The sequence below is a fragment of the Novosphingobium sp. UBA1939 genome, from assembly GCF_002336885.1.
In the GTDB taxonomy this organism is placed as follows: domain Bacteria; phylum Pseudomonadota; class Alphaproteobacteria; order Sphingomonadales; family Sphingomonadaceae; genus Novosphingobium.
On the sequence record NZ_DDFB01000117.1, the window covers coordinates 1 to 56,546 of the forward strand.

Below are 56,546 nucleotides of genomic sequence, written 5' to 3' on the forward strand. Positions count from 1 at the left end.
GTCCTGATCGAACTTCGCCAGGCGGCGGGGCGACACCGCTCTTGGGACACGCTAATCGCGTGCGAAACCTAAGGCAGTGGGATGGTCTCGTCGATCGTGACAAGGCCCAGCCCTTCGGCCCCGATGGCCGCCGCGACCGAAGGCCGCCGGCCGACAAGGCGAAGCAGCGCGGCGATGCGGGGAAAGGGCGCCAGGGAAATTTTGAAATGCCGCGTCCAGCTGGCGATCACGAAGAAATAGGCATCCGCGGCGGTAAACGTTGCCCCTGTCAGAAAGGGGCCAACAAGATCGCGCTCGACCTGCGCAAGACGGCCCTCGATCCGCTCCAGCGCAACGGCGCGCGCGCGTTCGTCAAGCGGCCAGCGCAGCGGTACGAAGCTCTTGTGCAATTCGGCGGCGGTGAAGCTCTGCCATTCGAGCACCCGGTAGCGCTCCATCGTGCCGGCGGCGGGCAACAGATCGTCGCGGCCGAACCGTTCGCATAGATATTGGGCGATCACGATGTTCTCGGTCAGCCATGTATCGTCTTCAAGCAGGAGCAGCGGCACCATCCCGCGGGGGGCGATGGCGCGATAATCCGAACCGTCCGGTCGGTGCTTCAGCGATACGTCGACCACTTCAAGCGCGAAAGGCGCGCCGATCTCCCGCAGCAGGATATGGATGGAGAGCGAACTTGCGCCGGGATGGATAAACAGCTTCATCGCGGGGTTCGCTTTCATTCCAGCAACGCCGCTCCGGCATTCGGCGCATGTATCACGGCAGGGCGATCCCTCTCACTGCTCTCGCAGTTCCCGCACGCTCGCCGCGGTCAGATTCGAGGCCTGCGTTCCGAACCGGGCGGTAACGTAGTTGGCAACCGCCGCGATCTCCGCGTCCGAATAGGCGGCATGGAAGGCCGGCATGTAGGGACCGGGCGAATGCGCCAAACCACCGCCGTTCAGCACCATCAGCGCGACATTGGTGCCGGTGCGATCGTTGACGGCCCGGATACCGGTCAACTGCTGGAAAGGACTGACAGCTCCCTTGCCGCTCCACGCGTGGCAACTGACGCAAGCCTGCTCGAACACGCGCTTGCCGTGAGGATTGCCCGTCGGGCCTTGCGAAGCGACGGGGTTGGCCGGCCCGGCCATCGCGGGCAGGCCAGAGCTGTGAATGGAGGGAATGGTGCGCAGATAGGCCGCGATCGCGGCAACGTCCGAAGGTGTCAGCCGCCCGGTGCTCAATGAAACCACCTCGGCCATCGGACCGGAGGCGACACCGCGTTGCGGCGCATGCCCGCGCGCAAGATAGCTGACGAGGTCGTCCGACGACCACGCCCCGATGCCGCTCACCTGATCACCGGTGATGTTGTAGGCGTTCCAGCCTTCGGCAGCGCCGCCAGCGAACTTCTGTCGGGTGTTCATGGCCTGCATCAGCGTGCGCGGCGTGTGGCATTCGCCGCAATGGCCGGCCGCTTCGACCAGATAGGCGCCGCGATTCCACTGGGCATCGCGATCGGCGACCGGACGGAACACCGGTTCGCGGTTGAACAGCGCTCCCCAGATCGCCATCAGCCAGCGCTGGTTGAAGGGGAAGCTAAAAGTGTTGGGCAAGTTTGCCTGCCGCACCGGCGCCAGACTGGCGAGATAGCGACGGATCGCCAGCACATCGTCATCGGTCAGCATGGCGTAGGATGCGTAGGGGAATGCCGGGTAGAGCCGTTGGCCATCGCGGCCGATGCCCTTGTGCACGGCGCGCACGAATTCGGCATCGCTCCAAGCCCCGATACCGGTCTCCCGGTCGGGCGTGATGTTGGGGGTGTAGATCGTGCCGAACGGCAGCTTGAACGCACGCCCGCCGGCAAATGGCTTGCCACCCTTGGCGGTGTGACAGGCCTGACAATCGGCGGCCTCGGTCAGATAGCGGCCCTTCGTGAGCGGATCAGCCGACGCCAGTTCGGATGGAACCCCGGTGGGCGACCGTCCGCGGTAGGTGGCCAGATCGACCTGACGGCCGCCCGCGAACGCCAGCGGCCCCGGCAAGGCCACTTGCCACCAGGCAAGTCCACCAGCGATGGCAAGCGCCGCAATGGCGCCAAGGAAGATCGTTTTGCGGGTGCCTTTCATCGCCAGGCGCTCTTGCTTAGCAGGGAGGGATCGACGGGCATCCGGCTGAGCTGGATGCCCGTTGCGGCGTAGATGGCGTTGTTGAGCGCGCCCTGGACGGTGACCGTGCCAGGTTCGCCGATCCCGCCGGGTGCCTCGGCGCTGGGCACGATATGGACCTCGATCTGCGGCATCTCGTCGATGCGGACGACGCGGTAGTCGTGAAAATTGCTTTCCTGCGTCCGCCCGTTCGCCAGGGTGATCTGGCCATAGAGCGCGGCGGAAAGGCCAAATACCATGCCGCCCTGTATCTGGGACACGATGCCGTCCGGATTGACGGGCGTTCCGCAGTCCACCGCCGTGGTCAGCCGCTTGACCGCCACCGTGCCGTCCTCGGCCACGACAACTTCGGCCACGGTGCAAAGATACGTACCGAACACGTATTGCAGATTGATGCCACGCCCCGCGCCCGCCGGCAGCGGCGTGCCCCAGCCCGCTTTCTCCGCGGCCAGATCGAGCACCGCGCGGGCGCGTTGATGTTTGCCGATCAGGCTGCGGCGAAAGGCGAGCGGGTCCTGCCGCGCTTCGCGCGCCACGCGATCAACGAAGCTTTCGGTGGCGAACACGTTCATGTTGGGTCCGACGCCGCGCCAGAACGCGGTGTACACGCCGCGTGGTTCGTGGCGGACCCAGTCCACGAGCAGGGCGGGCATGTCGTAGGGCGTCTCGGCCGCGCCATCGACGGCATCGCTATCAATTTTGCCGTCGTAGGCGGGTGGCAGCCAGCGCGCGACCACGCTGGGGCCGACAACGCGATGCGACCAGGCCTCGACCTTGCCGTTCGCGATCCTGGCCTTGAGCCAGGCGCCATAGACCGAGCGATAGGGCGCCCGCGCTACATCCTCTTCCCGGCTCCAGACGACCTTGACCGGGCCATCGACATGTTTGGCGATACGCACGGCCTTGCGGACCCCGTCCACCTCCAGGCGCCGGCCGAAGCCGCCACCGATAAGATGGTTATGGACCGTCACCTGGTCCGGACTCAGACCTGCCTCTTGCGCGGCAGCCCGCTGCGTCATCGTCATCACCTGCGTGCCAACCCAGACCTCGCATTTTCCGGACGTGAGGTGGACGGTGCAGTTCATCGGCTCCATCGGGGCATGGGCCAGGAGGGGCAAGGCGTAGTGCGCCTCGATCACGCCATCGCCCGACAATTTCGCCGCTGCGCCGGTATCCAGCGCGACGTGCGCCTCGGCTTGCGATGCCTTTTCCAGATCCGCCCACAAGTCGGCAGTGCCCAGTGCGGCATTGGGACCATCGTTCCAGGTGATGTCCATCGCTGCCAGCGCGCGCATCGCCGCCCAGCTGGTTTCGGCCACCACCGCGACCATGTCATCAAGCACGATCACCTGCTGCACGCCGGGCAGGGCCTTGGCCGGGCGGTCATCGACCCGCACGACCTTCCCGCCTACCACCGGAGCGCAGGCCAGCGAGGCGAACCGCACGCCTTCGGGCATCGCGTCGATACCATAGCGGAGCGAGCCATCGACCTTGTGCGCGGTATCGAGCCGTCGCTGCGAATGGCCGATAAGGCGGAAGGTTTCTGGCGACTTGAGCGGCGGATCAGCCGGAACCGGCTCGCGCGCGGCCTGTGCGGCCAGAGCGCCATAGGCAAGGCGGCGACCGCTGGGCTGGTGGACGACTTCACCCGGTTCGGTGCGGCATTCCGCCGCCGGCACATGCCATTGCCGCGCGGCCGCCGCTATCAGCATGGCACGGGCGCTGGCGCCGGCCTTGCGCATGACCGGCCAATAGCCGCGCACCGATGTCGAACCGCCGGTGGCCTGCACCTTGAAGATCGGATTGCCGTAGAGCGCGTCGTCGGCCGGCGCCTCTTCCAGCTTGACCGCCTCAAGCGCGACATCCAGTTCCTCGGCGATCAGCATCGCCAAAGCGGTGTAGATGCCCTGCCCCATCTCGGTCTGCGGCATCACCAGGGTTACGTTCCCGTCCCCAGCCAGGCGGATGAAGGCGTCGGGGGCGAAGGCTGCGGAGGCGGGGGCCGCGCCGGTTGCCGCAACCACCGAAACGCCCCGGACGGTAAGGCCAAGCACCAGCGCACCGGCGCCAAGCGACGCGCCGCGCAGCACCTGTCGGCGCGAGAGAGCCGGATCAGCCATGACGCGCCGCCTCCTTGATGCCCTCGCGGATACGCACATAGGTTCCGCATCGGCAGATGTTTCCAGCCATGGCGGCGTCGATCGCGGCATCATCGGGCGTCGGATTGCTGGCCAGCAGGGCCGCGGCCGACATGATCTGGCCAGATTGGCAGTAACCGCACTGGATCACGTCCAGATCGAGCCACGCCTTCTGGATGCGCGCGCCGGCCGGGGTCGTACCGATCGCCTCGATGGTCGTGACCGGCTTGTTGCCAATCTCCCCCACCGGCAATTGGCAGGACCGGACGGGTGCGCCATCCAGATGAACGGTGCATGCGCCGCATTGCGCGATGCCACAACCGAACTTGGTGCCGGTCAGCCCCAGATCGTCGCGCAGCACCCAAAGCAGCGGTGTTTCGGCATCGACTTTGACCTCACGCTGCTGGCCGTTCACGTTAATGGTCGTCACGCCTGATTCCTCCGATTTTCGGGCAGGTTACGCCAGATCGGATGCCGCGGACAGACCTACCTGTGTATGGTTTTGGCCGGCAAAAAGGGGCAGCGGGGAGTGGAAGCCTTAAAGGACGCCGGCGCACGCCTGCAAAGGCGCTTGTCGCAAGCGCAAGGCCAGACGATCAAAGTGCATGAACATTCCGAAGCTCAGCGTCTGGAGCGCTGCTGCGGCACGACCCCGCCCAGCCGGGCATTCAGTCCAGGGCAGCGATACCGGGCACCATAAAGCTGAATACCGCGCCGCCGCCCGGCTCGTTCCGCACATGCAGGTTCCCCCCCATGCCCTGCACCGCGTTGCGGCAGACCTGCAGCCCCATCCCCATGCCGGTCGCTTTGGTGGTAAAGAACGGTTCGAACAGCTTGTCGAGGATATCGTCCGGGATACCGGGACCGGTATCCCGCACCGAAACCGCGATGCCTTCGGAAGCGTTCGAGATTTCGACGGTGATCTTCCGCGGATCGGTCCCCGCCAGCATCGCCTCTGCCGCATTGGTGATGAGATTGACCAGCACCTGCTGGAACTCGACAGGATCGGCGAGGACGAGCGCAAGATCGGGATCGCAGTGCAGCACCAATTGCGCCTCTGCCCGCCTGACCTCGCTTTCGAGCAGACCACAGGTGGCCCGCGCCAGCGCGCTGATATCGACGCGCCGCAATTCGCGGCGCCGCGGCGCAAGACTCTCGCGCGTGTGCTCGACAATCGCCTGAACACGGTGAACCGTCCGGGTCAGCCGCTCGATGCCACGGATCGCCGCCTCAAGATTGGGTGTTTCCCCGGTGAGCCAGCGCACGGTGGTCTGCACATCCATCGCCATCGACGCGATGGGCTGGTTCAGTTCATGCGCGATGGTGGCGGAATAGGCACCCACCGTTGCAATGCGGTTGGCCCGTGCCAGTTCGTCCTGCGCGGCGCGGCGCATCTCCTCGATCCGCTGCTGTTCGGAAAGGTCGACGAGGTTTGACAGGTGCAGGTCGTCCGACAGCCGGTTCACGTTGAAATGAACGGGTATCCGGCGGGAATCCTTGCCGATCAGCACGGTCTGCCCGGAAATATGCTCTTGATCGTAATAGACCATCTCGAGCTGGCTTATCAGGACGTCGCGGCCGTCCTCGGCGTTGTGCGCGGGCGGGTTGGCCGCCAGTTCGGCAAGGTCCGCATAGCCCATCATCTGGGCGAGCGCCCGATTGACCCGCGTGGTCCTGATATTCGACAGGCATTCCTCGAGAACCTGCGGATTTTCGTCGAAGTACGCCTGCAAATCCTGGACGCCTTGCGCCTTGATGCGTTCGAGGATGGGCTTGGTCAGACTGAAGTCCATCTCGGCGAAGCTGATGCCGCCCACGTCGAACAGACTCGAATAGCGCGCTTCCGTGCGCAGCAGTTCGGCCGTCCGCTCGGCGACCCTGCGTTCGAGGTTGGCCATCAGGTCGTTGACGCGCTGCTGGGCCAACACCTCGTTGTGGATGTCCGTCGCGCCGCCATAGAAGCGCAGTATCTCGCCGGTCTCGGCGGACCGCACCGCCCGGCGTGCCATCGACATCCAGTGATAGCTGCCGTCCTTGTGCCGCAGACGGACCTGGCAGGCGATATCTTCGCCGGTTTCCAGTGACCGCGTCAGCACCTGGCGCAATGGCCCGATATCCTCGGGATGGACGCATTCGCGCCAGGTTTGCCCGGCAATGCCCTCCTCTCGTTCAACGCCGGTAATCTCGGTGAAGCGCTGGTTGAGAAAATCCCATTTCCCGTCCGCCGTCGAGCGCCAGAGCAACTGGGGAACCGAATCCGCAAAAACTGTCAATTCCCGTTGGCTTTCTTCCAGTTCGTTGCGGACCTTTTGCAGTTCCTCCTTCGCGGTTACCTCTTGATGTACGTCGGAAAGCCCGCCGAAGCGCTCGATCTCGCCGGTGATGGGTGAGCGGACTGGCTTGTCGTAAATGTGCATCCAGCGATACGAACCGTCGGCCTGGCGCACGCGGATCTCGAGGTCGGTCAGGGTCTGCGTGGCGACCGCATGGGGAACCGCGGCATGAAGCGCGGCAAGGTCATCCGGGTGGACGACATCGTTGTAGCGCTCGTTCGCCAGCACGCTTGAGCGATCCAGTCCGGTTACATGGGTCCAGTGTTCGTTGAGGTATTCGATCTCACCCCGCGGGTTAGACCGCCACAGCACGAACGGGACCGAGTTGAGGAAATGTTCGATCTCGGCCCGGCGGCGGTCTGCCTCCGCGCTCGCCGCGCGCAGGCGTCGTTGGCTTAGCAACAGGAATGCGACAACACCGATCGCGATGCAGGGGAACAGCGCCTGCGCTGCGGCAGCAAGCGGCGCCGGGTCCGCCTGCGCCAGAAGCCGGGCGGCGAAAGCCAGCGCCATGCAGACAGGCGCTCCGACGAGAACCGCGATTTCCCCGCCGCCCGCAAGGGCCGCTGCGACTACGACTAGATGGAGAATGGAAACAGGCAGATTATTCGCAGAGGCCCGGTCGAGGAAAAACACCACCCATGCCATGAAGAAGGCGCCAGGCAGCCAGAGATAGCTGTATTTGCGGTCGGTCATGCCAATCGGTCCCATCGCCCAATCTGCCTGTCATTCCATCGCTATTCGCGCCTGACAAGCCGCCGCAGCGCATGAGCCTAACGTCAAACCCCTATTGCCGCCTGAGCAAGTACGAAGCCGCCTGGAAGCATCCCCGGCCCGTGCGTGAACACCATTGTAGCCATATGGTGCTCGGCTGCGATGGCTGCGCGCTGGTATGCCCTCCCCCTACCTTGTTCTGTCTGGCTATCGCAAACCGCCATGCTCAAGCTCTCCGCGAAAGGAGAACCCCTTGAACCAGCACAAGACAGCGCCGACGCAGCACGTCGTGGTCGGCGAAACGCGCTATGCCTATCGTCGGTTCGGCGACGAAGGAGGAAACCCCATCGTGCTTCTCCAGCATTTCACCGGAGGCATGGATCACTGGGACCCCTTGCTGACCGACGGCCTTGCCCGCAAACGCCCGGTCATCCTGGTCAACAACGCCGGGGTCGCCAGTTCCACGGGCACCGCGCCACCGACGATCGAGGGCATGGCCGGATGCATCGCCGAATTTGTCGATGCACTCCAACTTCGCACGTTCGATCTGCTCGGCTTCTCGATGGGCGGCATGGTCGCGCAGGCGTATGCCAAGCAGCACGGCGACCGCGTGCGCAAGCTGGCGCTGCTAGGCACCAGCCCGCGCGGCGGCGAACCCACGCCCTATCAGGCCGAAGTGGCACAGCGAGCCAGTGGCAACGCCAACCTCGAGGACTTTGCCTGGCTGTTTTTCGGCCATTCCGAAGCGGGCCGCGCGGCCGCGGCGGCATTCTGGCAGCGCCGGCATGAACGAACAGAAGATGTCGATCCGCCCAGCGGCATGGCCACGATCATGGCGCAAGTGGCCGCCGGACGGGACTGGCTTGTGCCCCACGGCGAACGCTTCGCCGATCTTGCGGCGATCAGCTGCCCGACGCTGGTCGTCAATGGCAGCCTCGACGTGATGCTGCCAACGATCAATTCGTTCCATCTCCAGCAGCATCTGCCCGATGCGCAACTCATCCTCTATCCCGATGCTGGCCATGCGGCACAGTTCCAGTATCCCGAACTGTTTCTGGCCCATCTCCTCCTGTTTCTCGACGGACACTGAGCAGCGTGCGGACGATTGCCGCCCGCTGCCGAATGAAGGACATGCTATGGATCCCCTCGCTTCCGCAACCATTGCCGCCCATGGCGGGCTGGACCAATGGAAGCGCTTCACCACGCTTTCCGCACGGCTCGCGCAAGGCGGCGCGCTTTGGCCGCTCAAGGGGGTCGGCGGCGTGCTGGACGATACCGTGGTGACCATAGACCTGACCCGCCAACAGGCCTCGCACGCGCCCTTCGGCGATGCGGCGCGCAAGTCCGCGTTCGCGCCGCATCGGGTTGCGTTGCTGTCCGGCGCGGATACCGTGCTGGAAGAACTGGCCGACCCGCGCACCTCGTTTGCCGGGCACACGCTCGAAACCCCGTGGACCGAACTGCAGCTGGCCTACTTTGCCGGCTGCGCGATGTGGACCTATCTGACGCTCCCCTTCCTGCTGGCCGAGCCGGGAGTCACGGCGCAGGAAATCGAACCCTGGGAGGAAAGCGGGGAGCAATGGCGCCGCCTCGCGGTGACATTTCCCACGCACATCGCCACCCACAGCACGCACCAGACGCTTTACATCGGCAATGACGGCCTGCTGCGGCGCCACGATTACGACGTCGAGATCGCCGGGAACACGCCGGGCGCCCACTATCCCGCAGACTATGTCGAAGTGCAGGGCATCCGGTTTCCCACCCGCCGCCGCATCTATCCGCGTCAGGCCGATGGCAAGCCGATGGCCGAGCCGCTCGTCGTGTCGATCGATCTCGGCGACATCGTGCTGCGCTGATGCATCGCGGCCCATTGGAACGACCATGGCGGTACGACCGATTGACCGATAGAAACCTCGGAATGCGGCACACGATTTTCGGCGCGTGCTTGTTCGTCGCAGCCTCCTTCGCGGCGCCTTCGGCAGCGTCCGCCACCGATCCCGGCAGTAGCGCTGCCGCGACGGATACCTCCCACATCGTCGTGACAGCCTTGCGCCGCCCGCTGCCCGCAGACGCCGTGCCCGCCAGCCTGACCGTTCTGACCGGGCAGCAGTTGCAGGCCCGTTCGGTCCGCTCGTTTGCCGATCTGGCGATGATCGAACCCAGCCTCCAGATTTCCGCCTATCAGGGCGAGAGCCAGATCTTCGTGCGCGGGATCGGCGCGGTCACCTTCCTGGGCGGATTTGACAGCAGCATCGCGGTCAATCTCGATGGTGTCTACCTTGGCAGGCCGAGCGCAGCGGCATCGGCGATGTTCGATCTCGACCGGATAGAAATCCTCAAAGGCCCGCAAGGCACTCTCTATGGCCGCAACGCCACGGGGGGCGCGATCAATCTGGTGAGCCGCGGCCCCGCGCAGGACTGGCAGGCCGACGGGCGCGTGGCGTTCGGCAACTATGCCCGCGCCGATGCCTTCGCCAGCATTGCCGGCCCGCTGACCGACAGACTGGCAATGCGCTTGTCGGTGGGGAGCAGCAATCACGCCGGCTACACCCGGCTGATTACCGGACGCGATGCAAGTGGCAAGGAACACGTTGATCGCGCCGAGGACCAGCACGACCAGAGCGCCCGCCTGCGGCTGGACTGGCAGGCCCGCAGCAATCTGAAACTTGCCCTCTCCGCCGATGTCAGCCGGGCTGATGACCGCGCCGTGGTGTTCCACTTTGCCGGGCCGGGCTATGGCAACAATCCCGTCTTCCTCGCGCGCCTTGCGCAAGGCATCGTCGGCCCGGTCGGAGCGCGCACCATCGCCTCGTCCGTGCTGCCGTTCAACCGGCCGCTGAACTGGGGCCTGATGGCCCGGGCCGAGCTTGATCTGGGGGGCACCATATTGAGCGCGACGGCAGCCTACCGCCAGACGCATCCGAAAAACTTCGACGATCTGTCGAACAGCACCGTGCTGGCCGAAACCCAGTACAAGGAAGAAAACGCCCGGCAATGGAGCATTGACCTGGCGCTGCACTCCGCGCCTTCGGCCACGCTCACTTACTGGCTCGGCGCCTCGCACTACATCGAGCACAATGCGGTTCGCAACGAGTACTTCTTCCCTTACCTCGTTACGCTTCTCGGCGGCACGGGCAGTGCCGACTGCTGCCTGTTGCGGGCCAACGGCAAACAGCGCACCCTTGCCGATGCGCTGTTTGGCGAGGTTGGCGGCGCGATCTTGCCTCGCACCACAGTCACCGTTGGCGGACGCTGGACGCGCGAACGCCGCCAGGGGAGCAATCTGCTCGATTTCACCGGCCTCCAGACCCTGAACAATTCGGTCCTTGCTCCGGCCGATTTCCGGTCCTTCACACCAAAGGCCGTGATCGACCGCAGGCTTTCGGGGCGCAGCCATATCTTCGCCTCGGCCACGCGCGGCTACAAGGCAGGCGGGTTCAACCTCGGCTCTGCGCAGAACACGCCGTATGCCCCGGAAAAGATCTGGTCCTATGAATTGGGTGCCAGGTTTGCCGGCCCGAACTGGAACATCGAAGCGAGTGCCTTTCACTACGATTACCGCGACCTTCAGGTGCAGGATGTCGACGCGAATTCCGTGCTCATCCGCAACGCGGCAAACGCAAGGGTCGACGGCGTGGAGCTGGGCCTGCGCGGCGCGAGCGGGCCGCAGTTCCGGTTCGCAGCGCAGGCGACCTGGCTGAACGCGCGCTTTTCGCGCTACGCCACCATCAACACCAAGCAGCCCGGCCTCGGCACGCAAGACCTTGCCGGAAACCCGTTGCCCCAGGCGCCGCGCTGGCGCGTACTGGGCTATGCCGAACGGGATTTTGCGCTGCGTGGCGGCGCCATCCTGCGGCTGCGCGGCGATGCCAGCTGGCAGGACCGGATCTGGTTCACCGCCTTTCGCGATGCGCGCGCCACTCAGGCTGCCTGGTGGTGGTTGAAAGCCCGCGCAACGTGGATCCCCGCGCATGGGCGCTGGCAGGCCACCGCGTTCGTCGACAATCTCACGAACACGCGCGCATTCACCAATATCTCCATCACCGGCGATCTCGACGCGAGCCGTGCGCTCGGCAACATGGCCCCGCCCCGCACGTTCGGGTTGGAGTTCGGCTTCCGTCTTTAGGGTCAGGAGCCCTTACCGGCACGGCAGGGCCAAGCACCCGTGCCACCCATCGGCAGCGTCCGCCTAGATGCCGAGCAGGTCGATCTTGCGCAGCATATCGGCGACCGAAATCGACTTGAGTTTGCGCCCCGCGCTTGAGCGATGCATCTTCACCGTGATTTCGGTGATGCCGAGTTCATAGGCGATTTGCTTGTTGAGCAAGCCGCGCGCAACCCCGCGCAAGACATCCGTTTCGCGCGGGGTCAGGCTTTCGCCCAGCCGCCGCACGGTGTTTCGCTCGCCGCCATCCCTGTGCTTTTCACCTTCGGTCCGCAGCGCATGAGACACCACGTCGAGCAGTTCCTGCTGACGAAAGGGCTTTGGCAGGAAGTCGATCGCGCCGGCCTTCATCGCCCTGACGGAGGTGGCGACATCGGCGTGACCGGTGATGAACACGATCGGCACGAACTGGTTCATCTCCCGCAGCTGCGCCTGGAATTCGAGTCCGCCGGTGCCCGGCAACCGCAAATCCAGCACAAGGCAGCATGGCCGATCGGGTATGCCATGCTGCAGCATCTCCGCGGTGGATTCGAACACGGCCGTTTCAAGGCTCACGGATTCGAACATGTCCTGCAGGCTTGCGCGCACGTCGGGATCATCATCCACGACGAGGACAAGCGGCTGCCGCGATGTGAACTGGGCCGATGCTTCCTGCACGAGAGCTGCCCTGACCGTAGCCATGGATCGCCTTTCCGGCCGATCGGCCTTGTATTGCGACGCCAATCTACATCGACTTTGCCCGCAGTGCCAGCCGCCGCGCCCCATACCTCGGTATGGGAAGGCACAGAACAAGAGCTATGCAGCCGCAACACTGCTATCAATTGGCTGCAAAGTAGCCGATGACCACCAGCGGCAACACCGGCCTGGCAATGCCAAGCAGCCCCGAACGAGAGGACAATGTTGGTGCCTGGGCCTTCCCCGAAAATGCCGGCCCTAATCGGAATTGTCGACGATGACGATGACGTGCGTGAGGCTTTGCAAGGGATGCTGGAAAGTCACGGCTATCTCACGGCTTCGTTCAAGTCGGCTACCGATTTCCTTAAATCTGCCGATGTCTCGAGTTTCTTCTGCGTCATCACCGACTTCCAGATGCCGGGTCTGACAGGACTCGATCTGATCGATGCGCTGCGGGATTTTGGAATGCCCACGATCATGATCACAGCGTTTGCCACGCCGGTGATCGAACGGCAGGCCCGGAATGCCGGCGTGCGCCTTTTCCTGCGCAAGCCTTTCAATCCCCAGCAGCTTGTTGCCGCGATCAAATCCATTCGCAACGGGATGATGTGAAGCGTCGCCCGCGCGCAGCGGCAGCCACGGAGACTTTGCGCGCAGCAGGGCATACCACGGTAGAGCTGTGCCGAATGCCGGCACCCGATCATGGTGGCGACCAAGACGTCCCGTCGCCAACGGCGGCGCCACCAAGGAATTGCCCCATGCCTTACCACCTCCTGATCGACGGCGCACTGGTCGACGGCACCGATACCATCAACGTCATCGATCCAACGATGGCCCAGCCCTTCGCGCAGTCGCCGCGCGCCAGTGCCGCTCAGGCCGAAGCTGCCATACAGGCCGCCAAGCGCGCTCAACCCGCCTGGGAAGCCTTGGGTTACGAAGGCCGCAGGCCGTACCTTGAACGGTTTGCCGAGGCGATCACCGCCAACCTCGATTCCATTGCAGCAACCCTGACCCGTGAACGCGGCGGCCCGATTGCAGATTGCCGCTTCGAGGTGGGCCGCGCGCGCGATGCCATCGCCCACTTCGCCACGCAGTCTCTGGCCGATCGCGTGCTGCTCGAAACTCCCGGACAGCGCATCGTCGAACAACGCTACGCGCATGGGGTGCTGGTCGCTATCATGCCGTGGAACCGGCCGATGACGCTGCTCTCGTTCAAGCTTGGGCCAGCGCTGATTACCGGGAACACGGTGATCGCCAAGCCCGCCCCCACCACGCCGCTTTCAACCCTTCTCCTCGGCCAGCTGGCTGCCGAAATTTTCCCCGCCGGCGTCTTCCAGACCCTGGTGGATGCCAATGACCTCGGCCCTCTGCTGACCAGCCATCCCGACGTCGCCCACGTCAGCTTCACCGGCTCGACGCCGACCGGCAAAAAGGTGCTGGCGTCGGCCGCCGATACGCTGAAGCGCTTTACCCTGGAACTCGGCGGCAACGACGCAGCCATCGTGCTGGACGACGCCGACATCGCCAAGGTTGCAGACCGCATCTTTGCCGCAGCCTTCATCAATGCAGGCCAGGTCTGCTTTGCCACCAAGCGCGTCTACGCCCCGCGCCGACATGCAGCCGATCTCGCAGCGGCCCTTGCCGAACGGGCCGCTGCGGCGGTTCTGGGCGATGGCATGGACCCTTCCACCACCATGGGTCCGCTGCAAAACCGCATGCAGTTCGACAAGGTGCTGGACGTGATCGCGTCCGCCCGCGCGCAGGGCGGCCGATTCCTGACCGGCGGCGACGCCACCGGTCAGGGCTACTTCATCCGCCCGGCAATCGTCACCGGTCTGCCCGAGCAGGCGCGGCTGGTTCAGGAGGAACAGTTCGGCCCGGTTCTCCCGGTCCTGGCCTACGAGCATGTGGACGAAGCGGTGGCCGCGGCCAACGCCAGCGACTTCGGGTTGGGCGGCACCATCTGGGGTACAGACACGGACCGGGCCATGGCCGTGGCCAGCCGCATCCAGACCGGCACCATCTGGGTGAACCAGCACATGGCACTGCCCCTGGACGTTCCGTTCGGCGGCGCCAAGCAATCGGGCATAGGTCTCCAGAACGGCCTTCCGGGCATGGAAGACGTCACCCAGTTGCGTGTTCTCAACGCCATTCTGGCGGAATGAGGGGATCGGCGATGGACAACACAACGTTTCGGATCGGCGGCGAACTTGAGGTAAACCGGCTAGGCTTCGGCGCCATGCGTCTCACCGGGCCAGGCATATGGGGGCAGCCCACCGACCGGGAAGCAGCCTTCGCCACGCTCCGCCGGGTGCCCGAACTGGGCATCAACCTGATCGATACGGCGGACAGTTACGGGCCGGATGTTTCCGAACCGCTGATCCGTGAAGCCCTGCATCCTTACGCCCCCGGCATGCACATCGCCACCAAGGCCGGGCTCCGCAGGCCCGGCCCCGATGCGTGGATGCCGCACGGCGATCCCGACTATCTCATCGCCCAGGCGCGCAGGAGCCTGACGCATCTTGGCGTAGAGCAGATCGATCTGTGGCAACTGCACCGGATTGATCCCAGCGTACCGCGTGACGAGCAGTTTGGCGCCGTTCGTGCCATGATCGACGAAGGGATCATCCGCCATGCCGGGCTCAGTCAGGTAACAGTTGCGGAGATCGAGGCGGCGCAACGGGTCTTTCCGGTCGCGACCGTGCAGAACCGCTTCAATCTTTCCGATCGCTCGAGCGAAAGTGTGCTGGATTATTGCACGCGCCACGCGATTGGATTCATTCCATGGTTTCCGCTCGCGGCAGGGGCGCTGACCGGGCCGGGCTCCGCCCTTGCCGTTATCGCGCAGGCACATGCGGCGACGCCGGGCCAAATTGCCCTCGCCTGGCTGCTGCGTCGCAGTCCCGTCATCTTGCCCATCCCGGGCACCGGGAGCGTGGCGCACCTCGAAGAAAATGCTCGGGCACTGCATATCGTGCTGAGCGACGACGAGTTCGCCAAGCTTGAGGCCACTTACCGCTAAGGTAAGGACCCATTACTGGCGTTGCCGCAAGCCGCGAGGCTGAAAGCCGTCGCGTTTTCCAGAAGAGGCTTCTTACAGCCTGCTCCCCCTACCAAGGGACGGGAAAGACAAACCATCGCAGGCCTGTTCCACCCCTGCAGTTCGGTTCAGACTGGCCCTGTTCGGACCTGCTGCGGTGTAAACCCAGCGCCACCACATTCGGGAACAAGGCCCATGGACCCGGCCGGCAACACCATTTTGATCACCGGCGGACATCCGGCATCGGCCACACCCTTGGCCGAACAGTTCCACCAGCCGGGGCGCTAAACCGCCCCGGCCACCCACCTTCCCCACAACGGAGAATGAAGATGTCCCGCATTGCCATCACCAGCCGTGACCAAGCCCCTGCAGCCGCCCAGCCGACGCTCGATGCCGTGCACAAGCAGCTCGGCTTCACCCCGAACTTCTTTGCCGTGCTGGCCAACAGCCCGGCCGTCCTTGCCGCCCACGGCGCCTTCGACGGTGCGCTCGGCAAGACGCTCGATCTGAAGACCCGCGAAGGGATCGCCCTTGCCACGGCGGCCGTCAACGGGTGCGAATACTGCACCGCCGCCCATACTTATACCGGGCACACCTTCGCCCGTCTCTCGGAGGCCGATATCGCGGCGGCGAAGCGCGGGGAGGCAGCGGACGACAAGCTTGCCGCCGCGCTGCATTTTGCCCGGCGTGTCGCGGAAACGCGCGGCAAGGTTGGCGATGACGACCTGGCGCAACTGCGCGCGGCGGGTTATGGTGATGCCCAGATCCTGGAGATCGTGGCCAACGTCGCCAAGAACTTCCTCACCAATCTCATCAACAACGTGGCGCAGACCGACGTCGACTTTCCGGCGATCACCGCCAGCGCAGCCGCCTGAAAAGGTACATGGCCAGGGTGGCGGACGAACGGCGAAAGCCGCCCTATACTCTCGTGTGATTGCGCTGCGGCTGCATCGTGTGGTTCGTTTACACGCAGCGGACGCCGCCGCCGCGGCACTTGCTCCAACGGAACACGAAGGCTGACGCGTCATGAGCCAATCCGATTTCGAACTCTCCCGCCGCCAGGTGGTAGGCGGGGCAGCCCTCTCACTCGGGCTCGCGCTATTTCCTGATCCCGCAATGGCGGCCGTACTCCAAGACGCCGCATCAAAAGGACACATGACCATGGGAACGATCAAGGTCGCAGACGGCACGGAAATCTTCTTCAAGGACTGGGGCCCGAAAGGCGCGCAGCCGATTGTGTTCCACCACGGCTGGCCGCTCAGTGCGGACGACTGGGACGCCCAGATGCTCTACTTCCTGGCGCAGGGATATCGGGTGATCGCCCATGACCGCCGCGGCCACGGCCGCTCCACCCAGACCGATACGGGTAACGACATGGACACTTACGTGGCCGATGTCATCGCGCTGACCGATCACCTGGATCTGCGCAACGCTGTGCATATCGGTCATTCGACCGGCGGCGGAGAGGCGGCACGCTACGTCGCCCGCGCCAAGCCAGGACGCGTTGCCAAGGCCATTCTCGTCGGGGCCGTCCCGCCGATCATGGTACAGTCTGCCAAGAACCCCGGCGGCACCCCGATGTCGGTATTCGACGGCTTTCGCACCGCGCTTGCAGCCAACCGCGCGCAGTTCTACCTCGATGTGGCGAGTGGTCCGTTCTACGGCTTCAACCGCCCGGGGGCCAAAATCTATCCCGGCACGATCCAGAACTGGTGGCGGCAAGGCATGATCGGCGGCGCCAAGGCGCACTACGATTGCATCAAGGCATTTTCGGAAACCGATTTTACCAAGGACCTGCAGGCAATCGACGTTCCCACGCTCGTGCTGCACGGTGATGACGATCAGATTGTCCCGATCGCGGATTCCGCGCAGCTTGCCATCAAGTTGCTGCGCAAGGGCCAGCTAAAGGTGTACCCGGGCTTTCCGCACGGCATGCTGACGGTTCACGCCGATGTGCTCAATCCCGATATGCTGGCCTTTATCAAGGCCTGATCCCGAAACCGGAACACTGCGCCGGAAAGGCCGCTCTCATCACGAGGGCGGCTTTTTCGCGCGCGCGCGGCGCGCTGTGGCCTCGGGTAAAATGCCTTCGTGCGGCGAAGTCGCGCTCCAGCCGTTCGGTGGCGATACTGGCCCGTTCGAAATCCGATCTCGGAGATGGAAAATGCCGGGCGACCCCCAGGAGGGGGGAGCTTCGGGGCCGCCCGACAAGGTTGGGACCACATCAGGCCCTGGGAGTGCCAATAGCGGGATCGGGAGAGTTGGCACCGCATCGATTCCGGATCGATGCCATGATGGTGCGTTAGTTTCGGCGCGGAGGCTATCACGCGGAAGTATATACGATGCCTTGCCGAACCATACCGAGGTGCTGCTCCATCCGCCACGCCTGCCCCATCGTCAGGTCGCCGCATCCTTGCGCCGGCGGCAGTAGCTTTGTTCCGCAACACCGATCCGGGCGGCAGGCGCCTGCCATCGCCGCCCTGCACCGACACCAACTTTGCCCCACACGGTCTCAGGCCTGACGCGCAACGTCCACAAAAATCCAGCCGCCTTCGACCTTGACCGGATAGACGCGCACGTCCTTGTCAACGATGCCGCCCTGCGCCTTTCCAGTCTTTACGTCGAAGAAGCCCGCATGCAGCGGGCATTCGACGAGGCACCCCTCCTGGAAACCGTTGGTGAGAAGCGCGAAAGCGTGCGTGCAGACATTGTCGATGGCAAAATATTCGCCGTTCACTTCGAAAACACCAATCTTGATCCCGCCGATCGTCCCCGAAAAGGGCCGCCCGTCGGATACTGCCGAGGTTTCCGCAATTCTTTGCCAGCCCTTCATCAGATCAGGTTCCATCGGGTCACGCTTCTTCGAGTGTCTTGGGGGACGTGATCGAACGCCACGGCTGATCCGCAGCGATGGTGGCTGCGCGCGGCATGATCTGCGAAAAATCGAGTCCGCCGCCCGGAGCACACGCTGGGACCTTGCCGTCGATATATTCCCGGACCGCACGCAACAAGCCGCGGCGTACGCGGATCACGAACTGGTCGCTCGACGAGAGATATTCCTTTCCGCGATCCGCAAGCGGCCCCTGGCTGACCTGCGTCGCGAAATCCTCGGCGACAAGCTGGCGAAATCCGGTCCAATGGCCCTTCTTCATCAATTCCCGATCCTGGCCCCAATGCTCCTCGGCAGATCCGATCGGTGCGAAGGCATCGGGATCGCCGACCTGCGCTCGGGCGCCGTCGAGTCCTGCCTCGGTGTAGGGATTGAAGCGCACGAAGAACTGCATCATGTGAGTATCGTCGGTCGGCGCGACGAAGATCGCTGTGCGATCGCCATAGGGAGGATTTTCGGGCGGTATCATCCCGAACCAGGGCAGCACGAACTCGGTGACGCGAACATACTTCTGCTCGTCGCCGATATGGCGCGTTGCCGAGGCCGTGTAACCATAGGGCCGATCCTCGAATTCATATTCGACCGCCGTTGACTTGCGCGTCGACGACATGCCCTTGGCCCACTCCTGCTGCATCCAGCTCTGGTGAAGCACGCCGACGTGGGACGAATCGATCGTCCCCTCGACCCCCTGCACCCAGTTCGCGTCGAGCGGCTGGCACATGACGCTGTAACGGTCCGGCGCCAAGTTCATGAAAGGCAGATTCCAGAATTCAGGCTCCTCGCCGCTTCCAAGCCAGACCCAGATGATGCCAGCCGCCTCGCGCACCGGATAATGTTTGAGCGGCACCGTCGCGGCGAAAGCCGCGCTGTTGTCCCCTTCCGTCGGGACCTCGAGAACTTTGCCGTCGACGCCGAAACGCCAGCCGTGAAAGATGCAGGTGAGCGAGCAATCCCGGTTGACGCCCAGCGCCAGGCTCACCCCGCGGTGCGGGCAGGCTTCGTCAAGAAAGCCGACCCGGCCATCGGTCGCCCGGAAAGCCACAAAGTTCTCGCCAAGCAGGCGCACGCGGACCGGCGCTCCGTCGACCTCAAGCCGCGCGGCGCGGAGTGCAGGCAGCCAGAAATGCTTGCGCAGCATACCGCCCATGGGAGCGTCGCCCTCGACCAAGCACATCAGCTCATTCTGCTCTTTGCTCAGCATTTCCGTCTCCCTCGTGCCCCGAGCGCTTTGTGCGCGGTAGCAAATCACCATCCAACAAACTTCTATTTAATTTTTCCGTTAGGTCAATAAAAACATATTACGTCGACCAAAAATATCACTTTAATGCGACCTTCCCGTCGCAGAGCGTCAATCGAAGGGCCGTTTTCTCGCCCTTTTCGTCAGCTTGACCCCCTTACCTGGAATGGCCTAGACTCGGATCGGCGGCCAAAACCCGAAGTGACCCGTCGCGAACGGACCGGATTGGATCAATATGAGCATAGCCCTTGACGCGGCGACCGAAAAAGCCAAGGCCCCGCGCAAGCGGCGTGAGCAAAAGCGGGCGGTCGAAACGCGCGAACGCATTATCCGTGCTGCGGGCGCAGAGTTCGCCGCAAAGGGCTTCGATGGTGCGGCCACCCGGTCGATAGCGGCTGCAGCCGGTGTCCAGCATACCCTGGTCACTTACCACTTCGGGGGCAAGGAAGGTCTCTGGCAGGAAACGCTTCGCTTCTACTCGCACGAGCGGTTCGAGCAGCTTCAGTCAAGGTTGGACGGGCTTCGGGGGGTTGGCGCCGCGACCAAGCTCTACCTCTACATGGATGATTTCGTACGCTATTCGGCCGAGTGCCCGGAGTTTGCCTGGATCATGGGCAATGTCGCGGCAAAACCCAACCCGCAGCTTGAATGGCTATTTGAAACTCAGCTCAGCCGCGGTTTTTCCGCCGTGGAAACGATGATCGAGGGCGCACAGAAAACGGGCCATTTCGTGGATGGCGAGCCCCGATATCTTTATTATCTTTTCATCGGCACGGTGACGCGCATCTTCATGCTGTCGGCGGAGGTCGAGAAAATGCTCGGCCGGTCACCGTTCGACCCCGACTTTGTGGCTATGCATGCGAAGACATGTCTTGGGCTGTTCTTTCGCAACCAGCCCAGTCTTGAGCCCTATTGAAGCCGCCCCTCGTATCAGCCGCGCGCCGCCCTGTAGCCCGAGTAGCCCGGCTGATCTATTGCGAGCCGGTCGAGAGTAGTCTCCCGCAGGATCTCGCGCACCTCCGGGTTGCCCAAGGCATCCGCATCGGCCGCAATGAGGTCGCACAGGTCATCGCGCAATTCGCCAAGGAGGCCGCTTCTACCCAGCGCTGCTTCGAGGCGCCGTTGCTCTGCTGCCTCGGCGACAGCACGCTGCGCGATTTCACGGCCAACAAGATCGAGCGCATTGACCGTCACTCGAACATTGAACGCATCGCCGGCACTCAATCTCGGCAACAGATCGTCGCGAAGGAAGCGGGTAGCTGCCGCGAGAATATCGGGGACGGCGGGGAGGCTGTCATGGGTCATTGCAGCACCAACAGTTCGTCGAGGATGTCGATTTCGGCTTCTGAGGATCGCCGGCCGATCATCGCGCGTTCGATGCTCGGAAGTACATCCGACCCTTGTGGAAGAGACATCTCGATGCAGCCGATACCCCAGTTGAGCGAGCCGAATATCCGCCAGAATGCCAGATCTGGGGGCGCGATCTCCACGCCGCCTTCCCGGATGTATCCGGCAAGGAGATCCGCCTCGGTGCCAAGACCGCCGACAGGTAGGGACCGATTTCCGAAGCGCCAGCTATTGACCGTAAGCCACCCGAGATCCTCGGCAGGATCCCCGACATGCGCCATCTCCCAGTCGAGCACGGCGGCGACGCCGTTCGTGTCGATGATCAGGTTGCCAAGACGAAAGTCGCCGTGCACGAGCGCCGGTCCGCGCGTCGCGTCATGGGTCGGCATGTTATCCTCCAGCCAGCGGAACGCAGCTTCGAAGACCGGGCGGCGGAAGGCGAGCCGGCGATAAAGCATCCTTAGCCGTTCGAGCTTTGCACGGGGGGGCAGGTGCGGCAGGCCAGCGACACTCCGCATGTCCGCCTGGTGAAGCCGCGCGAGGATCGCGCCGCACTCGGCCGCCAGGCGTGGCCGTACTTCGCTGAAGGCCGGGTCGCGCTGAATCCGACGGGGAATCGTCTCGCCTTCGACCCGCTCGGATATGAACCCCCGGCCGAGGCCGTCGCTTGGCACCAGCACGTGACGCACGGCGGGTACCGGAACCCCGGCGCGCTTTGCCGCCGCGATCGCGGCGGCTTCGCATTCGGGGCCGATCGCATTATCGAGAAGCGGGGCATCTTCCGGAAGCCTGCGAAGAACATAGGCACGGCGTTCGGCGGCGGCATCTGCCGCGACAAAAGCCCAGCTTTGCTGGCTTGCCCCCCCTGTAAGGCGGGTCAAGGAGTGTCGATCGAGTGCGCCTAGCCGGGCGCGCTCCAGGAGCGGGCTCAGCAAAGCCGCGAGCTTGTCTTGCTCGGCGGAGGCTCCCTGCTCTAGCGCCGCCACCGCCTCGGCCGCATTATCCCGCGTTGTCGCCGGCTGCCCGGTCATCGCAAGCACACCACGAGCTTGCCTTTCGCCTCGCGCGACGCGAGACGCACTAGGGCGCCTGCCGCATCCTCCAGCGAGACAAGCTCCGAGATTGCCGGGCGGATGTGCCCTTCCCCGTACAAGGTGAACAGTTCCTCGATATTCTCGGCGGATGCAGCTGGTTCCTTCTCGGTGAACGCGCCGTAGAACACACCGATGGCCGACGCGCCCTTGAGCAGTGGCAGATTGAGCGGCAAAGCAGGAATGCCAGCCGGAAATCCGACCACAAGGTGACGACCGCCCCAATCGAGCGACCGGAAGGCGGCCTCGGCGTAGCTGCCACCGACCGCATCGTAGACGACATCGAAACCGGACGCGGGGGCTGCCTCGCGGAACAGGCTTGCCAGTGCCCGGCTATCGTCGACCTTCGAGGGATAAACAAGGCCGCTGTCCGCGCCCTTGCCAAGCGCAAAAGCGACCTTGAGCGGGCTGGATGCAGCCGCGACAACGTAAGCGCCCATGGCTTTCGCCAGTTCCACCGCCGCGATCCCGACTCCGCCTGCCGCGCCCAGCACGAGAAGGCTTTCTCCCCGCTTCAGAGCGGCACGTTGCTTCAACGCATGGTAGGAGGTGCCGTAGGTCCCCAGAAATGCTGCCCCTTCGGAGAAGGGCATGGCATCCGGCAGTCGCACGCACTTACCGGCCGGGCAGGTGACCTGCTCGGCCATGCCGTTCCAACCGGTCAAGCCGATCACGCGGTCGCCCGCGCGGTGATCGGTTACGGCCACCCCGACGCGCCGGATCACGCCGGCGACCTCGCCGCCGGGTGCAAATGGCCGCTGCGGCCGGAACTGATACTTATCCTCGATCAGCAGAAGATCGGGGTAATTGATGCCGCAGGCGTGGACGTCGATCACGACATCGCCGGGTCCGCATTCCGGATCGTCGATGGTTTCGACGGTCAAGCTGTCGGGTCCGCCGGGAGTGCGGCTGAGAAGCGCGCGCATCATGCCTCCTTCAAGGTTGTGGGCTGGCGCAGCGCTGCGGCCGCCCGAAGAAAATGGATCGCCGCCCACAAGGCGAAAGGTTGCAAGGCAAGCAGTCCGCCACCGAGCGCGCGTGCGCCAAGCGAGGGTTCGAGAAGATCGCTGATCGCGCCTGCCAGCACCGGACCAGAACCAAAGCCGATGACCGTGTAACTGGCGACAAGACAGGCGGCCGCCGTAGCGCGGCGTTCGGCCCCGGCAGCGATCTGCACCGCCGCAATCGACGGTCCGAGCCAGCAGACCGAAAAGCTCGACTGCAGAACGAGTCCGGCGAGCGCCAGTTTGAGCGTCGATGCAAGAAGGAGCACCACGGACGCCGGGATAGCGGCTACGCACCCGATTACCGCTATCCATTGCAGCCAGGCCCGGTTCCGACGTGCAAGGCGGCTCGCTATCCAGCCAACAGCGATATTGGTCGCAATCGCGGGCACGCCTGCCAGCACGGCAAAATAGAGGCCAGCCTCGGCGGCTGTAATCGAGAATTTGCGCATCAGAAAAGCGGGGCCAAAGGACAGGAAGGCAGCGCTTGCCATGGCGTAGAGGATGGCGCCCAGGATCGTGTTGCGCGTGGCTCGTTGCGCGAAAATGGCCCGAAAGGCCGCCCCGGCGTTTTCTTGCGCGCGCGGCACAGAGATTGCGGCGTTGCGCGGATCGCGAACCATCAGGCGAAGCGCCAGCACCAGGAGCAGTCCCGGCGCGCCCACGATCAGCAGCGCGGCGCGCCAGCCGTGTTTTTCGGCAAGCAGCCCGCCAAGGGGAAGCGCAACGAGACCGCCAGCCAGGGCGCCGGCGGCGTAGATGCCGGTGGCGAAGGGACGCCGCGTCTCGTCGAAGATATCCGAAATCAGGCTGTGCGAGGCCGGCTGGCAACCCGACTCGGCCAATCCGATACCCATGCGCAAAAACAGGAGTTGCAGATAGGAGGTCACGAGGCCGCAAATCATCGTCAGCACGCTCCACATCGCGAGCGCCACCGCGAGAATGGCGACACGGTTTCGGGTTTCGGCGAGACGGGCGATCGCGAGGCTTCCGAAGCCATAGAAAAGGGTGAATGCGAGCCCCGACAGCATGCCCAGCTGCCAGTCCTGAAGCTGGAATTCAGTTTTTATAGGATCAAACAGGATCGCTATGATCATACGGTCGACATTGCAAACAACGAGAACGAGGGTCAGGACGGCAAGCGCTCCGTAGGCAGCGCCCCCCTCGCCCATCTCATCTCCCTGCGCCATATCGCCTCCCCTCGTCGCAGCCGTTTCGCTCGATCAATGACGCGAAGCGATCTAGACAATTATTTTCCTTTTGGATAGTCTAATGCCAACAAACATATCATGTCGGAATAATTTTTGACCGATGGGGAGAGACAATGCTTGGTCAAGGGACGGCGGCAAGCGACCTGCCGACCGGGGGCTCCGGCACCTCCGTGCTGCTCGTCGGCGGTGGGCAGGCAAGCTGGATGGTCGCCAAGGCGCTACGCCGCGATGGATTCGCCGACCGCATTACCCTTGTCGGCGAGGAGCCTCATCCCCCCTATGAGCGGCCTCCGCTGTCGAAAGGGATACTCTTGGGATCCATGGCAGCTGACGATGCCTATTTGGGATCGCCGAGCGACCTGGCGGACCTCGGCGTCACCTGGATTATCGACAAGGTGGTCACCGTCGATCGCGCGTCTCGCAGCGTCCGAACCGAAGGCGGCTCTGTGCTGGCTTGGGATCATCTTGTGCTTGCGACGGGCGGGCGCGCGCGAGCCCTGAACATACCAGGTGCGCACCTTGACGGCGTGTTTTCGCTGCGCACGCTTGCTGATGCCTCTCGTCTGAAGGCGAGCCTCGTGCCTGGGCGGCGGCTCGTCGTCGCTGGCGGCGGCTGGATCGGCCTCGAAGTCGCGGCTTCGGCGCGAATGGCCGGGCTCGATGTAACCGTTATCGAGGCTGCCCCGCGCCTTTGCACGCGCGGTCTGCCCGAGGCGCCGGCCACCTTCCTTCTCGAACTTCATCGCGCGCGAGGCACCCATATCCGTTGCAACGAGACTCTCAGCGCCATTGCAGGCACCGGCTGCGTGGAAGAGGTTGTGCTGGGCAGCGGAGAGCGGCTGCCCGCCGATCTTGTGCTGGTCGGAATCGGTATGCTTCCCAATATCGATCTGGCGGCCCGGGCGGGGATCGAAACCGCGTCCGGAATCCTCGTGGATGCCGATGGACGGACGTGTGATCCCGCCATCTTCGCTGCGGGCGACGTCGCCGAAGAGCGGGGCGCGAAATCGCGGACCGAATCCTGGGCCAATGCCAATGAGCAGGCAGAGGTCGCCGCCGCCGCGATCCTCGGCTTGCCGAGACCCGAACGATCGCCAGCCTGGTTCTGGTCGGATCAGTATGATGTTAATGTGCAGATCCTCGGCACGGTCGCCGGAGCCGAAAGCGTCGCGGTCGCAACTCCGGAGAGGGGCGAGGGAAGCTGGTGCTATTTTGACGAAGGCCGCCTTTCCGGCCTTGTTGCGGTCAACCGTCCGCGCGACGTGCAGGTGGTCCGGCGCCTGCTCCAGCGCGGCTACCTGATCGATGCAGGCACGCTGGCAGCTGTAGGTAACGACCTCGCGCTACTGCTCAAATCGCCGCCACCTCCCGGTCCAAGCTCCGGCTGTTGAGCTGTCTGCAGGAACATTGTCATGACATACGCCCCCACCCACCCCGATTCCGCGCCGTCCGCAGCAACCATCCCGACCGTCAGCGGCTTGATCGCGCGCCAGGCCGAAGCCGCTCCCGACCGGACCGCCTTGAAATTCGAGGGCGAGAGCCTGAGTTATGCCTCGCTTGCCGACATGGTGAGGAGGACGGCGGCTGCCCTGCACGCCGACGGTGTCCGCGGAGGCCATCATATCGCCTATCTCGGCAAGAACCACCCGGCCTATTTTGTGCTGCTCTACGCCGCGTCCCGTCTCGGCGCGGTGATGGTACCGGTCAGCTGGCGCCTGGCCGAGCCCGAGATCGAATATATCCTCGCCGACACCGGCGCGACGCTGCTGTTCGCCGATGAGGAAATGGCACAGACTGCCGCCTCGGTCGGCCTGCGTCTGCCGTTCCTGCAGAAGATCGCCACGCTGCCCGGCGGGGGCCGCGCGGCGGGGTTGGCCGACTATATCGAACATGTCGGCGCGCACCATGAAGTCCCGCCGATCGACCGGCCCGACACGGTCTTTCTGCAGCTATACACGTCGGGCACGACGGGCAGACCCAAGGGCGTGATGCTGACCGCCCGCAACATCTTCGCGATGCGCGTCCGCTGCGCCGAAGCGGGTATCGAGTGGGACCTGTGGGGAGACGACGAAGTCGCGCTGATAGCCATGCCCATCTCGCATATCGGCGGAACGGGCTACGGGCTGATGTCACTCTATCATGGGGCAAGCGGTCTTGTAGTGCGGGAATTTTCGCCCGAGATCGTGCTCGAGAGCATTCGCGAAGAGCGAGTGAGCAAATTCTTCATCGTGCCGACGGCGCTGCAGATCCTTGTGCGGCATCCCGAGGCGCAGACGACCGACTTTTCCCGCGTCCGCCACATCCTCTACGGCGCTTCGCCGATGCCGTTGCCGCTGCTCAAGGAGGCGATCGAGGTCATCGGGGCCGGGCTTGTCCAGCAATATGGCATGACCGAAACTGCCGGCACGGTCGTAGCTCTCGGCGCTGAGGATCACGATCCGGAGGGCAACCGGCGCATGATGTCCGCAGGCAAGGCTCTGCCGGGAGTCGAGATCCGGATCGTCGACGACGCGGGCGGAATACTGCCCGCGGGAGCAATCGGTGAAATCTTGGTCCGGTCTGACGCCAACATGCACGGATACTGGCATCTCCCGGAGGCAACAGCGCATACCGTGGACAGTGAGAACTGGCTTCGGACCGGCGACGCGGGCTATCTCGATGACGACGGCTATCTCTTCATCTGCGACCGGGTGAAGGACATGGTCTGCAGCGGAGGCGAGAATGTCTACCCGGCCGAAGTCGAAGCCGTGCTCTACGGGCATCCGTCCGTTGCGGAGGCCGCCGTCATCGGCGTGCCGGACGCTAAATGGGGTGAAGCCGTAAAGGCCATTATTGTCCCAACAGCGGGACGCGCGATCGACGAGGCGGAATTGATCGCTTTCACCCGTGCCTCGCTTGCCGCGTTCAAGGCGCCCAAAAGCATCGACGTCGTCGATGCCCTGCCCCGCAATGCCTCGGGCAAGGTATTGAAGAAGAATTTGCGCGAGCCCTATTGGCAGGGTTTCGATCGCCGCGTGAATTAGCGGTAGCCGACAACAGGCCCGTTCCCAGACTTTCACGTTTCAGACCGCTGCGCACCACCGCATCGATCGCCGCACGATGAAACGCCCCGGCCGCGCTAAACGGCCGAGGCGTCAGTTTCCCTCGCAGTGCGTCCGAGGTTATCAGTAGCGCAACGTAAACTGGGCCGCGATTGTCCGCGGCTTCTCGATGCTCGCGGCATAGCCCGTATAAAATGGCGGAGCGTTGTAGGCGTTGTCTATAATGAGGTTGTTTGTGAGGTTTCGGCCAAGAAGCGCAACCTCGTAGCGTCCGTCCGCGAAGCCGAGCGCAACCCTGGCGTTGAGACGCTGCGCCGACCCGAAGTTATAGAGAAATTCGCTCGCCGGCGGATTGGACGAGCTCGGCGGACGGTAGAATTGCGAACTCCGCCATTCCAGATCCACCCCTGTCGTCAGGCTCACACCCCCAAGATCACGCGAATATGTGGCACCGAGATTGCCACTCCATTTCGGTGAAAAGCTCAGTGGCAAATCGTTCGATGTGTCATGCGTGTCGGCGTAAGTGACGGTGGCGTTGAGGCTCAGGCCGTCAATCGGGCGGACCATTGCATCGAGCGTAAAGCCGTCCGATCGCTGATTGAGAGAGCGATAGATCAGCAGCGCGCCATCCGCGACCGCATTCTGGAAATTATCGACGCGAACTCGGAAGCCGGAAAGGTTCACGTAGCCAATACCCGGAATGGTATATTTCACGCCGACCTCAAGGGTGTGCGCGGTTTCTTCGCTGAACTGCGCGCCTGAACGGAACGCCTCATACGTCGGGGCCGGTTTCGGCTGATTGTTGAAGCCGCCCGATTTCGTCCCCTGGCCATAGGAAACATAAGCCATGAGCTCGGGGCTAAACTCGTACTTGGCGGAAACGCTATAATCCACGGTCGTGCGGGCGCGCTTGACGAGGGTGGCAGGAAACGGCGGCTGCGAGGAATTGGAATAGGGGCCGGCAACAATGCGGGTGTTTCCGATAACCGCCCGTTTCTGCTCGCTGGTAACGCGGACGCCCCCCGAAAGCTCGAACTGATCGGTCAGCGCGTAACTCGAACTGGCGAAGGCCGAGAGCGTTTTCGTCACCTGGTCGAAGGCGAAATCGGTACTGCCGATCGCGGTTCGCGCAAAAATCGGGGTCGAGAATTTATCATGGCCGAAATAACCACCAAACAGCCAGTTGAAGGCACCGCCTTCGTCCGAAGCCAGACGCAATTCCTGCGAGAAAAGTCTGTCGCGCTCCTCGAAGCGAGCCGCAAAGAGCGCCGTCGGCAACAGATCGGCATCGATCGAGCTTGCCGCGTCATATTTCTGATACCCCGTGATCGCTGTCATCGTGACGCCATCGAGGTCGAGAACAGCGGTGCTGCTGACACGGTGGCTCCGATACTCGTCTCCCGTCGGACCATAAGGACCCGTCGCGCCGCTGAAATTGGTCCGGCCTGGCGCGGTGGGGAGGAAGGGATGCGCCACGAAAGATACGGGAACGTAGGAACTGCCTTTGGCGCTCCGATGATCGTATTGATAGACGAGGTCGAGCGTAAAGTTGGAAGCGGGAGTCCACTGCGCCGACGCTCGGCCACTATAGCTCTTGATTGCGGTTTCGTCGCGGTTGAGCGTGGCATTGCGAATCCAACCGCCGTCGTCACGATATTGCCCGGCGAAGCGGAACTTTAGGCTGTCAGACACAGGTACGTTGACCATGCCCTCGCCATAGACCGAATCCAGTTCGAACTCGTACCGGCCCGTCAAGGCCGCCTCGAACTTGCTGCGCGGCTTCTGGCTGTTGACGAGGATGGCCCCCAAGCTCGCATTCTTGCCCAGGATGGCCTGCGTCCCCTTCACCACTTCGATGCTCTGCAAATCGTAGGTGCCGATCAACATCGAGCGGCCGTGGCCGTTAGCGACGCCGTTGAAGAAGGGCATTACCGACTGTTCGAACGTCGTGCCAGCACCAGCCGTCCCCATGCCGTAAAGGAAGAGCGCGGGATTGCCGAGCGGACTCGTGTAAATTTGCATGCTTGGAACCAGTCTGCCGACATTGGTGACGTCCACGATCTGAGCGGCCTGCACCTCGTTGCCGCTGATGGCCTGAATGGTCGCGGCGGTATCCTGAAGATTCGTGCTGCGCTTGAGCGCGGTCACCACGATGGCGTCTTCGCCGCCATCTGCCGCTGCCACGCTGTCGCCCGGGCTCGTTCTATCCGACTGCGCAGCCGCCGGCGTCGCAATTCCCGCGATGGACACGCTGACCAGCAGTCCCAACGAAATTTTCATCTCTCTCTCCCTTGCCAATTATTTTCACAAAAAATTCTATTTTTAATCTAAAAATATTCCATATGGTAAATTTGATATAGGATAAGACCGACCTTTCTCATGCTTCCTCGCTCAAGAATTCGGGGTCTGGAGCAGATGGTAGTTGAGCGCCCGCCGCGCCTCGTCGAGCCGCATCCCGCCGCGCACAAGGTCACGGATCTGCTCCTCGACCGCCTCGATCCTTTCAGCGATCTCGGCCACCTCGGCGACCCGGTCCTTCGGGATCGCGACAACGCCATCGGCATCGCCGACCAGCCAGTCTCCCGGCTCGATCCGGACCGAGGCGACCTCGACAGCGACGTTGAACGCGTGGGCGGTTACACGGTCCTTGCCCGTTCGCATCGTACTGCCACGCGCGAACACCGGATAGGCGAGCTCAACGCAGCGATCACTGTCCCGGCAAACGCCATCGATAACGGTGCCGGCAACACCCTTGGTCGATGCGACAAAGGTCAGGATGTCGCCCCAGACAGTCGCATCCATGCGGCCGTCGTTCGCGATCAGCACGACTTCGCCCGCGGCGACGTCATCTATATAGTCGCCGACACTCCCGCCGGTGATGCCCACAGGGAGCATCTGGATGGTGAAGGCAGGCCCGGCGAAGCCCATGGTCCGAACGACGGGTGCAAGGCCCAAAATCTGTCCAGGGATGGCGAGTTTATCAAGCGCGTCGGAAAGCGCGGTGGTTCCGACCGCGCGAAGCCGCGTCGAAATGTCGGCCCCGCTCATAGCGCATCCTCTACGAGCATATCTTCGTAATCGGTGCCCATCACTTCGTCGATCGGCACACCAGCCGCGATGTCGCGGGCCATCATTTGTTCGCGTGCGAAGATCCGCTCGGCCATCGCCAGAATTTTCTCGAGGCTATCCGCGGCCAGGAACACCACGCCGCTCGCATCGGCGATAACCCAGTCCCCCTCCCTCACCGCGAGGCCTGCAACCGTGATCGGCTCCCCATGCGCGAGTTCGGCCACACGACCGCGCGCGGTGACAGGCACGCCGGCACGTGCATAAACGGGGAAACCAAGTTCGGACGCCTCGTCGATATCGCGCACCGCGCCGTCGACGATCACGCCTTCGATGCCCCGCGCGATCGCGCCACGCGATAGCAGGCCTCCCCAGCCCGATACGTCGACACGTCCCCGATGCTCGACAACGATGATATCGCCTGCCTTTGCCGCCACGATCGCGCCGGCGCCAAGATGAACCTTCGGCCGCCCTGCGACCGGAGCGCCAAGGCGCACCGTGCGCACCCGACCGGCAATACGCGCACGCGCCGTTAGCGGGAGGAGACCGTGGATTGCGCCCGGAAGCCCGAGCGCATCGAGCGCATCGGACAGTGTCGGGGTATCGAGCGCCAGCAGCCTTGTTTTGAAATCTCTCGTCGTCATCGATCCTGCCCTGTCGGTGTCAGTCCGCGATCCAGCCGATCGCGTCACATTGAAGAAGCATGTTTGCCGCCAGTCCTTCGTTGGCCAGCGTGTGCCGCGCCGGACGGCTTTCGGGATCGGGAAAATGCCGCAGCCATTCCGCGTTGATCGCCGCTCGCACGGAGGGGTACTTCACATGAAAAGTGATCCGCGCGATGCTGCCGAGATCGCCGCCCGCCGCTTCCATGATCGCCGCAAGATTTTCGAAGGTGAGTTGCACCTGCGCAGCCGAATCGTCGGGAATCGTACCGCGCGCCCGGTCGAGACCATAAACCCCGCCGGTAACGACGAGCGGGCCAACGCGGGACGCCGCCGGGATCGGCTGATCGCCATGGCTGAAGCCGGGCACCGCGATGCTCCGCCGACCGCTCATGATTCACCGTCTTTCCAGACGGCGAACCCACACCCGATCCCGGTGCCGGCCGCAGTTCGCCGGATCGGTTCATATTCGACCCAGGAAAGGGGAAAATGGTTCACCGCGCCAGCCGTCATCACCCAGTTGAGTATTTCCGAGGATCCCTCCTTGAGCGCCTCGAACGGAAGACTGCGCAGGATCGTCCCGTCCGGTTCGGCTAGACCCTCGATAACGCGCCGATCGAGGGCTTCCTCGACAACGAAATGGCTGAGACCACCCGAGGCGAGAACGGCCACCTTGAGATCGAGCGGGCTCGCTTCAATCGCCTCGCGAAGCTTGCGACCGATGTCGAAGCAGCGGCCAGGCCGGGGAACGTTGGGGGGATAATAGGTGTTGAGAAGTACAGGCACCATGGGAATGAGACGCTGTCCGAACAGACGCTCGGCCGGAAAACCGAAGGCATGGCCGAAGCCCGACTTCCCAGGATCGGTTACTTGCTCGGCGATCGCTAGATCGACCTCGCGGTCCATCAGCCCGTCTATAATGTCGAGCGCGAGGCCCGGATGCCCCGGAAAGACATGGGTTTCATCCATGCCATAGCCTTCGGCAACCTTCTGGAGCCAGGGCGCCAGTTCATCGTCGAAGCTGTGAGTGATAATCTCGGCGCCCCAGTACACCGCGACCGCCGGCATGTTGCCGGGGGCGTAAAGCTCCTCCTGGTCGTCGCCGATCACGACGATTACATCGGGATCGGCTTCGGCGATCTCAGCCGCCAATCGATCGAGATGCGCCTGACAGCGCGCTGCGATGGCGCAGAACGTCTCGGGCGTCACCCCCTCGGCATAGGGAGCGCCGCGAAGTGCGACGAGGGTTTCGTAATCAACGAGCTGTCCGTCTGCCAGGCTAAGCCGGGGATTGCGGAGATCGGCAGCCGCACGGTTGTGCCAGTCCTCGCCATCGAGTGTAAGCATCGGGCTGTGCGATGTCGCAGCCCCTAGAACGATGCGCGCCATGCCTAGATATCCAGACGCGCAAAGAGATGGCGGGCATTGCCTTCGAAAATCGCGGTGCGGGCGTCGTCGTCAAGCGCGGGGATCGCCTCGATGAGCGGCTTGATATCGTCGTAGGCGCGGCCGGTGGCCGGGTCTATCCCGCCGCCGGAGCCCGGGCGCTCGGTCCCGAAGCAGCAGCGATCATGACCAACCGTTTTGAACAGCAGTTCAAGCGAGTCCGGGTTATGCAGCACCGTATCGAACCAGAATTTGCGCAGCACTTCATCGAACGTCGGCGCATCCTGAGGTACGCGGCCGGCCGCTCGCGCCATTTCGCGGTGCGAGCGCCATCGACCGACCTGATAGGGGATCGGGCCACCGCCATGGCTGATCATTAGCTTAAGATCGGGAAAGCGGTCGAACACGCCAGCGCGATAGATGGACGTGATGGCAAGGCCTTCTTCCGCCATGAAATGCTCGTCATAGGTCTCGCGGCCGTTGCAGCACTGCCCCGAATGGATATGCGCGGGCAGGTCGAGCTCGCACAATTTCTCGTAAAGGGGATACCAATAGGGATCGCCAAGCGGCGGGCTTGCGTTCATCCCCTCACTCGGGTCCGGGTTCAGCAGGACGCCGACGAAGCCCAGGTCATTCACGACGCGATCTATTTCATCGAACAGCGAGGTGACGTCACGTCCGGCTTGCTGCGGCAGGGCTCCAACGCCGCGAAAGCGGCCCGGGTGCATCTTGACGGTGCGGGCTATCAGCTGGTTGCTATCGACCGTCCAGTCAACGATGTCATGCCAGCGCGCGGTCCCGTTCACCATCAGGAAGGGCCGCGGCGAGAGCAATTGAAGGTCGGTCCCGACACCGTCCATAATCGCGACATTCTGCTCAGCGGAAGCAGCAAGATCCTTGTCGCTGACGATGGCGCTGAGATGATCGCCATATTGCCCGCCCGACACTAGCAGATTGCTGCGGTGAGCGTAAAAGGAATTGGGCGCGACAAGGTGCGCGTGCGCGTCGATGATCATGCTTGGATGGCTCCGTTTCGAAGTCGGTATATGTCGAGCGTGGTCTCGCCTGCTTCGAGACGACGAAAGATCGTGCGTTCTTCCGCTTCGCGCGCTTCGGCAGCGGCGACGACGGCGGTCGCCTCCGCTGCCGGAATCGCAAACAGTCCATCGGCGTCACCAACGATCAGGTCGCCTGCGCGAACAGTGACGTCGCCCAGCCGAACCGGCTCGCCGATCGCGCCATCGCCGCCGAAATCCTTCGCCGTCCCCTGAATGGCGACCGAGGTGCAGAAAGTCGGGAAGCCAAGTTCCACAAGTTGGCGACTGTCGCGAATGCCTCCGGTGAGCACGAGGCCCGCAAGGCCCCGCGCCACAGCGGCGCGGGCCATCACCTCGCCCCAGTGGCCGTAACCTTCGCCGGCGCCGACATCGGCCACGAGCACCGCGCCGGCTTCCGCTTCCGCAATGGCACGGTGGAGCCACAAATTATCGCCGCGCGGGGAGCGTACGGGAAAAGCGGGTCCGGCAAGCAGCATAGATACGGAAAGGGGCTTAAGACCGAAAGGTAGGGCCCCTCGCCTGCCGGCAGCTTCGTGCAACGAGGCGGTCCCCAGCCCGGCCGCGCGGCCGAGCAATTCCGCTCCGAACGGATACGACCATCCCGCCATCGACTCAACCTCTCCGTTCGGTTCATGTTTTTAGTGTTATTATACCGTTTGGATAGTTTAGCAAGGCTCCGATGGATATGTTGTAAAATTTAGCTACAGATCAGGCCTTTACGAACGCGCAGCCAGCCGTCGCGACGCGCTCATGCCAATGGGCGCGCGATGGTGAGCCCGCCGCGCCTTGTTTTTTGAAGTTCGACGCCGCGCGCCGGACACCGCGGCACCCGCGCGATGCGGTTCCGATCAGGTTGCGCGCAGCAGCAGCGTTACCGCGAAGCGGCCGTTGCGGCGGCCGAACGTGACCGTGCCGTCATGCGCGGCCGCCACGCGGCTGACGATGGCAAGGCCCAGCCCGGTCCCCTCGCCGCCACGCGCGCTATCGCCGCGGGCGAAGGGGCGCAGCATCTGTTCGCCCGCGGTCGGCGCGATGCCCGCGCCGGCATCGCTGACCGTGATCCGCAACGCCCCCGCTTGCACCGCAGCGCTCATCATGATCGGCGCCACGCCGTGACGCGCCGCGTTCGACAGCAGGTTGCCCACGGCCCGCGCCACCGCCTGCGGCCGCAGCGCGAAGGTCAGCCCGGGTGCGACATCGGGCTTGACCGTGCCCACCAGCCCGGCATCCGCCACCGCGCGCGCCAGCAGCCCGGCCACGTCGGTCGGCACCTGCGCCTCGTTCTCGAAACCCCGGCCGAAATCGAGGAACTGGGTCAGCATCGCCTCGATCCGGTCAACCTGCCGCAGCGCGGTTTCCTCCAGTTCCTCGTCCTGCCCGCGCAGCATTTCCAGCGAGAGGCGCAGCCGCGTCAACGGCGTGCGCAAGTCATGGCTGACCCCTGCCAGCATCAGCGCGCGCTCGGCTTCCTGACCCGCGATCCGCGCGGTCATGCGGTTGAGCGCCCCGGCCACGGCGGCCACTTCCTCCGGACCGGAGACGTCGAGAGGCGGCTGGGCTCCATCGGCGCGGTAGCCATCGACGCTTTGCGCCAGTTGTCGCAGCGGCCGGTCGATCCGGCGCTGCAACGCCAGTCCGCAGGCGATCGCAATCACGAAGGCCACGAACGAGGCGAGCATCAGGCTGGCCAGCGCCCCACGCTGGCGCGGTGGCGTGATGCTGACCCAGTAATCGCGCTGCCCCATGCGCAGCAGGAACCATAGCCGTCCACCCGTATCGGTGCGCCAGACGAGTTCGTCCTGCATGTGCAGGCGCGAGGCGAGCGTCAGCGTGAACTGCCGCTCGACCATCGTGGGAAAGCGCGGCCCGTCCGAAGGTACGTCCGCCGCCGGGCGCACCGCCATGCTGCCCGCGCGGTTGATCCCGTCGATCAGCGCCGCCTGGCGAGCCGGGTCCATTTCGCGCATCGCCTGCGACAGCGCGGTGACCATGTCAGCGGTGACGGCGGCGACGCGGATCACTTGCGGGCGGATCACCAGCGTCATGACGAGAAAGCCGGCAAGCAGTTGCCCCGCCAGCACCACCGCCACCAGCAGCGCCACGTTGCGATGGAACAGCCGCCGGAACACGCGCCTCAGCCCCCCGCCGTCCGGTCGGCCATCCCGTCCGTCAACACATAGCCGACACCCCATATCGTTCGCACATGGCGCGGATCGGCCGCGTCGTCGCCGATCGCGCGGCGCAGGCGCACGATCTGCACGTCGATGGCCCGGTCGGTCACTTCCGCATCGCGCCCCAGCGCGCGTTCGATCAGTTGCGCCCGGCTGAGCGGCCGCCCGGCGCTGCGCGCCAGTGCTGCGAACAGCGCGTATTCGCGCGAGGACAACGGCAGCACCGCACCATCGCGGCTGACCGTCATCGCGGAGAAGTTGATGCGGAACGGACCGATCTCTCGCTCCTCGTCACGCGTCATGGTCCGCTCCGGCCCCAACCGGCGCAATATGGCGGCCAGCCGCGCCACCAGTTCGCGCGGCAGGAACGGCTTGGCGAGGTAATCGTCGGCGCCCATCTCCAGCCCCAGCACGCGGTCGATCGGATCGCCGCGCGCGGTGAGCATGATCACCGGCGTCGCATCGCCCGCAGCCCGCAGCCGGCGCACCACCGCCAGGCCATCCTCGCCCGGCATCATCAGATCGAGCACGATCACGTCGGCCGGCTCGCGTTGCAGCGCCGCGTCCATCGCCTTGCCCCCGTCCACCGCGCGCACGGCATAGCCATGCTCCGACAGGAAACGCTGCAACAGCGCGCGCAGTTCAGAATCGTCGTCGACAACAAGCACGCGGGGCGAACGGTGGCTCATGCCCCGCCTTGTGCCATTCCCGCCGGGCCGCCGCCAGCGCGCAAGCTGTGACAAATGGTGACAGCGCGTCGTGCGTGTCACGCCTTGCCGCATCATCGCGCTTCGTCGGCATTGCCATGACACATCGCCTTGCCATTTCCTCGCCATCGCCAGTCAACGGCGTTCATTTTCACGCAAAGGAAACCAGACCATGATGCGCAAGACCATGAACACGATGATCGCCATGCTCGCCGCCACCACCCTGCTTGCCGGTGCCACCGCCGCCGAGGCAAGGCAGGGGATGGTGCGCGTTCGCGGCGCCAATGGCGCGGCCACCGGCGTCGCCGGGCCACGCGGCATCGCCGGACGCGCCCACGGCACCTATCAGTCGTCCGACGGCACGGTGACGCATGCCAGCGGCAGCGCGTTCCGGGGCGCCAACGGCAGCCGCGGCTATCGCGGTTCGTCCACGTCCGTTTCGCCCGACGGCACCGTAACGCGCAGCGGACAGGCCGCCGCCAGCGGTGCGCGCGGGTCCGCCAGCAGCGCGGGCAGCTTCACCCGCTCTGCCGACGGCACCTGGAACGGCAGCCGCTCCACCCAGGCGACGAGCGCCACGACCGGCAATTCTTATTCGGGTTCGACCACGATCGATCCCACAACGGGCAAACCCGTCCATTCCGGCACCTGCACCGATGCCTCTGGCGCCACGATCCCCTGCCGCTGATCCCGGCGCTTCCGTATCCCTCCGGCGCGGGGAGCTTCCGGCTTCCCGCGCCTTTCCCGTCGCCAAAAGGAAAAGCGTATGAGAGCCCTTTCGATCGCGCTGGCCGCGCTGGCCATGATCCCCACCCTCGCCCATGCCACCCCTGCCCGCGCCACCGCGCTGCCCGAAGGCGCCGCCGATCGCCTGCGCGAAGCCGATGCCAACGGGGATGGTGCGATCAGCCGCGCAGAACTGGGCGCTTGGCGCGTCAGCCAGTGGCAACGCATGGATCGCAACGGCGACGGCGCCTTCTCGCGCGATGACCTGCCCGCGCTGATGCGCAGCCGGTGGGACTCCGATCGTCTGGTCAAGCTGCGCCAAGTCTACGACCGCAATGGCGATGGGCGGATCAGCCGCACCGAATTTGTCGACGGCCCCGCCCCTGCCTTCGAGGCCGCAGATACCAACCGCGACGGCGTGGTCAGCGCGCAGGAGATGCGGGCGTTGAAAGCCCGCAAGGCCGGCTGAGCCGCCGCCTGCATTCCCGAAACGCGCCCCTTGCAGCCGGACGTTCGGCCGGATCGATCAGCGCTTGATCGGCAATCCGGCCGAAGCCCACGCGTTGAAACCGCCGGCAAGATGCGTATCGACGGCGGCCTGCGCCACCGCGCATTTGTCGAGCGCCATCGCCGAACGCTTGCCCCCAAGGCAATTCAGCACCAGCTTCTTTCCACCCGCATCGGGCAGACGCGAAGCCTGAAACGTCGACAGCGGCATGTTGACCGCGCCGGGAATATGACCGGCAGCGAACTCGTCCGCCTCGCGCACATCCACCACCATCGCCTTGCCATCGTCCAGTAGCGCCGCGAGTTCGGTCGCGCCGATTTCCGCATGCCGGGGCTTTCCGAAACCAAAGACCATTCGTCGTCCTTTCCGAGTCCGGAGGGCGATTTGCGGCGCCCTCACAATTGATATTGCTAATATTGTAATTACATTATATAAGTCAATTGTAATTTACAACGAGCTATCGATGAAGGAGCGCGACGATGCACAAGGATTGGCCAGCGATGGCAACCGAACTCTCCGGTGCGATCAAGGAAGTGCGGCTTGGCACGCCGGAGGTGATGAAGGCGTTTTCGGCGATGGCCAAGGCCGCTACCGACGCCGGCGCGCTGGATAGCAGGACCAAGGAGCTGATCGCGCTGGCCATCGCCGTGGCGATCCGCTGCGACGGCTGCGTCGCCTTTCACGCCCAGGCGGCGGTGAAGCACGGCGCGACGCGCGAAGAGGTCATGGAAACCATGGGCATGGCGCTCTACATGGGGGCAGGCCCCAGCCTGATGTATGCCGCGCAGGCGGTCGAGGCCTATGACCAGTTCGCGGCAAAGGGCTGATTGCCAGAACGGACGATCCGTATGTCCCCGACCGATGCCGCAATCGTCATCTGCCCCCGGTGTGCGGCGGCCAACCGCGTGCCGCAGGGGCGGCTGACGCAGCATCCCACCTGCGGCAAATGCAAGGCGCCGCTGTTCACCGGCCAGCCGGTGAACGCCACGCTGGCCGCGTTCGACCGGCACGTGGGCAAAGGCACGTTGCCGGTGCTGGTCGATTTCTGGGCCGAATGGTGCGGTCCGTGCAAGATGATGGCGCCGGCCTTCGCCTCGGCCGCGCAGGCACTCGAACCCTCGGTACGGTTGCTGAAGGTTGATACCGAACGCGAACAGGCGCTGGCCGCGCGCTATGGCATCCGTTCGATCCCGACAATGATCCTGTTTTCCGGCGGGCGCGAGGTCGACCGCATCTCCGGCGCGATGGACGCACGCCGCATCGCCGCCTGGGCGCAACGCCCCTGATCGTTGCCGCCCTGCCCCAACTCTTCGCCCCAACGCATCACGAGCACGCCCTCAACCCACGCAAAAGGGGCGACCGTTGCCGGCCGCCCCTTCGCTGGCGTTTGTGCGCCGGGGAAGATCAGAACTTCTTGTTCACCGTCACCGCGAATTCGCGTGGCCGGCCGACGTTCGAATAGGCCGTGCCGGCGGACGACGCGAGCGCCTGGAACCGCAACGGCAGGTAGTAATACTTGTCGAACAGGTTCTGCGCTTCCACCGAGATCGACAGATCCTCGTTTGCGTTCCGCCAGGTGATGCGGGCGTTGGCCAACGTGTAGGACGGATTGTAATCCAGCGGACCGAAGTTGCCGCCGCCCAGCGCGAGGCGCCCGATCGTCTGCTTGCCCACATGCGACAGGTCGATGCGCGGCGTGATGGAACCGGAAGAACCGAGATCGGCGCGGTACTGCACGCCAAGGCTCCACCGCCACTTCGGCGTGGTGATCGGATCGGCCAGACGGATCGATCCGCCCACCGTCGGCCCGATGCGCGACCACGAGCCGTCGATGTAGCTGAGCGAACCATCGATATCGAGACCGGGGATCGGGCTTGCGCTCAGTTCGGCCTCGGCGCCCGCCATATGCCCGTCACCCGCGTTCTGGATCGCCGCGCAGGGGAACGGATCGGTCCCCACGGCAAAGCCATCAAGCAGCGAACAGTCGCCGATCGGCAGCTGGATATTCTTGTAGTCGTTGTAGAAGCCGGAAAGGTTCAGGCGCAGCTTGCGGTCGAACAGATCGGTCTTCAGGCCGCCTTCGTAAGCGGTCAGCGTTTCCGGCGTGAAGGTGCCGTTCTTCGCCTGCGCCTTGGTGAACGGACGCGCGGTCACACCACCGCCCTTGAAACCGGTGCTGACGGTCGCATAGGCCAAAACTTGCGGGCTGAAGCGATAGTCGACCGAAATACGCCAGTCGACCTTGTGGCCATCGTACTTGGCAACCGAACCATCCAGCGCGCCGACACCGAAGATATCGACCAGCGGACCGCCGCTCCAGTTCTTGCGAACGAAGGTGTAGTCCTTGTGCTCCTTGGTGTAGCGCAGACCACCGGTGATCGTAAGCCCTTCGACGGGCCGGACGATGACCGTACCGAACGCCGCCTTGCTGTTGGCGTTGACCGGATCGTTGCCCAGGAACTGCAGGAACAGCGGCGGCGCGCCGTGGCCGATATAGCGGATGTCCTGCCGGGTGAAGTAGATCGACTGCTGGTCGTTGTAATAGCCACCCAGGGTCCAGTCGACCATGTCGCCGATCTTGCCGTTAAGGCGCAGCTCCTGGCTGAAGAAGCGGAAGCGCAGATCGTTGAAGCCGGCGCCGCCAATGAGCGGATCGGGCGTGTAATCGTCATCGGTGCCAAACTGTTCGCGATATTTGCGATAGGCCGTGATCGACTGGATCTTCAGCGAATCGTTCAGCGAAATGTTCAGATTGCTGGAAACGCCCCAGCCCGTGAACTTCGTGGTGTTGGGCATGGTATAGGCTTGCGCGGCCTGCCCGCCAGCCGGAAGGTAGAAACTTGCATAGGTGCAATAGCGGCCGCAGGTAAAATCGATCCCGTCCGATTTCGCCGGGTTGGAATAGGACAGCACACCCGCCGCATTGGTGCGGTTTTCGTAGGTGTAATCCCCGGTCACCGTCCAGTCGATCGTGTCGTTGGGATTGTAACGCAGCGACCCGCGCAGACCCGAATAGTTCTTCTCGCCAAGCTTGGCGACAACGCAGTTCGACGGCGTGGAGGCATTGCCGGCGATACCGAGGGCATTGCCCGGCTTCGCGCAGCCATAGTCAATCTGACTGACATAGCCGTCCTGACGCTTGAACACCCCGGAAACGCGGGCATAGAGCCCCTCGGCAAGCTTGAAATTGGCACTTCCGCGCAAATCGATGCGGTTGCGGGAACCATAGGCCGCCTCGACCGAGCCGCTGTTTTCCGCGGCGGGCTTGGCCGAGAACAACTTGATCGCGCCACCGATGGAGTTCCGACCCGTCAGCGTTCCCTGCGGACCACGCAGCACTTCCACGCGATCCAGGTCCAGCAAGTCCATGACGCTGCCGGTCAGGGTCGCGAAATAGACGTCATCGACGTAGATGCCGACGCCCGGTTCGTAGGCGGGGTTGAAGTCATACTGGCCGATGCCGCGAATATAGGCTGCCATCGACGATCCGAAGGCCCCGCCCATCTGCGTGAGCTGGACGTTGGGCGCCTGGGCCGCGATCTGCGAAATATCGGTTTGGTTGCGAGCTTCCAGCAGCTTGGAATCAACCGCCGTGATCGACAACGGCGTGTCTTGCAGGCGTTGCGAACGGAACTGCGCCGTCACCACGATTTCACGCGACGCGGCGGCTTCATCGGATGTTGATTGCGCCTGCGCCGCTTCCTGCGCGAAGGCCGGCATGGCGAGACCAAACGCCAGCGCCGCGGCACTTCCCGCGGAAAAAAGACGCACGATTCCTGCAGTACGGTTGGCGATTGCCATATCCCCTCTCCTGTTAGTATCCTCTACGGGACAGCCTTGCTAATTGTTAGTTAGGCATACAAACTTACCCGTGGCAAGCGCTTCCTGCACCATGTCGCCGCAAAAACGGCGCTGATGCACAAAAGTCACAAAACCACCACCAGCCTGACTGCCGCCTCTTGCCGTTCGCGCCGGGTGCGGCGATAGGCAACGCCATGACTTCCAAGGCTTCCGCCACGCCCGATCCGCAGACCGGCGGCACCGACAACGTGGCCCTGCTGATCGACCTGCTGAAGCTGGCCACCTTCATCGCCGGCCCGATGCGCGATGGCGTAGCGGAGCCGCTCGCGCTCAGTTCCAACGATCTGCGCGTGATTCTCGCGCTGGGCGGCGAAGGCGAACTGGCGGGGCACGACCTGTCCGAAATCATGGGAGTGCCTCCCATGAATGTCAGCCGCGCGCTGGCCAGCCTGCTGGAACGCGGCCTTGTCGAACTTGGCAGCGATCCGGCGAACCGCCGCCGAAAGCCTTTCCGGCTGAGCGCGCAAGGACGGGCGACTTTCGCCAGCACCCTGCCCGCCATGGAGAAAGTCGGCGGCGCCCTGTTCGTCGATCTCGACAAGGCGGAGCGCATGGCTTTCGGCCAGGCCATGCAGGCCGTGCTGGCGCGTATTCCGGGCTGGATGGACCGTCACAGTCCCGCCTGACGATCGCACCGAAGGTCCGTCATGATGTCGCCTTGCTGGCCAGCACCGCACCGAACCGGGGATGCGCAAAGTGCATCGGCACATCATGACGGTGTGGCCATGTCTGGCGGATTTCCGCGCTGCGGATTTCATCGGGGCCAAACGGATTTTCGGGATAGCATTCGGTCAAGGGCTGGAGATGCGCGGTGGTCTTCGACCAGCCGGCTTCGTACTCGCCCTGCCACTGCATCATGTAGTCCAGCCGCTTGATCTTCCAAACACCATCTTCGCGCACGTAATCGTTCTCGTAGATCCCCGCTTCCATGAACTGGAGCGGCAAACCCTGCGGCTTGAAGGCGCGCGTTTCATGGCTGCCGCCAAACAGCACGGCACGGAACCGGCCCTTCGCGGTCTGCCGGTCCGGCGCGACGGTAATGATGTCCTGCATCTGGAAATGATCGAGCAGGAAACCATAGGCCGGCGCTTCCTCGCCCGGCGCAAGGAACAGGCTGCGGAACCACGTGCCATAGAGCCGACGCGCGCCTTCCCGCCCCCGGTAGATGCCCGAAAGGAAGATCACCTCGCCGTCCTCGGCAAAAAGCTCTGCCACGTCGTCGGCGCGGTTGAAGTCGATGTAATAGCCATAGGCCCAGTGCAGGCGGCGGATGGCGTTGACGTCCTCCAGCAAGCCCACACGGCTTTCCAGCGCCTCCAGGCGGGCAGCAATATCCGTCATTTCAACTCTCCCAATTTCGATCTTTGTATGTAACACTAACAATAACAATCGACGGAACCATTGCGAGAGGAAAACATGGCGCTTGCCCAAAAAGACGGTTCGGAATGGTCCGGCCAGGTCGCGTTCGTAACGGATGGTGTCACGGGGATCGGCCTTGGCGTGGCGCAGGCGCTCAGCGATGCCGGCTTGCGGCTGGCGCTCAGCTATCGCAACGAGGCCCACCGCGAACTGACCGCGCGCTGGTTTGCCGATAAAGGGCGGGAACAGCCGCTGTTCGTGCCGCTGGATGTAACCGACCGCGCCGGCTTCGCCGAAGCGGCCGAGGCCGTGGAAAGGCATTTCGGCGCGGTGCACGTGCTGGTGAACAACGCCGGTGTCAGCGTGTTCGGCCCCACCGACGAGGCGAGCTATGCCGACTACGACTGGATCATGGGCGTCAATTTCGGCGGCGTGGTCAACGGACTGGTTAGCTTCCTGCCCAAGCTCAAGGCGGCCGGGGGAGCGCGTCACGTCGTCAACATCGCCTCGATGGCGGCCTTCCTGCCGGGGCCGCAAGCCGGCATCTACACCGCCAGCAAGTTCGCCGTGCGCGGCCTGACCGAATCGCTGCGCTACAACCTAACGCCCCACGGCATCGGCTGTTCGCTGTGCTGCCCCGCGCTGACCCGGACCAACGCATGGGATTCGGCGCTCAAGCGCCCCGACACTTTCGCCGATAGCGGCTTTGCCCCCGTTGCCCGAGCCGAACTGGAGCAGTTCGGGACGGCTTTCGAAGCCGGCATGGACCCGTACGAAGTCGGCCGCAAGGTGTTCGCGGGCGTGGTCGAAGACAGGGCGCTGATCCTCACGCATCCGGAATTCCGCGAGGATTTCGAGGAAATATTCCGGGACAGCGTGAACGCCCTGCCCAACGAGGAAGCGCCGCCCGCCCGGCTCGAAATCGAACGCCTGCGCCGCGCGGCAAACAAGGCGGCAAAGGCCGGCCGGATCATCGGTCTTTCCGATCTCACCTGACGGCCGCCGGTTGCGCAGCGCCGCTGCGCCGCTATCCTTTCGATCGGCGGGGATTTCGCGGAGAGAAGACGATGTGCGATCAGGATACGGAAGCCGACAACGAAAGCTGGCTGGCGTTGAACCGCCGGCAATTTACCGCCCTGGGCGCGGGCGCGGCGGCAATGACGATCGTTCCAGGCTGCATGGCCCAGACGCATGACGGCGCGGGCGGCAGCAAGACGGCCAGCCGCGCGGTGACAATCACTACGCCCGACGGCAAGGCCGACGCCTTCTTCGTCCACCCCGAAGGCGGCAAGCATCCCGCCGTGATCCTGTGGCCCGACATCGCCGGCCTGCGCGATGCCTACAAGACCATGGGCACGCGGCTGGCCGAGGCGGGCTATGCCGTGCTCGTGGTCAACCAGTACTATCGCTCCAGCCCGGCGCCCATTCTCAACAGCCTGTCGGAATGGCGATCGCCCGAAGGACAGCAGAAGCTGGCGCCGATGATCGCGGCGATCACTCCGGCGGGTACCGTGCGCGATGCGGCTGCCTTCGTCGCCTGGCTGGATGGGCAGGCAGAAGTGGATACCAGCCGGAAGATCGGCACCTGCGGCTATTGCATGGGCGGACCGTTCACCGTCCGCACCGCGCTGGCCAATCCCGCGCGAGTGGGCGCGGCAGCTTCGTTCCATGGCGCCAGCCTGGTCAACGATACGCCCGACAGCCCGCACAAGCTGCTTGCGCAGACGCAGGCGGCCTACCTCTTCGCGATCGCGCAGAACGATGACGCCCGCGCGCCCGACGACAAGGTGCGGTTGCGCGAAGCGGCCGACGCGGCGAAGCGGCCCGCCGAGATCGAAGTCTATCCCGCCCAGCATGGCTGGTGCACGATCGACGCGCCGATCTACGACAAGGCGCAGGCCGAGAAGGCCTGGGGTCGCATGCTCGCGCTGTACAAGCAGTATCTCTGAGAGGGTCTGTTAGGCGGAAATGCTGCGCGCCGCCTCGCGCAGCATTTCCGCATTGTCCGCGATCATCTGGCCGGTTGAGCGGGGTTTGCGCCCCGTCAGCCGCTCGACGTGGTCGGAGCGGATTTCCAGGAACCCTTCGCGGATCGCCCGGCCGAACGAGACCATGTCATCGCTGTTCCACGGAATGCCGTTGACGGACTGGTCATCGACGGGCCGGCGCGGAATGCCCATGGCGTCAAAGATTGCGTACTGCGCCTCGTCATCCACCGGCTCATAGGCCAGTCGCTGCCCGGTGGTCTGTGCCATCAGCGCCGTGACGTCGCGAAAACTCTGCAATTCCGGTCCGGTAATGTCATAGGTGCGGCCTTCGTGGCCCTCGCCCGTCAGCACGGCGACCGCGCAATCGATGCAATCGTCCCGCCAGACCATCGCCTCGCGCCCCTCGCCGGCATTGCTGATCCACGTGCCCGCCTGCATCACGCCCGGCCCCGCCATCAGCACCATCGCATCGGCATAGTGCGCATCGCGCAGCATGGTCCAGCCGCAGCTCGAGGCGCGGATGAGTCGTTCGGTCTCGATATGATCGTGCCGCACTTCGGCCGGGTTCGCCGGATCATCGATGCCGATGAAGCTGGTATAGACGATCTGCCGCACCCCGGCCGATGCCGCCGCCGCAATCGCCGCCCGGTGCTGCTCCACGCGCGCGCCCACCCGCGTCCCGCTGATCAGCAGCATCCGGTCCGCCCCGACCACTGCTTCGGCCAGCGTCTCCGGCAGGTCGAAATCGCCATAACGCACCGTGCAGCCTTGCGCCGCGCGGTGCGCCAGCTTTTCCGGCTTGCGCGTGATCAGGATCAGATCGGCCCCGCGCCCTTGCGCGATAAGCCGGTCTGTCACCCCTTGCCCATAGTTGCCGGAAGCGCCGGTGATGACGATCTGCGTCACGCCGCCGCCGCGTCCAGTTGCGCCTGCGGCACCCACCATCCATGCACCTGCGGGCGCAGCCGCGCGGGGATCGCCACTTTCGCCACCGGCCCCGCCGCGAGGTTGCCGGCATCGACCACCCAGGCCTCGTGCACGAAGCTGTTGGCGCCGACCTGCCGGTCCACGATCATGACCAGCCAGCCGTCATGCGCCGGGTCCTTCGCCGGCACGTGTACCGGCTCGTTATAGCCGGCCTGCGGCGGCAGGGGCAGCGCCTGCGAGACGTGCGGCGCGCCCGTGTCCATCCCGTCCAGGCGCACCAGCAGGTTGAAGCTGACGCCTACCGGCCCGGCGAAAAGCGGCGGTCCCTGCAGGTCCGGATTCATCGAGAGCATCCAGCCGTGGCCATAGCGGCGCCCCTGCTTCGCGGCGGGGATCACCGGGAAATCGCCGGGAGGGCCGATGATCGTTTCGGTGACGTCGCCACCCTCCGCCGTGGGATCGACGGTCCAGCGAGTCAACGCGCCCTGGACCTCCTGCGGCGCCATGAAGATGCCCGATGGTTCGCGGATGAAGGCAAAAGCGTTGGTGTTGTTGAGGCACGCATCGAAGTGCAGCAGCCCGCGCTCATCCTCCCACGCGTTCATCATGTGGTAGGAGTGGCACCCCTTCGGCCCCTTGAACCACCGGATTTCCGATACGTCGCCATAGCGCGGCATCACGCCCAGCCAGGAAGCGAGTTCCGGTTCGTGGTGCCAGTGTTCGCCCCCGGCCTGGATGCGCTCGAGATCGGCGGTAGTCGGATAGATCGGGAACAGTGCATAGTTCTCGCTGATCGTGAAATCGTGCATCATCGCGCAGTACGGCGCATCGAACCACTGTTCCGACTTCAGCGTGCCATCAGGGCCGACGATGCAGTAGGCGACTTTCTGCGAGGCGAGGCCATCCGCCTCGTAGCCATAGAAGAACAGCTCGCCGGTACTCGCGTCGATCCGCACGTGCGCGGTCATCGTCTCGGACTTCAGCGCGCCATCGAAGTCATGCGAACCGATGGTTTCGAGCGTAGCGGGATCGACGCGATAGGGGCGCCCATCCTCCTTCGCCATCAGCAGACGGCCGGCGTGCCAGACCGGCGTGGTGTTGGCGACCGTGCGGTCGATCCCGCGCACGTCCTCGTCATCGGTAAAGGGATTGCGGTATTTGCCGAAGCGCGCCCGGCCCAATTCCTTTTCCGCCTTGTGCCGCGCCGTTTCCACGAAGCGGATGGCGAAGTCCGCCGTGCCGTCCGCGTTGAACGACAGGCGGCTGACCATGCCATCGCCCGACAGCGTGTGATCGCTGGCGAACTTGGGCGGATAGGCCGGGTCGGGAACCGCGCGGAAGAAGCTGCCGCGCACTTCGGCCGGCAGCGCCCCCTCCACCGTCAGCCCCTTCAATTCGACCTCCTGGCCAACCGGCTCGTTCAGGCCGGTGAAATACGGAGTCTGCGGGAAAGCACCCATCGATCCTCATCCTAACAATTGTTATTATTTCTCCTTACAGAGTGAAACGGGCGATGCCAACCGATTCCGCAACGGCGCTCGCCACGATTGGCAATGGACGGAACTGCAGCATTCGCGCATTCCGTCCGCGCCAAAACGGAAAGGACCGCCGCCGCGAAAGCGACGACGGTCCTGGAAGCTGCCTTCCCGCTGAGCGGGTAAATCGGCCTCCTCTCCAACCGGTCAGAAGTCCTTCCTGAAACACCCGGCGCTGGCGAACGGCTCGTACAGCGATGTGAAGTGGGGCGTGATCAACAGGGTCCGGACTTCAAACGAAACGGGCTGCGACTCCTGGCTTTGACGCTTGTCGGCAAGCGAGCTCTTCCGGGAAAATAGCCTTCTAAGCGGCGCGGTGCAATCATTGTTGCAAAGGGGGCGCCACAGGGCGCCGCAAATGCACCACCGGCGGACCGGATCACGCCCACCACCAGGCCGTCGCGCGCATTTCGATGCTGACGCGGGGCGGCGCGTCGGGCGGGCAATCGGGCAGGTCGAACGCCACGTGGGGAACGTGATGCGCTCTGCCCTCGTCGGTATCGTTGGTCTTGAACAGGATCGCCTCATCGCGCGTCAGCGCGGGGAAATAGTGCCAGCGATGCGCGGCATTGTGCGCGACGACCAGCCCTTCGAACGACCATTCCGGCTTGCCCTCCTCATCGAACACGGCATCGGCTTCGATCAGGTCATCCCGCGCCAGCGTGCGGGCATCGCACAGGGCCAGCGGCACGTCCTGCGGCGGGGGCGAGATCGCGCGCCATACGTTGTAGTGCGCGCAGCGCACGAACGGCCTGCCCGCCGCACCGCGTTCGCCGAACAGCGCGGCGGTCCTGTCCGAGATGTCGATATGCGCGAAGCGCGCCGGCATGGAATTGTTGAGGCTGCCCGCCCGACCCGACCGTTCGCTGAAGCGCAGCAGGCCAGGGCTGCCGACGTGGACATGATCCGCCCCGGTCACCCCGCGCACCAGCTCCGCGATCTCGTGCATGTGCAGCGAAACGACCTGTTCGCGGTCCGCGAAATCGGAAACGGCACTGGGATGGGCGACGAGTTGGAATCCCTCACGATCGATCGCGGTTCCCTCAGCGCGCGCATCGTGCATCGGCATGGGCACCGGGGCGATATCCACCTCATCCCGCTCATGCGCGTTGGCATAGTAGCGCGGTCGGGCGAAGCGGCGGCCCGAATAGGCGATGAGCGCTTCCATCACGGCATCCTTCTCCTGCGCCCGCCGTTGCCCGCGGGCCAACCGGAGAAAAGACCACAATTGTTAGCATTGCAAACAGAAAGACCCGCTTCACCAACCGGCGAAGCGAGCCTTCCAGGAAACGGTAGGAGAATCAGCCCTGCGCGAGCTGCTGCTCCAGTTCGCCCAGCACGCGGTAGCAATCGAACACCTTGGCCACCGAGCTGTTGGGATCACGGCCTTCGCGGATCGCGCTGACGAATTCGCGGTCCTGCAGTTCGATGCCGTTCATGCTGACGGCAACCTTCGATACGTCGATCGGCTCTTCCTTGCCATTCACCAGATCGTCGTAACGCGCGATATAGGTCGCGGTATCGCCGATATAGCGGAAGAAGGTGCCCAGCGGCCCGTCGTTGTTGAACGATAGCGACAGCGTGCAGATCGCACCGCTTTCGCTCTTGAGCTGGATCGACATGTCCATGGCGATGCCCAGCTCCGGATGGATCGGGCCTTCCACCGCGTTGGCCTTGACGATCTTGCCCGCCTGATAGGCGAACAGGTCCACCGTGTGCGCGGCGTGGTGCCACAGCAGGTGGTCGGTCCACGAACGCGGTTCACCCTTGGCGTTGATGTTCTTGCGGCGGAAGAAATAGGTCTGCACGTCCATCTGCTGAACGTTGAACTCGCCCGCCTTGATCCGGTTGTGCACGAACTGGTGGCTGGGATTGAAGCGGCGGGTGTGGCCGACCATGCAGACCTTGCCGGTTTCCTCCTGCACGCGCAGCACATCCAGCGAATCCGCCCAGCTATCGGCCAGCGGAATTTCCACCTGCACGTGCTTGCCCGCCTTCATGCAGGCGATGGCCTGCGATGCGTGCATCTGGGTGGGCGTGCACAGGATCACGGCGTCCACGTCGTCGCGCGCCAAGGCGTCTTCCAGTTCGGTGGACGAATGCTTCGCGCCATACTTGGCGGCAACGGCGGCAGCCTGTTCGCCGGTGCGGCTGATGATCGAGACGATTTCGACGCCATCGATGTTCTTCAGGCCATCGAGGTGCTTTTCGCCGAACGCGCCGGCGCCTGCGAGGGCGATACGCATGGGGTCAGTTCCTTCAAAAAAGACCGGGCGGCCCGGAAGCCGCCCGGCAGGGTGGATCGTTTCAGTCCGCCGGTTCGAGCACGATGTGCCCGATGGCGGTGTTCGAGCAGGGGATGTGGTAGTGGCGGTTCAGCCGCTTGACCTTCTTGCCCAGCGCGCCGCGCATGATCAGCCACATCACCATTTCGATGCCTTCGCTGCCGGTTTCGCGCAGGTATTCGATGTGCGGGATATGGCGCACATCGTCGTTGTCGGCTTCCAGCAGATCAAGGAACTTGTTGTCCCATTCGCGGTTCAGCAGGCCGGCGCGCGGCCCCTGAAGCTGGTGGCTCATGCCGCCGGTGCCCCAGATCTGCACGTTCAGGTCTTCGGGGAAGCTTTCCACCGCGCGGGCAATCGCCTCGCCCAGCGCCCAGCAGCGGTTGCCCGAAGGCACCGGATAAGTGACGACGTTCACCGCCAGCGGCACCACCTTAACCGGCCACTTTTCCGGCTGGCCGAACATCATCGACAACGGCACGGTCAGCCCGTGGTCCACGTCCATCTCGTTGATGATGGTCATGTCGAAATCGTCGAGGATCAGGCTTTGCGCGATGTGCCAGGCAAGATCGGCGTGGCCTTCCACGTCGGGCACCGGGCGCGGCCCCCAGCCTTCGTCGGCCGACTTGTAGTGCTCACCGCAACCGATCGCGAACGTCGGGATGATGTTCGCGTCAAAGGCGGAAGCGTGGTCGTTATAGACCAGGATCACCACATCGGGCTTCGTTTCCTTTTCCCATTCGCGGGTCCATTCGTATCCCTTGAAGATCGGGCCGAAGTAATCATCCTGCCACTTGCCCTGGTCGACAGCGACACCCAGCAGCGGCACATGGCTGGAGCCAACGCCAGCGGTAATACGGGCCATCTCAGTAGCCTCCCTTGATCGAACGGTTGCCTTCCGGCGAGCGGCCGCCGTTGAGCATCATCTGCTGGTATTCGGGGAACGTCATGTCGGTCATCGTCGACACGGCCTGGGCGAAGCTGAACCCGTCGGTCGAAAACAGCTTGGACAGGAAATAGACGTTTCCGCCCAGATCGAGCAGCCGGTTGTAATCCCGCGCCAGCAGCGCTTCCTTGGCCTCGTCGGAAATGTTCCATTCGTCGAGGTAGGCCTTTTCATCGGCCTTGAAGCGTTCGCGATTGTCGGCCTTCATCAGGCTCATCGCGAACTGGTTGATCCAGTATCCCCGCCGGGCGCGCTTGGCCGTGTAGACCCGCGTGCCGGGGATATCGTCGAACTCGGCCAGGTATTCGTGGATGTTCTGCCGAGCCGTTTCGCCAGCGTCTTTCTGGTTGCTCACAGGCCCCTCTCCTTCAGTTTGGCGTCGAGACGCGGGAACACGCGGCGGGCGTTGCCTTCGAAGATCGCGTGGCGTTCCGTGTCCGAGATAGCGAGCGCATCGACATAGCGCTTGGTGTCGTCGAAATAGAAACCGGTGGTCGGATCGATCCCGCGCACCGCGCCGACCATTTCCGATCCGAACAGGATGTTCTTGTTCTCGATCACGTCGGCCAGCAGATCGATGCCCGGCTGGTGATAGACGCAGGTATCGAAGAACACGTTGTTCATCAGGTGCGTGTCGAGGCCGGGCTTCTTCAGCATGTCCGCCAGCCCGCGATACCGGCCCCAGTGATAGGGCACCGCGCCGCCGCCGTGCGGGATGATGAAGCGCAGGGTCGGGAACCGGCCAAACAGGTCACCTTCCAGCAACTGCATGAAGGCGATCGTGTCGGCCGCGATGTAATAGCCGCCGGTGGCGTGCATCGCCGGGTTGCACGAACCCGAAACGTGGATCATCGCCGGCACGTCCAGTTCCACCATCTTCTCGTAGAACGGGAACCAGTATTCGTCCGTCAGCGGCGGATGCTTGAAGTGCCCGCCGCCCGGATCGGGATTGAGGTTGCAGCCGATGAAGCCCAGCTCGTTGACGCAGCGCTCCAGCTCCGCAATCGAGCTGGTCATGTCCGCTTCGGGCGACTGCGGCAGCATGCACACGCCCGCGAAGGTTTCGGGATAGAGGCGCACCACGCGCGCGATCAGATCGTTGCAGACCTGCGCCCACTTCACCGCAACCGACTGGTCGCCCACATGCGGCGCCATCGCCGAAGCGCGGGGGCTGAAGATCGTCATGTCCGCGCCGCGTTCCTTGAGCAGGCGCAGCTGGTTGCCCTCGATCGTCTCGCGGATCTCGTCGTCCGAGATTTCGGGATAGGGCGGGCACTCGGTCCCGGCCTTGAACGCGGCCTTCTGCTTCTCGCGCCATTCGTCGTGCGCCTTGGGCAGCACGGTGTAGTGGCCGTGGCAGTCGATGATCATGGTCATGCGACTTCAGTCCTCTCCGGTTTGAATGCGATCGTCTTGCCCGCCTGTTCACGCTGGCGACGGACAGTGCCGCTGGTCATCACCGGTTCGATACCCAGCGATTCCAGCGTCTTGCAGCTTTCCTCCATCTCGGCGGCGCGGCGAATGCCGTGCGTGGTCATGCGCTCGACGTTGTAGGCGGCGCGGACCGTCCAGCTTTCCCGCTTCTCGCTGGCGTCGAGCGAGGCCAGCACCTCGTCGACCACGCCGGCGGCGCTCGCCGCCAGCATCATCTCGGCCGTCAGTGCCTCGATACCCTTGACCATGATCGACCGGATCATCTTGATCGCGCTCGCCCGGCCGATCTCGGCCCCCACGATGCGGACGTTGGCGAACCCGGCCTCGCGCAGCAGCGCTTCGGCATCGGCCGCGGCGTGGCCCGCCAGCAGCAGCGGCACGTTCATGCGCGCGGGATGGACCGGTGCCAGCACCGCCACGTCGACATAGCGCCCGCCCGCCGCCTCGATCGCCTTCGCGGCGGCACGCTTGGTATCGGGCGCCACCGAATTCATGTCGCACCAGATCGCCCCCGCCTTCAGCAGACCGGCATAGTCGCGCGCCGCCGGCAGGGCGGAATCCGCCGTCACCAGCGACAGCGCAAAGTCCGCACTGGTCAGCGCGCATTCGGCGGTGGCGCAGGCGACGACGCCGGCTTCCTCCATCACCGCGCGCCGCGCGGGATTGATGTCATAGGCCAGCGCGCCCGCTTCCCAGCCGGCGGCCTTGGCGAAAGTGGACCCGGCTTCGCCGAACCCGATCAGGGCAAGTGTGGCATCCATCGATCGCCCTCCTGCGCGGAGAGGCCCGCGCCGGGAAATGCAAAGATGGGCGCGGGCATAAATTTATGCGAAACCCGCTTGCGCCACCTCATGCAGCAGCGTGACGAACGCGGCCTGTGGCGCGGTGGGCCGCCAACCCTGCCGCGTGGTGATCCCGATCGTGCGCGTGACCGGAACCGGCGGCGGCCGCATCGCCAGCACGCCGGCATCCAGTTCCACCGCCAGTTGCGCGGGCGACAGCAGCGTCAGCGCATCGCTTCCCCGCAGCAGCTGGCGCACCGTCAGCACCGATCCGCATTCGATGCCCACATGCGGCGGCTCCGCCCCCACCGCGCGCATCATCGCTTCCCAATAGTGCCGCAACGGCGTGTCGCGCCCCGACAATATCCACGGATAGGCGGTCATCGCCGCGCCTTCGACAGCGGGCAGCGCCAGCAGCGGATGGCCCGCGCGCATCACCAGCGCGGGGCGATCCTCGAACACCGCTTCCTGTTCCAGATCGTCGAGCAGGGCCGCCTCGCGCAGCGCGCCCAGCATCAGGTCGATCTCGCCATCGCGCAGCGGGCCGGCCAGCTCGGCATGGCTGCCTTCCATCACCGCGACATCCACCCCCGGCCAGTCGCGCACGAAGCGCAGCACCGTTTCCGGCAGCCAGCGCGCGCGCGAAAGCGGCATTGCCCCCACCACGATGCGCCCGGCGGCCTTGCCCTGCCAGGCCGCCACTTCGGCAAGGCCGGCGCGCAGTTCCGCCATGGCAAGGCCGAACCCTCGCGCGCGCCGCTCCCCGGCCGGCGTCAGCATCACCGAACGGCCGCGCCGGTCGACCAGCCGCTGGCCCAGCGCCACCGCCAGATCGGCCACGGCGCGGTGCAGCGAAGCGGTGGAAAGCCCGGTCTCCTCGGCCGCGACGGCATAGCTACCCGCCCGCGCCAGTGCCAGGAACGCGCGCATCTGCGTGCCGGTCACGCGCGGGGAACCGATATGCGCCAGGGCCGCGTCGGCGCGCGGCGCCAGCAACAGCGCCGGTTCCGTCGGCGTCATGCCGGCCGCGCCGCGCTCGAACAGCGCGCAGCCGAGGTCCGCCTCCAACCGGGCGATCGCCTGCGTCAACGCCGGCTGCGTCAGGTTGATGGCGCGGGCGGCGCGCGTTACGCTGCCATGGTGCACCGTGGCCGCCAGCGCGGCGAAGTGGCGGATATTGAGAGGCCGCTCGCTCATTCCGCTCGCTTAGCATTTCCTTATGCCCCGCGCCAAACATTGCATTGGCTGGCATGGCGCGTGCGGCCCATGGACACGGCGAGATTACGCCATGCAATTGGGAGCACGGGATATGTCGGGTATCGTCGTCCAGAATATCGAGCGGGCCGATCCGGCCGTGATCGACGGCCTTGCCGCCTGCGGCGTGGCCACCGTGCACGAGGCGCAGGGCCGCACCGGCCTGCTCGCCAGCTACATGCGCCCGATCTATCGCGGCGCGCGCATCGCTGGCAGCGCGCTGACGATCAGCGCCGCGCCCGGCGACAACTGGATGGTCCATGTCGCCATCGAACAGCTCCAGGCCGGAGACATCCTCCTGCTCGCGCCGACCTCTCCGTGCGAGGACGGCTACTTCGGCGATCTTCTCGCCACCAGCGCGCAGGCGCGCGGCTGCCGCGGCCTGGTGATCGACGCCGGCGTGCGCGACGTGCGTGATCTTACCGAGATGGAATTCCCCGTCTGGTCCAAGGCGATCTATGCGCAGGGCACGGTCAAGAACACGCTGGGCAGCGTCAACGTCCCGGTCGTCTGCGCCAACGCGCTGGTCAATCCGGGCGACGTTATCGTGGCTGACGACGACGGCGTCTGCGTGGTCCCCCGCGCCAACGCCGAAGCCGTGCTGAAAGCCGCGCAGGCGCGCGAAGCCAACGAAGGCGAAAAGCGCGCCAAGCTGGCTGCCGGGGTTCTGGGGCTGGACATGTACAAGATGCGCGAACGGCTCGAGAAGGAAGGGCTGAAGTATGTGTGAGGGGGCGAACATGGCGCCTGTCACTCCCCTCCCGCAAGCGGGAGGGGGCCGATGACCTCCGGCTTCTCTGCCCCCTGCATGTGGATGCGCGGCGGCACGTCCAAGGGCGGATACTTCCTCAAGGAAGACCTTCCCGTCGATACCGCCGCGCGCGACGCGTTCCTGCTCGGCGTGATGGGCAGCCCCGATCCGCGCCAGATCGACGGCATGGGCGGCGCGGACCCGCTGACCAGCAAGGTGGCCGTGGTAGCGAAGTCCACGCGCGAAGGGATCGACGTCGATTACCTGTTCCTGCAGGTCTTCGTCGATCAGGCGATCGTTACCGACGCGCAGAACTGCGGCAATATCCTGGCCGGGATCGGCCCCTTCGCGATCGAGCGCGGCCTTGTCGCCGCCACCGGCGATGAAACCCGTGTCGCCATTTTCATGGAAAACACCGGGCAGGTCGCCGTGGCCACGGTGCGGACGCCGGGCGGCAAGGTCACGTATGCCGGCACTGCCGCGATCGATGGCGTGCCGGGCACCCATGCGCCGGTCCCACTGGAATTCCGCGATACCGCCGGATCTTCGTGCGGGGCGCTGCTGCCCACGGGCAACGCGGTCGATGTAGTCAACGGCGTGCCGGTGACGCTGATCGACAACGGCATGCCCTGCGTGGTGATGAAAGCGCAGGACGTGGGTATCACCGGCTACGAGGACCGGGACTGGCTGGACAACGCCACCGAGTTGAAGGCCAGGATCGAAGCGATCCGGCTGGCCGTGGGCGAACGCATGAATCTGGGCGACGTGAAGGAAAAGTCCGTCCCCAAGATGATGCTCGTCGCCCCGCCGAAGAACGGCGGCGCCGTTACCGTGCGCAGCTTCATTCCCCACCGCGCCCATGCCACCATCGGCGTGCTGGGGGCGGTGAGCGTCGCTACTGCCTGCCTCATCCCTGGTTCGCCGGCGGCCGAGGTGGCCGTGATCCCCGACGGCATGCGCAAGACGCTGTCGGTGGAGCATCCCACCGGCGAAATGAGCTGCGTGCTCGAAACCGACGATACCGGCGCGGTGCGCACCGCCGCGCTGCTGCGCACCGCGCGCAAGCTTATGGACGGCGTGGTGTTCGGATAACGGGCAGCGCGCATGCTTCGACAGGCTCAGCATGAGCGGAGTCTGGTATTTGTTCCTGTTTCAACACCCGTTCGTCCTGAGCCTGTCGAAGGACGCGCGCCGAGGGTAAGACCATGACCGACCGCATCCTGAGCTGGCACACAAACCCGTCCAAGCCGCGCTACACCCCGCCCGCCGGCGCGATCGACGCGCATTGCCACGTGTTCGGCCCGATGGCGCAATTCCCGTTCAGCGCCAAGGCCAAGTACCTGCCGCGGGATGCCGGACCGGACATGCTGTTCGCGCTGCGCGATCACCTGGGCTTCACCAAAAACGTGATCGTGCAGGCAAGCTGCCATGGCACCGACAACGCCGCCACGCTGGATGCCATCGCCAAGTCCGATGGCAAGGCGCGCGGCGTCGCCGTGGTCGATCCCGCGATTTCGGAAGCCGATCTTCATGCCCTGCACGAAGGCGGCATTCGTGGCATCCGCTTCAATTTCCTCAAGCGGCTGGTCGATGACGCGCCGAAGGACAAGTTCCTCGAAGTCGCCAACCGGCTGCCCAAGGGCTGGCACGTGGTGATCTATTTCGAGGCCGATATCCTGGACGAACTGCGCCCGTTCATGGACGCCATCCCCGTGCCGCTGGTGATCGACCACATGGGCCGCCCCGATGTGCGGCAGGGTCCGGACGGCGCGGACATGAAGGCCTTCCGCGCCTTTCTGGACAGCCGTGAGGACATCTGGTTCAAGGCCACCTGCCCCGACCGGCTCGACGCGATCAAGGAAGGCGGCGCGGGCGATCCGTGGAACGCCTTTGCCGACGCCGTGGCGCCGCTGGTGGCCGATTATCAGGACCGCGTGTTGTGGGGCACCGACTGGCCGCACCCCAACATGGACACTGAGATCCCCGACGACGGCCATCTGGTCGACATGATCCCGCGGATCGCCCCGACCGAGGAACTCCAGCGCAAGCTGCTGATCGACAACCCCACCGCGCTTTACTGGGCCGACTGACAGCCCGCACGGACAGGCCC

General features: G+C 64.5%; 54 protein-coding genes. 21 read left to right on the forward strand and 33 right to left on the reverse strand.

Features of this window, described 5'->3' with window-relative positions; translation table 11 throughout:
• Positions 1-68: 68 nt before the first annotated feature.
• From B3547_RS15350 to B3547_RS15370, 5 genes are all read right to left on the reverse strand, one after another.
• A complete protein-coding gene (locus B3547_RS15350; RefSeq protein WP_292964479.1) occupies positions 69-701 on the reverse strand; it encodes a glutathione S-transferase family protein in 633 nt (210 codons plus the stop codon).
• A 72-nt stretch (positions 702-773) separates the two neighbouring features.
• The gene (locus tag B3547_RS15355) at positions 774-2,105 is read right to left on the reverse strand and encodes a c-type cytochrome (protein ID WP_292964481.1); all 1,332 of its coding nucleotides are present in this window, start codon (positions 2,103-2,105) and stop codon (positions 774-776) included.
• Positions 2,102-4,264 (reverse strand): xanthine dehydrogenase family protein molybdopterin-binding subunit, encoded by a 2,163-nt coding sequence (locus B3547_RS15360; RefSeq protein WP_292964483.1) that lies wholly within the window; start codon positions 4,262-4,264, stop codon positions 2,102-2,104. Before B3547_RS15360 ends, B3547_RS15355 begins: the two co-directional genes overlap by 4 nt.
• Positions 4,257-4,712: a (2Fe-2S)-binding protein gene (locus B3547_RS15365; RefSeq protein ID WP_124807755.1), complete on the reverse strand. Its 456-nt coding sequence runs from the start codon at positions 4,710-4,712 to the stop codon at positions 4,257-4,259. Before B3547_RS15365 ends, B3547_RS15360 begins: the two co-directional genes overlap by 8 nt.
• A gap of 238 nt (positions 4,713-4,950) precedes the next feature.
• Entirely contained in the window at positions 4,951-7,311 is a 2,361-nt protein-coding gene (locus B3547_RS15370; protein WP_292964485.1) for a PAS domain-containing protein, read from the reverse strand.
• 271 nt (positions 7,312-7,582) lie between these two features.
• Here B3547_RS15370 and B3547_RS15375 point away from each other — a divergent pair, with 271 nt between their 5' ends.
• The 3 genes from B3547_RS15375 (at position 7,583) to B3547_RS15385 (ending at position 11,455) form a co-directional block, all read left to right on the forward strand.
• On the forward strand, positions 7,583-8,419 hold the full coding sequence (locus tag B3547_RS15375) for an alpha/beta fold hydrolase (protein WP_223806439.1): 837 nt from the start codon (positions 7,583-7,585) through the stop codon (positions 8,417-8,419).
• A 46-nt stretch (positions 8,420-8,465) separates the two neighbouring features.
• Positions 8,466-9,185 (forward strand): hypothetical protein, encoded by a 720-nt coding sequence (locus tag B3547_RS15380; protein ID WP_292964486.1) that lies wholly within the window; start codon positions 8,466-8,468, stop codon positions 9,183-9,185.
• Positions 9,186-9,247: 62 nt separating this feature from the next.
• Positions 9,248-11,455 carry a TonB-dependent receptor gene (locus tag B3547_RS15385; RefSeq protein ID WP_292964487.1) on the forward strand — a complete coding sequence of 736 codons (2,208 nt, stop codon included), beginning with the start codon at positions 9,248-9,250 and terminating at the stop codon, positions 11,453-11,455.
• 63 nt (positions 11,456-11,518) lie between these two features.
• On the opposite strand, the gene B3547_RS15390 is transcribed toward B3547_RS15385, so the two are convergent.
• Positions 11,519-12,259, reverse strand: coding sequence for a response regulator transcription factor (locus tag B3547_RS15390; RefSeq protein WP_233497548.1), 741 nt, complete (start codon positions 12,257-12,259; stop codon positions 11,519-11,521).
• A gap of 159 nt (positions 12,260-12,418) precedes the next feature.
• Between B3547_RS15390 and B3547_RS15395 the strand changes: the two genes are divergently transcribed.
• From B3547_RS15395 to B3547_RS15415, 5 genes are all read left to right on the forward strand, one after another.
• Positions 12,419-12,781 carry a response regulator transcription factor gene (locus tag B3547_RS15395; protein ID WP_292964488.1) on the forward strand — a complete coding sequence of 121 codons (363 nt, stop codon included), beginning with the start codon at positions 12,419-12,421 and terminating at the stop codon, positions 12,779-12,781.
• 146 nt (positions 12,782-12,927) lie between these two features.
• Positions 12,928-14,334 (forward strand): aldehyde dehydrogenase family protein, encoded by a 1,407-nt coding sequence (locus B3547_RS15400; protein ID WP_124807878.1) that lies wholly within the window; start codon positions 12,928-12,930, stop codon positions 14,332-14,334.
• Between the two features lie 11 nt (positions 14,335-14,345).
• Positions 14,346-15,191 carry an aldo/keto reductase gene (locus tag B3547_RS15405; RefSeq protein WP_292964489.1) on the forward strand — a complete coding sequence of 282 codons (846 nt, stop codon included), beginning with the start codon at positions 14,346-14,348 and terminating at the stop codon, positions 15,189-15,191.
• Between the two features lie 347 nt (positions 15,192-15,538).
• On the forward strand, positions 15,539-16,084 hold the full coding sequence (locus tag B3547_RS15410; RefSeq protein WP_125954819.1) for a carboxymuconolactone decarboxylase family protein: 546 nt from the start codon (positions 15,539-15,541) through the stop codon (positions 16,082-16,084).
• A 286-nt stretch (positions 16,085-16,370) separates the two neighbouring features.
• Positions 16,371-17,201: an alpha/beta fold hydrolase gene (locus tag B3547_RS15415; protein ID WP_292964555.1), complete on the forward strand. Its 831-nt coding sequence runs from the start codon at positions 16,371-16,373 to the stop codon at positions 17,199-17,201.
• A gap of 520 nt (positions 17,202-17,721) precedes the next feature.
• On the opposite strand, the gene B3547_RS15420 is transcribed toward B3547_RS15415, so the two are convergent.
• Entirely contained in the window at positions 17,722-18,057 is a 336-nt protein-coding gene (locus tag B3547_RS15420) for a non-heme iron oxygenase ferredoxin subunit (RefSeq protein WP_292964490.1), read from the reverse strand.
• Between the two features lie 4 nt (positions 18,058-18,061).
• The gene (locus B3547_RS15425) at positions 18,062-19,300 is read right to left on the reverse strand and encodes a Rieske 2Fe-2S domain-containing protein (RefSeq protein ID WP_292964491.1); all 1,239 of its coding nucleotides are present in this window, start codon (positions 19,298-19,300) and stop codon (positions 18,062-18,064) included.
• Between the two features lie 271 nt (positions 19,301-19,571).
• On the opposite strand from B3547_RS15425, the gene B3547_RS15430 reads away from it, so the two are divergent.
• Positions 19,572-20,252, forward strand: coding sequence for a TetR/AcrR family transcriptional regulator (locus B3547_RS15430; protein WP_292964492.1), 681 nt, complete (start codon positions 19,572-19,574; stop codon positions 20,250-20,252).
• A gap of 14 nt (positions 20,253-20,266) precedes the next feature.
• On the opposite strand, the gene B3547_RS15435 is transcribed toward B3547_RS15430, so the two are convergent.
• Genes B3547_RS15435 through B3547_RS15450 form a run of 4 tightly spaced genes read right to left on the reverse strand, consistent with a single transcriptional unit; the run spans position 20,267 to position 23,968 of the window.
• Complete coding sequence (locus tag B3547_RS15435; RefSeq protein WP_124807765.1) at positions 20,267-20,641, reverse strand: DUF6285 domain-containing protein; 375 nt, start codon at positions 20,639-20,641, stop codon at positions 20,267-20,269.
• On the reverse strand, positions 20,638-21,714 hold the full coding sequence (locus B3547_RS15440; RefSeq protein ID WP_292964494.1) for a phosphotransferase family protein: 1,077 nt from the start codon (positions 21,712-21,714) through the stop codon (positions 20,638-20,640). Before B3547_RS15440 ends, B3547_RS15435 begins: the two co-directional genes overlap by 4 nt.
• Positions 21,711-22,703: an NADPH:quinone oxidoreductase family protein gene (locus tag B3547_RS15445; RefSeq protein ID WP_349676496.1), complete on the reverse strand. Its 993-nt coding sequence runs from the start codon at positions 22,701-22,703 to the stop codon at positions 21,711-21,713. The genes B3547_RS15440 and B3547_RS15445 overlap by 4 nt, the downstream gene beginning before the upstream one ends.
• Positions 22,700-23,968, reverse strand: coding sequence for an MFS transporter (locus B3547_RS15450; protein WP_292964495.1), 1,269 nt, complete (start codon positions 23,966-23,968; stop codon positions 22,700-22,702). Before B3547_RS15450 ends, B3547_RS15445 begins: the two co-directional genes overlap by 4 nt.
• A 134-nt stretch (positions 23,969-24,102) precedes the next feature.
• Between B3547_RS15450 and B3547_RS15455 the strand changes: the two genes are divergently transcribed.
• Together B3547_RS15455 and B3547_RS15460 are read left to right on the forward strand one after the other, a co-directional pair.
• Positions 24,103-25,380, forward strand: coding sequence for an NAD(P)/FAD-dependent oxidoreductase (locus B3547_RS15455; protein WP_292964496.1), 1,278 nt, complete (start codon positions 24,103-24,105; stop codon positions 25,378-25,380).
• A 21-nt stretch (positions 25,381-25,401) separates the two neighbouring features.
• Positions 25,402-27,012, forward strand: a complete 1,611-nt coding sequence (locus tag B3547_RS15460) for a long-chain-fatty-acid--CoA ligase (RefSeq protein WP_292964497.1) — start codon at positions 25,402-25,404, stop codon at positions 27,010-27,012.
• Between the two features lie 141 nt (positions 27,013-27,153).
• On the opposite strand, the gene B3547_RS15465 is transcribed toward B3547_RS15460, so the two are convergent.
• The 9 genes from B3547_RS15465 to B3547_RS15505 form a co-directional block, all read right to left on the reverse strand.
• Complete coding sequence (locus B3547_RS15465) at positions 27,154-29,310, reverse strand: TonB-dependent receptor (RefSeq protein WP_292964499.1); 2,157 nt, start codon at positions 29,308-29,310, stop codon at positions 27,154-27,156.
• Between the two features lie 111 nt (positions 29,311-29,421).
• On the reverse strand, positions 29,422-30,078 hold the full coding sequence (locus tag B3547_RS15470) for an RraA family protein (RefSeq protein WP_124807771.1): 657 nt from the start codon (positions 30,076-30,078) through the stop codon (positions 29,422-29,424).
• The gene (locus B3547_RS15475) at positions 30,075-30,740 is read right to left on the reverse strand and encodes an RraA family protein (protein ID WP_292964501.1); all 666 of its coding nucleotides are present in this window, start codon (positions 30,738-30,740) and stop codon (positions 30,075-30,077) included. Before B3547_RS15475 ends, B3547_RS15470 begins: the two co-directional genes overlap by 4 nt.
• Before the next feature lie 19 nt (positions 30,741-30,759).
• A complete protein-coding gene (locus B3547_RS15480) occupies positions 30,760-31,152 on the reverse strand; it encodes a RidA family protein (RefSeq protein WP_292964503.1) in 393 nt (130 codons plus the stop codon).
• Positions 31,149-32,147, reverse strand: coding sequence for a hypothetical protein (locus B3547_RS15485; RefSeq protein WP_292964504.1), 999 nt, complete (start codon positions 32,145-32,147; stop codon positions 31,149-31,151). Before B3547_RS15485 ends, B3547_RS15480 begins: the two co-directional genes overlap by 4 nt.
• Positions 32,148-32,149: 2 nt before the next feature.
• The gene (locus B3547_RS15490) at positions 32,150-33,160 is read right to left on the reverse strand and encodes an amidohydrolase family protein (RefSeq protein WP_292964505.1); all 1,011 of its coding nucleotides are present in this window, start codon (positions 33,158-33,160) and stop codon (positions 32,150-32,152) included.
• On the reverse strand, positions 33,157-33,810 hold the full coding sequence (locus B3547_RS15495; RefSeq protein WP_124807776.1) for an RraA family protein: 654 nt from the start codon (positions 33,808-33,810) through the stop codon (positions 33,157-33,159). The genes B3547_RS15490 and B3547_RS15495 overlap by 4 nt, the downstream gene beginning before the upstream one ends.
• 240 nt (positions 33,811-34,050) lie before the next feature.
• Positions 34,051-35,331 carry an ATP-binding protein gene (locus tag B3547_RS15500; protein ID WP_292964508.1) on the reverse strand — a complete coding sequence of 427 codons (1,281 nt, stop codon included), beginning with the start codon at positions 35,329-35,331 and terminating at the stop codon, positions 34,051-34,053.
• A gap of 5 nt (positions 35,332-35,336) precedes the next feature.
• Positions 35,337-36,062 carry a response regulator gene (locus B3547_RS15505; RefSeq protein ID WP_292964510.1) on the reverse strand — a complete coding sequence of 242 codons (726 nt, stop codon included), beginning with the start codon at positions 36,060-36,062 and terminating at the stop codon, positions 35,337-35,339.
• Between the two features lie 190 nt (positions 36,063-36,252).
• Here B3547_RS15505 and B3547_RS15510 point away from each other — a divergent pair, with 190 nt between their 5' ends.
• Entirely contained in the window at positions 36,253-36,768 is a 516-nt protein-coding gene (locus tag B3547_RS15510; RefSeq protein ID WP_125954816.1) for a hypothetical protein, read from the forward strand.
• A gap of 78 nt (positions 36,769-36,846) precedes the next feature.
• Complete coding sequence (locus B3547_RS15515; RefSeq protein ID WP_292964512.1) at positions 36,847-37,275, forward strand: EF-hand domain-containing protein; 429 nt, start codon at positions 36,847-36,849, stop codon at positions 37,273-37,275.
• A gap of 57 nt (positions 37,276-37,332) precedes the next feature.
• Here B3547_RS15515 and B3547_RS15520 read toward each other — a convergent pair whose 3' ends face one another.
• Positions 37,333-37,668 (reverse strand): rhodanese-like domain-containing protein, encoded by a 336-nt coding sequence (locus tag B3547_RS15520; protein WP_124807781.1) that lies wholly within the window; start codon positions 37,666-37,668, stop codon positions 37,333-37,335.
• A 125-nt stretch (positions 37,669-37,793) separates the two neighbouring features.
• On the opposite strand from B3547_RS15520, the gene B3547_RS15525 reads away from it, so the two are divergent.
• Both B3547_RS15525 and trxC read left to right on the forward strand, forming a co-directional pair.
• Complete coding sequence (locus B3547_RS15525; RefSeq protein WP_124807782.1) at positions 37,794-38,141, forward strand: carboxymuconolactone decarboxylase family protein; 348 nt, start codon at positions 37,794-37,796, stop codon at positions 38,139-38,141.
• A 21-nt stretch (positions 38,142-38,162) separates the two neighbouring features.
• Positions 38,163-38,600 (forward strand): thioredoxin TrxC, encoded by a 438-nt coding sequence (gene trxC, locus B3547_RS15530; protein WP_124807783.1) that lies wholly within the window; start codon positions 38,163-38,165, stop codon positions 38,598-38,600.
• Between the two features lie 118 nt (positions 38,601-38,718).
• Here the strand turns inward: trxC and B3547_RS15535 are convergent, their stop codons facing one another.
• Positions 38,719-41,085 carry a TonB-dependent receptor gene (locus tag B3547_RS15535; RefSeq protein ID WP_292964515.1) on the reverse strand — a complete coding sequence of 789 codons (2,367 nt, stop codon included), beginning with the start codon at positions 41,083-41,085 and terminating at the stop codon, positions 38,719-38,721.
• 224 nt (positions 41,086-41,309) lie between these two features.
• On the opposite strand from B3547_RS15535, the gene B3547_RS15540 reads away from it, so the two are divergent.
• On the forward strand, positions 41,310-41,801 hold the full coding sequence (locus B3547_RS15540; RefSeq protein ID WP_125954814.1) for a MarR family winged helix-turn-helix transcriptional regulator: 492 nt from the start codon (positions 41,310-41,312) through the stop codon (positions 41,799-41,801).
• Positions 41,802-41,820: 19 nt separating this feature from the next.
• Here B3547_RS15540 and B3547_RS15545 read toward each other — a convergent pair whose 3' ends face one another.
• Positions 41,821-42,516, reverse strand: coding sequence for a nuclear transport factor 2 family protein (locus tag B3547_RS15545; RefSeq protein ID WP_292964517.1), 696 nt, complete (start codon positions 42,514-42,516; stop codon positions 41,821-41,823).
• A gap of 75 nt (positions 42,517-42,591) precedes the next feature.
• Here B3547_RS15545 and B3547_RS15550 point away from each other — a divergent pair, with 75 nt between their 5' ends.
• Both B3547_RS15550 and B3547_RS15555 read left to right on the forward strand, forming a co-directional pair.
• Positions 42,592-43,530: an SDR family oxidoreductase gene (locus B3547_RS15550; protein ID WP_292964519.1), complete on the forward strand. Its 939-nt coding sequence runs from the start codon at positions 42,592-42,594 to the stop codon at positions 43,528-43,530.
• A 71-nt stretch (positions 43,531-43,601) separates the two neighbouring features.
• Positions 43,602-44,483, forward strand: a complete 882-nt coding sequence (locus B3547_RS15555; RefSeq protein ID WP_292964521.1) for a dienelactone hydrolase family protein — start codon at positions 43,602-43,604, stop codon at positions 44,481-44,483.
• Positions 44,484-44,492: 9 nt separating this feature from the next.
• Here the strand turns inward: B3547_RS15555 and B3547_RS15560 are convergent, their stop codons facing one another.
• From B3547_RS15560 to B3547_RS15600, 9 genes are all read right to left on the reverse strand, one after another.
• Positions 44,493-45,428 (reverse strand): NAD(P)H-binding protein, encoded by a 936-nt coding sequence (locus tag B3547_RS15560; protein WP_292964523.1) that lies wholly within the window; start codon positions 45,426-45,428, stop codon positions 44,493-44,495.
• Positions 45,425-46,909 (reverse strand): carotenoid oxygenase family protein, encoded by a 1,485-nt coding sequence (locus tag B3547_RS15565; protein ID WP_292964525.1) that lies wholly within the window; start codon positions 46,907-46,909, stop codon positions 45,425-45,427. The genes B3547_RS15560 and B3547_RS15565 overlap by 4 nt, the downstream gene beginning before the upstream one ends.
• A 454-nt stretch (positions 46,910-47,363) precedes the next feature.
• The gene (locus B3547_RS15570; protein ID WP_292964527.1) at positions 47,364-48,152 is read right to left on the reverse strand and encodes a CmcJ/NvfI family oxidoreductase; all 789 of its coding nucleotides are present in this window, start codon (positions 48,150-48,152) and stop codon (positions 47,364-47,366) included.
• Between the two features lie 133 nt (positions 48,153-48,285).
• Entirely contained in the window at positions 48,286-49,230 is a 945-nt protein-coding gene (locus B3547_RS15575) for a Gfo/Idh/MocA family oxidoreductase (protein ID WP_292964529.1), read from the reverse strand.
• Positions 49,231-49,291: 61 nt separating this feature from the next.
• Positions 49,292-50,134, reverse strand: coding sequence for a class III extradiol dioxygenase subunit beta (locus tag B3547_RS15580; RefSeq protein ID WP_124807793.1), 843 nt, complete (start codon positions 50,132-50,134; stop codon positions 49,292-49,294).
• Position 50,135: 1 nt separating this feature from the next.
• A complete protein-coding gene (gene ligA, locus B3547_RS15585) occupies positions 50,136-50,570 on the reverse strand; it encodes a protocatechuate 4,5-dioxygenase subunit alpha (RefSeq protein ID WP_292964532.1) in 435 nt (144 codons plus the stop codon).
• Positions 50,567-51,592, reverse strand: coding sequence for an amidohydrolase family protein (locus B3547_RS15590; protein ID WP_292964534.1), 1,026 nt, complete (start codon positions 51,590-51,592; stop codon positions 50,567-50,569). The genes ligA and B3547_RS15590 overlap by 4 nt, the downstream gene beginning before the upstream one ends.
• Positions 51,589-52,410, reverse strand: a complete 822-nt coding sequence (locus B3547_RS15595; protein ID WP_292964536.1) for an NAD(P)-dependent oxidoreductase — start codon at positions 52,408-52,410, stop codon at positions 51,589-51,591. The genes B3547_RS15590 and B3547_RS15595 overlap by 4 nt, the downstream gene beginning before the upstream one ends.
• Before the next feature lie 63 nt (positions 52,411-52,473).
• The gene (locus tag B3547_RS15600; protein ID WP_292964538.1) at positions 52,474-53,628 is read right to left on the reverse strand and encodes a LysR family transcriptional regulator; all 1,155 of its coding nucleotides are present in this window, start codon (positions 53,626-53,628) and stop codon (positions 52,474-52,476) included.
• Positions 53,629-53,740: 112 nt separating this feature from the next.
• On the opposite strand from B3547_RS15600, the gene ligK reads away from it, so the two are divergent.
• The 3 genes from ligK (at position 53,741) to B3547_RS15615 (ending at position 56,526) form a co-directional block, all read left to right on the forward strand.
• Positions 53,741-54,415, forward strand: coding sequence for a 4-carboxy-4-hydroxy-2-oxoadipate aldolase/oxaloacetate decarboxylase (gene ligK / locus B3547_RS15605; RefSeq protein WP_194919768.1), 675 nt, complete (start codon positions 53,741-53,743; stop codon positions 54,413-54,415).
• A gap of 51 nt (positions 54,416-54,466) precedes the next feature.
• Positions 54,467-55,528: a 4-oxalomesaconate tautomerase gene (locus B3547_RS15610; RefSeq protein ID WP_292964541.1), complete on the forward strand. Its 1,062-nt coding sequence runs from the start codon at positions 54,467-54,469 to the stop codon at positions 55,526-55,528.
• A 113-nt stretch (positions 55,529-55,641) separates the two neighbouring features.
• Positions 55,642-56,526, forward strand: a complete 885-nt coding sequence (locus tag B3547_RS15615; protein ID WP_124807800.1) for an amidohydrolase family protein — start codon at positions 55,642-55,644, stop codon at positions 56,524-56,526.
• Positions 56,527-56,546 lie beyond the last annotated feature (20 nt).

Bases quoted from the DNA above. Each gene is read 5' to 3' on its own strand.
- B3547_RS15350 (WP_292964479.1), bottom strand. From the start codon at position 701: ATGAAGCTGTTTATCCATCCCGGCGCAAGTTCGCTCTCCATCCATATC.
- B3547_RS15355 (WP_292964481.1), bottom strand. From the start codon at position 2,105: ATGAAAGGCACCCGCAAAACGATCTTCCTTGGCGCCATTGCGGCGCTT.
- B3547_RS15360 (WP_292964483.1), bottom strand. From the start codon at position 4,264: ATGGCTGATCCGGCTCTCTCGCGCCGACAGGTGCTGCGCGGCGCGTCG.
- B3547_RS15370 (WP_292964485.1), bottom strand. From the start codon at position 7,311: ATGACCGACCGCAAATACAGCTATCTCTGGCTGCCTGGCGCCTTCTTC.
- B3547_RS15380 (WP_292964486.1), top strand. From the start codon at position 8,466: ATGGATCCCCTCGCTTCCGCAACCATTGCCGCCCATGGCGGGCTGGAC.
- B3547_RS15385 (WP_292964487.1), top strand. From the start codon at position 9,248: ATGCGGCACACGATTTTCGGCGCGTGCTTGTTCGTCGCAGCCTCCTTC.
- B3547_RS15390 (WP_233497548.1), bottom strand. From the start codon at position 12,259: ATGGGGCGCGGCGGCTGGCACTGCGGGCAAAGTCGATGTAGATTGGCG.
- B3547_RS15395 (WP_292964488.1), top strand. From the start codon at position 12,419: ATGCCGGCCCTAATCGGAATTGTCGACGATGACGATGACGTGCGTGAG.
- B3547_RS15400 (WP_124807878.1), top strand. From the start codon at position 12,928: ATGCCTTACCACCTCCTGATCGACGGCGCACTGGTCGACGGCACCGAT.
- B3547_RS15405 (WP_292964489.1), top strand. From the start codon at position 14,346: ATGGACAACACAACGTTTCGGATCGGCGGCGAACTTGAGGTAAACCGG.
- B3547_RS15410 (WP_125954819.1), top strand. From the start codon at position 15,539: ATGTCCCGCATTGCCATCACCAGCCGTGACCAAGCCCCTGCAGCCGCC.
- B3547_RS15415 (WP_292964555.1), top strand. From the start codon at position 16,371: ATGGGAACGATCAAGGTCGCAGACGGCACGGAAATCTTCTTCAAGGAC.
- B3547_RS15420 (WP_292964490.1), bottom strand. From the start codon at position 18,057: ATGGAACCTGATCTGATGAAGGGCTGGCAAAGAATTGCGGAAACCTCG.
- B3547_RS15425 (WP_292964491.1), bottom strand. From the start codon at position 19,300: ATGCTGAGCAAAGAGCAGAATGAGCTGATGTGCTTGGTCGAGGGCGAC.
- B3547_RS15430 (WP_292964492.1), top strand. From the start codon at position 19,572: ATGAGCATAGCCCTTGACGCGGCGACCGAAAAAGCCAAGGCCCCGCGC.
- B3547_RS15435 (WP_124807765.1), bottom strand. From the start codon at position 20,641: ATGACCCATGACAGCCTCCCCGCCGTCCCCGATATTCTCGCGGCAGCT.
- B3547_RS15440 (WP_292964494.1), bottom strand. From the start codon at position 21,714: ATGACCGGGCAGCCGGCGACAACGCGGGATAATGCGGCCGAGGCGGTG.
- B3547_RS15445 (WP_349676496.1), bottom strand. From the start codon at position 22,703: ATGATGCGCGCGCTTCTCAGCCGCACTCCCGGCGGACCCGACAGCTTG.
- B3547_RS15450 (WP_292964495.1), bottom strand. From the start codon at position 23,968: ATGGCGCAGGGAGATGAGATGGGCGAGGGGGGCGCTGCCTACGGAGCG.
- B3547_RS15455 (WP_292964496.1), top strand. From the start codon at position 24,103: ATGCTTGGTCAAGGGACGGCGGCAAGCGACCTGCCGACCGGGGGCTCC.
- B3547_RS15460 (WP_292964497.1), top strand. From the start codon at position 25,402: ATGACATACGCCCCCACCCACCCCGATTCCGCGCCGTCCGCAGCAACC.
- B3547_RS15465 (WP_292964499.1), bottom strand. From the start codon at position 29,310: ATGAAAATTTCGTTGGGACTGCTGGTCAGCGTGTCCATCGCGGGAATT.
- B3547_RS15470 (WP_124807771.1), bottom strand. From the start codon at position 30,078: ATGAGCGGGGCCGACATTTCGACGCGGCTTCGCGCGGTCGGAACCACC.
- B3547_RS15475 (WP_292964501.1), bottom strand. From the start codon at position 30,740: ATGACGACGAGAGATTTCAAAACAAGGCTGCTGGCGCTCGATACCCCG.
- B3547_RS15480 (WP_292964503.1), bottom strand. From the start codon at position 31,152: ATGAGCGGTCGGCGGAGCATCGCGGTGCCCGGCTTCAGCCATGGCGAT.
- B3547_RS15485 (WP_292964504.1), bottom strand. From the start codon at position 32,147: ATGGCGCGCATCGTTCTAGGGGCTGCGACATCGCACAGCCCGATGCTT.
- B3547_RS15490 (WP_292964505.1), bottom strand. From the start codon at position 33,160: ATGATCATCGACGCGCACGCGCACCTTGTCGCGCCCAATTCCTTTTAC.
- B3547_RS15495 (WP_124807776.1), bottom strand. From the start codon at position 33,810: ATGGCGGGATGGTCGTATCCGTTCGGAGCGGAATTGCTCGGCCGCGCG.
- B3547_RS15505 (WP_292964510.1), bottom strand. From the start codon at position 36,062: ATGAGCCACCGTTCGCCCCGCGTGCTTGTTGTCGACGACGATTCTGAA.
- B3547_RS15510 (WP_125954816.1), top strand. From the start codon at position 36,253: ATGATGCGCAAGACCATGAACACGATGATCGCCATGCTCGCCGCCACC.
- B3547_RS15515 (WP_292964512.1), top strand. From the start codon at position 36,847: ATGAGAGCCCTTTCGATCGCGCTGGCCGCGCTGGCCATGATCCCCACC.
- B3547_RS15520 (WP_124807781.1), bottom strand. From the start codon at position 37,668: ATGGTCTTTGGTTTCGGAAAGCCCCGGCATGCGGAAATCGGCGCGACC.
- B3547_RS15525 (WP_124807782.1), top strand. From the start codon at position 37,794: ATGCACAAGGATTGGCCAGCGATGGCAACCGAACTCTCCGGTGCGATC.
- trxC (WP_124807783.1), top strand. From the start codon at position 38,163: ATGTCCCCGACCGATGCCGCAATCGTCATCTGCCCCCGGTGTGCGGCG.
- B3547_RS15540 (WP_125954814.1), top strand. From the start codon at position 41,310: ATGACTTCCAAGGCTTCCGCCACGCCCGATCCGCAGACCGGCGGCACC.
- B3547_RS15545 (WP_292964517.1), bottom strand. From the start codon at position 42,516: ATGACGGATATTGCTGCCCGCCTGGAGGCGCTGGAAAGCCGTGTGGGC.
- B3547_RS15550 (WP_292964519.1), top strand. From the start codon at position 42,592: ATGGCGCTTGCCCAAAAAGACGGTTCGGAATGGTCCGGCCAGGTCGCG.
- B3547_RS15555 (WP_292964521.1), top strand. From the start codon at position 43,602: ATGTGCGATCAGGATACGGAAGCCGACAACGAAAGCTGGCTGGCGTTG.
- B3547_RS15565 (WP_292964525.1), bottom strand. From the start codon at position 46,909: ATGGGTGCTTTCCCGCAGACTCCGTATTTCACCGGCCTGAACGAGCCG.
- B3547_RS15570 (WP_292964527.1), bottom strand. From the start codon at position 48,152: ATGGAAGCGCTCATCGCCTATTCGGGCCGCCGCTTCGCCCGACCGCGC.
- B3547_RS15575 (WP_292964529.1), bottom strand. From the start codon at position 49,230: ATGCGTATCGCCCTCGCAGGCGCCGGCGCGTTCGGCGAAAAGCACCTC.
- B3547_RS15580 (WP_124807793.1), bottom strand. From the start codon at position 50,134: ATGGCCCGTATTACCGCTGGCGTTGGCTCCAGCCATGTGCCGCTGCTG.
- B3547_RS15590 (WP_292964534.1), bottom strand. From the start codon at position 51,592: ATGACCATGATCATCGACTGCCACGGCCACTACACCGTGCTGCCCAAG.
- B3547_RS15595 (WP_292964536.1), bottom strand. From the start codon at position 52,410: ATGGATGCCACACTTGCCCTGATCGGGTTCGGCGAAGCCGGGTCCACT.
- B3547_RS15600 (WP_292964538.1), bottom strand. From the start codon at position 53,628: ATGAGCGAGCGGCCTCTCAATATCCGCCACTTCGCCGCGCTGGCGGCC.
- ligK (WP_194919768.1), top strand. From the start codon at position 53,741: ATGTCGGGTATCGTCGTCCAGAATATCGAGCGGGCCGATCCGGCCGTG.
- B3547_RS15610 (WP_292964541.1), top strand. From the start codon at position 54,467: ATGACCTCCGGCTTCTCTGCCCCCTGCATGTGGATGCGCGGCGGCACG.
- B3547_RS15615 (WP_124807800.1), top strand. From the start codon at position 55,642: ATGACCGACCGCATCCTGAGCTGGCACACAAACCCGTCCAAGCCGCGC.